Genomic DNA, 56331 nt, shown 5'->3' on the forward strand with positions numbered 1-56331 from the left:
TGTCGCTGGACGATCTGCAGCGCGATCTCGACCGCCGCAAGCCGGGCACTAGCCGGCATACCACTCAGCGCCAGGAAGCCGACGAGGTGGAAATCCTCTCCGGCGTCTTCGAAGGCAGGACAACCGGTTGCCCCATCGGCCTGTTGATCCGCAACACCGACCAGAAGTCCAAGGACTACTCGGCGATCAAGGACCAGTTCCGTCCGGCCCACGCCGACTACACCTATCACCACAAGTACGGCCTGCGCGACTACCGCGGCGGTGGCCGCAGCTCCGCGCGCGAGACTGCCATGCGTGTGGCGGCCGGCGCCATCGCCAAGAAGTACCTGGCGACGCTGGGCATTCAGGTGCGCGGCTACATCAGCCAGCTCGGCCCGATCGAGATCCCGTTCAAGACCTGGGACAGTGTCGAGCAGAATGCCTTCTTCAGTCCGGACCCGGACAAGGTGCCGGAGCTGGAGGCCTATATGGACCAGTTGCGTCGCGATCAGGATTCGGTGGGCGCGAAGATCACCGTGGTCGCCGATGGCGTACCGCCGGGCCTTGGCGAGCCGATCTTCGACCGTTTGGACGCCGAGCTGGCCCATGCGCTGATGAGCATCAATGCGGTCAAGGGCGTGGAAATCGGTGCCGGCTTCGCTTCGGTAGCCCAGCGTGGCACCGAGCACCGTGACGAGCTGACGCCCCAGGGATTCCTCTCCAACAATGCCGGCGGCATTCTCGGTGGCATCTCCTCGGGACAGCCGATCGTCGCCCACCTGGCGCTCAAGGCCACGTCCAGCATCACCACGCCAGGGCAGTCGATTGATGTGAATGGCGCGCCGGTCGAGGTCATCACCAAGGGTCGCCATGACCCCTGCGTCGGCATTCGTGCCACGCCGATCGCCGAGGCCATGATGGCCATCGTTCTGCTCGATCACCTGCTGCGCCACCGTGGGCAGAACGCCGATGTGCAAGTGCTCACCCCGGTGCTGCCGCAACTGTGAATCCGGGCCGTAGACGGCAGACCGACGGCGGCAGCATAAGGCGGCCGTTGTCCGCAGTCGGTAGCTTGTAGCCTATGGCCGCTGCTCTGCCGTACTGGCGTCTGTCCGGTTTCTACTTCTTCTACTTTGGCCTGCTCGGCTCCACGGCGCCGTTTCTCGGCCTGTACTTCGATCATCTGGGTTTCTCGCCGGAGCGGATCGGCGAGCTGATCGCCATTCCCATGCTGATGCGTTGCGTGGCGCCGAATCTCTGGGGCTGGCTGGGTGATGCAACCGGTCGCCGGCTGGAAATCGTCCGTCTCGGCGCGCTGTGCACCTTGCTGTCCTTCGGGCTGATCTTCTTCGACAAGAGCTTTGCCTGGCTGGCGCTGGTGATGGCGTTGCATGCGTTCTTCTGGCACGCGGTGCTGCCGCAGTTCGAAGTCATCACCCTGGCGCATCTGCACGAGCAGACTGAGCGCTACAGCCAGGTCAGGCTGTGGGGCAGCATCGGTTTCATCTTCGCGGTGGTAGGGCTCGGACTGCTGTTCCAGCGGCTGAGCCTCGATCTTTACCCGACCGCGGTGGCCTTCGTGGTGGTCGGTATCGTGCTGAGCAGTGCCTGGGTGCCCAACGCTCATCCGCGGCAACGTAGCGAGGCGGCCGGGCAGGGCGGGTTCCTCGCCCAGCTGCGGCGGCCTGGCGTACTGGCCTTCTACGGCTGCGTGGCGTTGATGCAGCTGGCCCATGGTCCGTACTACACCTTCTTCAGTATTCACCTGGAAGCACTGGGCTACAGCCGCAGCTTTATCGGGCTGATGTGGGCGCTGGGGGTGGTCGCGGAAATCCTGCTGTTCCTGGTAATGGCGCGGCTGCTCGAGCGTTTCTCGCTGCGTCAGGTGCTGCTGGCCAGCTTCCTGATCGCTGCGCTGCGCTGGGTGTTGCTCGGGCAGTTCGCCGAGCATCTGGCCGTGCTGCTGGTCGCGCAGCTGATGCACGCGGCGACCTTCGGCAGTTTCCACGCCGCCGCCATTCACTTCGTCCAGCGCAGTTTCGGCCATCGCCAGCAGGGCCAGGGCCAGGCGCTGTATGCCAGCCTGTCCGGCATCGGTGGAGCGCTGGGTGCGCTCTACGCGGGCTACGCCTGGTCCGGTCTGGGACCGGGCTGGTCGTTCGCCATCGCCAGTCTGGCGGCGCTGGCCGCAGCCGCTATCATTGCCTGCCGTTTGCAGGAGGACCGCGCATGACTGCCACCCGCCAGCACCTGAGCCAGGCGATCATCGACGCCGGACGCTTCTTGTATGGTCGTGGCTGGTCGCCGGCGACCAGCAGCAACTACTCGGCGCGCCTGACCAGCGCCGAGCTGCTGCTGACCGTTTCCGGGAGGCACAAGGGCGAGCTGACTGCCGATGACCTGTTGGCCGTCGACATGCACGGCAACAGCCTGGAAGAGGGCAAGAGGCCTTCGGCGGAGACACTGCTGCATACCCAGCTGTATCGCTGGAAACCGGAGATCGGCGCGGTGCTGCACACCCATTCGGTGAATGCCACGGTGCTGTCCCGCGTCGCCTTGGCCGATTCGCTGGTGTTCGCCGATTACGAGCTGCAAAAGGCCTTCAGCGGTATCTCCAGCCATGAATCGCAGGTGCTGGTGCCGATCTTCGACAACGATCAGGACATCGCCGCCCTGGCCGCCAGGGTGCAGCCGTGGCTCGACGAGCATCCCGATTGCGTCGGCTACCTGATTCGCGGTCACGGCCTGTACACCTGGGGCGAGGCGATGAGCGATGCGCTGCGGCAGATCGAGGCGTTCGAATTTCTGTTCGAATGCGAACTGAAGATGCGTGCCCTGCAGCCCAGATAAATTCCAGCCTGCCCGGTAGCGACCGGTCAGACGACCTTTTCGGAGAGCCGAACATGAGTGTCCTCAGCGTCTATCACGAGTCCCGCCCAGACCAACCGCTCAAGGTGCTGACCCACCTCGAAGACATCGCCCCGACGCTGGCCAAGGTCGGTGTGCAGCTGGAGCGCTGGGAGGCCAGCGCACCAATCGCCGCCGGAGCCAGCCAGGAAGAGGTGATCGCCGCCTATCGGCCGCAGATCGACAAGCTGATGACCGAGCGTGGCTATGTCACGGTGGATGTGATCAGCCTGACCCGCGATCACCCGCAGAAGGATGAGCTGCGCGCGAAGTTTCTTGATGAGCATCGCCACGCCGAGGACGAAGTGCGCTTCTTCGTTGCCGGGCGCGGGCTGTTTACCCTGCATATCGACGACATGGCCTACGCCGTGCTGTGCGAAAAGAACGACCTGATCTCCGTGCCCGCCGGCACGCGCCACTGGTTCGACATGGGCGAAGAGCCGCACTTCGTCGCCATCCGCCTGTTCAACAATCCGGACGGCTGGGTCGCGGAATTCACTGGCGAAAGCATCGCCGATCAGTTCCCGCGGCTGGACGACTGAGATGCCGATCAAGGCGATCCTCACCGACATCGAAGGCACCACCAGCGCCGTCGCCTTCGTCTTCGACGTGCTGTTCCCCTATGCCCGCGAGCATTTGCCGGTTTACATCCGCAGCCACGCCGACGAGCCTGCGGTCGCCGCGCAGCTCGAGGCGGTGCGTAGCGAAAGCGGTGAGGCCGATGCGGATATCGAGCGCGTCATCGAGATACTGCTCGGCTGGATCGCCAGTGATCGCAAGGCTACCTCGCTCAAGGCGCTGCAAGGCATGATCTGGGCCCAGGGCTATCGAGCCGGTCAGCTCAAGGGCCACGTCTACCCGGACGCAGTAGCCGCGCTACGGGAGTGGAAGGCGCAGGGTTATACGCTGTATGTGTATTCCTCCGGCTCGATCCAGGCGCAGCAGCTGATCTTCGGCTGTTCCGAGGCCGGCGACCTGACGCCGCTGTTCTCCGGTTATTTCGATACCACCAGCGGGCACAAGCGCGAGGTGGCCTCCTACCAGCGCATCGCCGAAGCTATCGGCGTGCCGGCCGCCGAGGTGCTGTTCCTCTCCGACGTGGTCGAAGAACTCGATGCCGCGCAGCAGGCCGGCATGCACGTCTGCGGGCTGGGCCGCGATGGCGGTGCGCTCGGTGAGCATGAAACCGTCGCCAGCTTTGCGCAGATCGACCCGCGGCGTTACTGAGCCGCCAGGCGATTACTGAACCCTGCCGCCGCGCTGGCATCCTAGTTTAGGTACTCACCCAAACAGGAGCGAACCCATGGGAGATGCCTTCGGCGGTATTTTCGGCCTGCTCATCCTGATACTGGATATCTGGGCGATCATCAGCATTGTTCGCAGCGACAGCACCGGCGGCAAGAAGGTGCTCTGGGTGCTTCTGATCGTTCTGCTGCCAGTGCTCGGCTTGATCATCTGGGGAATCATGGGGCCGCGCGGCAATCGTCCCGACGCGCGCGGGCCACATCGGTAGCCGTCGATGGAAAGCCTCAGCGGCCCGCTGGCCATCGCGGTGCTCGTGCTCGACATCCTCGCCATCGCTTATGTGTGGCGCAGTCGCATCGAGGTCGGGCGCAAGGTTGTCTGGTCATGTGTGATCCTGCTGCTGCCCGTGGTCGGTCTGATCATGTGGGCGGTAGCGGCCGGGCCGTTCGGCAAGGCGCGGTTGTGACACATGTGGCGCAGCGGTCTGCTGATCGGTCTGCTGGCCTTTGCTGCTGAGCCGCTCCTGGCTGACGACGCGGTGGCCTGGCAGGCATTGCGCGAGGGGCGGGCGGTACTTGTCATGCGTCACGCCAGCGCGCCTGGCTTCGGTGATCCCGAAGGCTTCGTTCTCGAAGACTGCAAAACCCAGCGAAATCTGAATCAGCGCGGCCAGGATGAGGCCCGGCGCTGGGGCGCGCGGCTGCGCGAAGCGGGGCTGAATGAAGTGCGCTTGTTCAGCAGTCGCTGGTGCCGCGCGCTGGAGACCGCCGAGCACATGGCGCTGGGCCCGGTGGAGCCACTGCCTGCGCTGGATTCGTTTTTCACATCGCCGGCAAACGAGCAGTGGCATACCGACGCCTTGCGCGAGGCCGTCGAGCAATTGCCGGTCGGTGAGATAGCGGTGCTGGTCACTCACCAGGTCAACATCACCGCACTGACGGGCATCTTCCCGCAGTCGGGCGAGGGATTGATTCTGGAGCGCCCGCTAACGAGTCCGCCCAGGGTGCTAACGCGCATCGCGCCGCCTTAGCCGCCCTTGGCCGCTTTGGAATAGTTGTCCCAGATATGGATGGCCGCATAGGCGCGCCACGGACGCCAGGCTTCGGAGCGTTCGGCCAGCGCCTTGGCGCTGATGCCGTCTGCACCCCACAGTGGCGCTTTCAGTAATCCCAGATCGGCAGCGGGAAAGGCGTCCGCGACACCGAAGCCCCGTAGCGCGATGTATTCGGCGGTCCAGGGACCGATCCCCGGCAATTCGCAGAGTCGTCGCACCAGCGCATCGGCACCATCTTCCACGTGCAGCTGCAGCGCGCCTTCGGCCACCGCGGCTGCGAGGCGGCGCAGCGCCTGGGCTCGCTTGGATGGCATGCCGATGTTCTCCAGCGGGTCATCGGCGATGGCCTGTGCGCTAGGGAAGAGCCGCTCCAGCCCCGGCGGGGCGTCCCGCAGCGTCTCGCCGAGGCGTTCCACCAGGCGCCGCGTAATGGTCACCGCCGCCTTGACCGTGACCTGCTGGCCGACCACCGCCCGCACCGCCTGTTCGAACGGGTCGTAGGCGGCCGGCAGGCGCAGGCCGGGGTGCGCGGCGATCAGCGGGCCGAGTGCGGGATCGCTAGCGAAATGCGTGGCGATGGCCTGCGGATTGGCATCCAGATCGAACATCTTGCGAACCTGTCCGACGAGTGGCTGGGTGGCATGTTGCAAAGAGTCGCTGAGCATCAGTTCGAGCGCCGGGCGGTCGGCCTGCGCGCGCACGCGGAGCCAGCCGCTGGCTTCGCCAACGCGCAGCGTGCGCGAGTAGCCGTCAACGTCCAGCCGTTCCACGCCGGGTAACAGACGCAGGGCGAAGTGGTGGTGAAACTGCTGCCAGTCCCAGGGTTCGAGGTAGGGCAATTGGATGATTTCGCTCATGACCCGACTCTAGGATCTCCCGATGGCCTTGTCGTCCCGAAGTGTGCTTTTGCTGCCTGCGGTTTCCGCTGTCATCTTGGCCAACGTAGAATGCGCCTCTTTTCGGTGGGCAGGCTGCATCGCCCGTCAAGCCAGATTGCCATCATGCGGCGGAGCGCTGCTTCGTCGCCGGTCAAGGGAGATACCCCATGAGCGACTTTCAGGAAACTCTCTACGAGGGATACGGGCAGCGGTTCCAGGTCGACAAGCTGCTGCACGAGGTGCGCACCGCGCATCAGCATCTGGTGATCTTCGAGAACCCGCGCATGGGCCGGGTCATGGCCCTGGACGGCGTGATCCAGACCAGCGAAGCCGACGAATTCATCTACCACGAAATGCTTGCCCACGTACCGATCCTGGCCCATGGCCTGGCGCGTCGCGTGCTGATCATCGGTGGCGGCGACGGCGGCATCCTTCGTGAAGTGGCGCGCCACCGCGATATCGAGAGCATCACCATGGTCGAGATCGATGCCACGGTGGTGGAAATGTGCAGGGAGTTCTTGCCGAACCATTCCGCCGGCACCTTCGAGGATCCGCGGCTGAATCTGGTGATCGACGACGGCATGCGCTTCGTGGCGACCACTGAAGAGAAGTTCGACGTCATCATCTCCGACTCCACCGATCCCATCGGCCCAGGTGAAGTGTTGTTCTCTGAGAACTTCTACCAGGCCTGTCGCCGCTGTCTGAACGAAGGCGGAATCCTCGTCGCGCAGAACGGTACGCCGTTCATGCAACTGGGCGAACTGCAGACCACTGCCAGACGCATGCAGGGGCTGTTCGCCGACTGGCATTTTTACCAGGCGGCTGTGCCGACCTATATCGGTGGTGCCATGTCCTTCGCCTGGGGCGCGTGCAGCGTGGAGAGCCGCAAGCTGCCGCTGGAAACCCTGATGCAGCGCTTCGCCGGCAGCGGCATCGTTACTCGGTATTACAACCCGCATGTGCACCTTGGCGCCTTCGCACTGCCGCAATACGTGTTGCATGCGATCGCCAAGCCCAGCAACGACTGATCCGCCTGTGATGGCTGTCTCATAACGGGGCATTCAGACGAACCAGGCCTCGCGGCCCGCCCGGAAACGGTGCGGGCCGCTTTCGTTTCATCTCCAACGCCTTGTTCTACAAGGGTTATCCGGCGTGGCGCGAGCTTTGCACTGTCGTTGGGCAGGTTTTTGTCCGAGGGCTCCGCATGGACCGCGTTTTCTACGATGAGATGCACGACGCGCACGGCGCATGCCGCCCGCACTACCGGGCCTTTTCGGCTTGGCTTTCCGATACGCCATCCGACGTGCTGGCGCAACGTCGGCGCGAGGCGGATCTGCTGTTCCACCGCGCCGGCATCACCTTCACCCTGTACGGCGACGAGCAGGGCACCGAACGGCTGATTCCCTTCGACACCATCCCGCGCGCCATCCCGATGAGCGAATGGCGGATGGTGGAACGCGGCTGCATCCAGCGGGTACAGGCGCTCAACCTGTTCCTCGCCGATCTCTACCACGAGCAGCGCATCCTCAAGGCCGGCGTCATCCCGCCGGAGCAGGTGCTGGCCAACGAGGGCTACCAGCCGGCGATGCAGGGGCTGGACCTGCACCGCGACACCTATGCGCACATCGCCGGAGTCGACCTGGTGCGCGACGGCGACGGCACCTACTACGTGCTCGAGGACAACCTGCGCACGCCCAGCGGCGTCAGCTACATGCTCGAGGACCGCAAGATGATGATGCGGCTGTTCCCCGAGCTGTTCGCCGCGCAGCGCATCGCGCCGATCAATCACTATCCCAACCTGTTGCTGGAAACGCTCAAGCATTCCAGCCCGCTGGACAATCCCTGCGTGGTGGTGATGACGCCGGGACGTTTCAACAGCGCCTTCTTCGAGCACGCCTTTCTCGCCCGCGAAATGGGCGTGGAACTGGTCGAGGGCGCGGACCTGTTCGTGCGCGACGAGCGCGTCTACATGCGCACCACCGCCGGCGCGCGCCAGGTCGACGTGATCTACCGCCGGCTCGACGACGCCTTCCTCGACCCGCTGGCGTTCAACCCGGACTCGGCGCTGGGCGTACCCGGCCTGCTGTCGGCCTACCGGGCGGGCAACCTGGTGCTGGCCAATGCCATCGGCACCGGCGTGGCCGACGACAAGTCGATCTATCCGTTTGTGCCGGACATGATCCGCTTCTACCTGGACGAGGAGCCGGTCCTCGCCAACGTGCCGACCTGGCAATGCCGCAAGCCGGAGGAACTGTCCCACGTGCTGGCGCACCTGCCGCAGTTGGTGGTCAAGGAAACCCAGGGCTCCGGCGGCTACGGCATGCTGGTCGGCCCGGCGGCCAGCGCGAAGGAGATCGAGGCCTTCCGCGCGCGGCTGAAGGCCAATCCCGGCGCCTATATCGCCCAGCCGACCCTGAGCCTGTCGACCTGCCCGACCTTCGTCGAGAATGGCATCGCCCCGCGCCATATCGACCTGCGGCCGTTCGTGCTCAGCGGCCGGGAAACCCGCCTGGTGCCCGGCGGGCTGACCCGCGTGGCGCTGCGCGAGGGCTCGCTGGTGGTCAACTCGTCGCAGGGCGGCGGCACCAAGGACACCTGGATCGTGGAGGATTGCTGAATGCTGAGTAGAACCGCGGCCGATCTGTACTGGATGTCCCGCTACCTGGAGCGCGCCGAGAACATGGCGCGCATGCTGGACGTCAGCTATTCGCTGTCGCTGATGCCGCAGGACGGCCGTGGCGACGGCCTCGACGAACTGGCCATGCCGCTGCTGATCACCGGCACGCTGGACGATTACCTGGTGTGCCATGGCCAGCTCAACGCCGAGCGCATGCTGCATTTCTTCGCCCTCGACGAAGGCAACCCGGCCAGCCTGTTCAACTGCCTGCGCCTGGCGCGCAGCAACGCCCACGCGGTGCGCGGGCGCATTACCTCGGACATGTGGGAGAACATCAACGCCGCCTGGCTGGAGATGCGCGGCATCGCCGAGCAGGGCCTGGGGCGCTATGGCATCAGCCGTTTCTGCGAATGGGTCAAGGAGCGTTCGCACCTGTTCCGCGGCGCCACCGTCGGCACCATCATGCGCAGCGACGCCTACCGCTTCATCCGCCTGGGCACCTTCATCGAACGCGCCGACAACACCCTGCGCCTGCTCGACGCCCGCCACGAACTGCTCGGCGAGGAAAGCGAGAACCTCGACGACCGCTCGGCGCGCGCCTACTACCAGTGGAGCGCGCTGCTACGGGCGCTGTCCTCGTTCGAGGCCTTCGCCGAGATCTACCGCGGCTCGCCGCGCACGGCCAAGGTCGCCGAGCTGCTGCTGTTGCGCGCCGACGTGCCGCGCTCGCTGCGCGCCTGCCTGGTGGAGCTGCAACTGATCCTCGCCAGCCTGCCGGGGGACAACGGCCGCCCGGCGCAGCGCCTGGCCTCCGAGCTGGAGGCGGGCCTGCGCTACACCAGCATCGACGAAGTGCTGGAAATCGGCCTGCACGACTGGATCACCGCCTACGTCGAGCAGGTCGGCCGGCTGGGCAACGCCATTCACTCTGCCTACCTGGAGGCCGCATGAAGCTATCCATCAGCCACGACACCAGCTACCGCTACCAAGACCAGGTGCGCGCGAGCATCCAGTACCTGCGCCTGACGCCCCAGCAGAGCCAGCGCCAGCGCGTGTTCAGCTGGGAGCTGGAGCTGCCGCGCCCGGCGCGGGCGCAGCGCGACCCCTACGGCAACGTGCTGCACGTGCTGACCCTGGACGAGCCGCACGACGAGATCGTCATCCGCGCCCGCGGCCAGGTGGAAATCGACGAAACCTGCGAATGCGAGGCCGAGGACGGCTCGCCGTTGCCGTTCCTGCGTTCCAGCCCGCTGACCCAGGCCGACGAGCCCTTGGCCGAGTTCGCCCGCCGCCAGTGCGGCAGCCGCCACGGGCGCGACGGCCTGGCTGAACTGATGCACGCACTGGCCGACCACATGCTCTACACCCCCGGCGCGACCCAGGTGGAAAGCACCGCGGCGCAGGCCTTCGCCGGCGGCGCCGGGGTATGCCAGGACCACAGCCATGCCTTCATCGCCTGCGCCCGCAGCCTGGGCATCCCGGCGCGCTACGTCTCCGGCTACCTGCTGACCGACGACAGCGACCACCTGGCCAGCCATGCCTGGGTCGAGGCCTGGATCGACGGGCAGTGGTACAGCTTCGACGTCTCCAACCGGCTGCTGCGGCCGGACCGCCACCTGAAGCTGGCGGTGGGCCTGGACTACCTCGATGCCTGCCCGGTGCGCGGCATGCGTCGCGGCGGTGGCGGCGAGTCGATGCATGCGCGGGTGCAGGTCATGCCGATGCAGATGGGCCAGCAATGATCGCGTGCCGCCCGGGCTTGCGGCGGGCGGCGGTTGGGTTACCATCCGCGCGCCGCCCGCGGCAGCTCCTCATCCATTAGAGCCACACGAACCATGACCTACTGTGTCGCCATGAACCTGGCCGATGGGCTGGTGTTCGTTTCCGATTCGCGAACCAACGCCGGCGTCGATCACATCGCCACCTTTCGCAAGCTCTACCGCTTCGGCATCCCCGGCGAGCGGCTGATCGTACTGCAGACGGCCGGCAACCTGGCCACCTCCCAGGCCGTGGTCAGCCTGCTGCGCCATCGCCTGCTGGGCGAGGGCGCGAACCTGTACAACGTGCCGTCGATGTTCGCCGCGGCGCGCCTGGTGGGCGATACGCTGCGCGAGGTGATCGAGCACGACGCCTCGCCGAGCATGGCCTCGGGGATCGACATGAGCAGCTCGTTCCTGGTCGGCGGGCAGATCGCGGGCGAGGAACCGCAGCTGTACAACCTCTATCCCCAGGGCAACTTTATCTGCGCGACGGTCGACACGCCCTATTTCCAGATCGGCGAGAGCAAGTACGGCAAGCCCATCCTCGACCGCGCGCTGCGCCACTCGACGGCGCTGGAGCAGGCCCTGCGCTGCGCGCTGATCTCCTTCGACTCGACCATCCGCAGCAACCTCTCGGTGGGCATGCCGCTGGACGTGCTGGTCTACCGCAGGGACAGCCTGCAGGTGCCCGACGGCTACCGGGTGGAGGAGGGCGACGCCTACTACGAGGACATCCGCGAGCGATGGTGCAGCAACCTGCGGCGCATGCTGGTTGAACTGCCGGCCGCACCGGGGTTCTATCTGGATTGAGAGGCCGCCTTGCGGCCTGTCCGTGCAACCGGGCTGGCGGCCTGCTAGCTTGTCATCGTGGGCATGGAGGATGCCCGCGCCGTTTCACTCACGCAGTCATGACCCGTCTGCCGATGCCTCGACGCCGGAGCCGGTCTCCCGTCGGGTACGCGGCAACCACCATCCACGCTCGAGAGGAGGTTGATTTCATGAGTACCACCTTCCACGAGGATGTCAGCAGCACCGTTCTGCGCAGGATGAAGGAGGGCGGCTTCGATTTCGCCCGAGTCCATCCAATCGACTTCTATGCGGTATTCCCTGAACAGGACCGCGCCCAGAGAGCCGCGCAGAACTTTCGCGGCGAAACCATCAATACCCAGGTGTTTCCGCGTGAGGACGGAAGCTGGAATCTGCAGGTAAGCAAGGTGATGTACGCGACGTTCGATGGCATCGGCGATTTCGAGCAGGATCTGGAATACCTGGTCGAACCCCTCGGTGGGGTGCTCGATGGCTGGGGCGTCACCCAGGAGATCGAAGGTCAGGACACCTGACCATCCTATCCTCACTCCCGCTTGAAGCCACTCTGAAGTGCCTGGTCCCAGGGAGGGACCGGGCCGAAGCGGTTTTTCAGAAACTCCAGCAATAGGCGGCTCCGCGAGTCGGCCTCGCGCCGCAATCGCAGCGCATAGATGCCGCTGGCTTCCGGCTGCGGCAATCCCCCTTCGCAGAACAGCGGCAGCAGTTCGCCACGCAGCAACTGGTCGCTGATCAGCCAGGTCGGCAGGTGGGCGATGCCAAGTCCCGCCAAAGCCCCGGCCAGCAGCGCTTCGGCATTGTTCGCCACCATGCGCAGGCGGCCCGGGCGCAGCAGTTGCGGTCGCCCGTCGCGCTCGAAACGCCACGCATGGGTCGGCGCCAGCGCATCCCAGTCCAATCCATCATGGTCGGGCAAATCCTCCGGTCGCAGCGGCACGCCGCGACGTTCCAGGTAGGCGGGGCTGGCGCAGACCACTCGTACCATCGGTGCCAGCGGTGTGGCGACCAGACGGGTGTCGGCCAGCGGGCCGATGCGCAGTACCAGATCGACCTCACCCAGATGCTCGCCGTGCAGGTCGACGAAGCTGTCGATCAGGCGCAGCTGGATATCGACTCCCGGATAGGCCTGGAGAAATTCGGCCAGGGCCGGCGCCAGGTGACGTCGACCGAAGGGGGCCGGCGCGTCGATCCGGATGCGGCCTTCCGGTGCGCTGTCCAGCGACGTCGCTTCGGCGCGCGCCAGATGCAGTTCCTGCACGATGCGCTGGGCGCGTTCGGCGAATGCCAACGCGGCGGGCATCGGGCGAACCGCGTGGGTACTGCGGCTGAACAGCTGGCAGCCCAGCGCCTGTTCCAGTGCATCGATGCGGCGCGCCACCGCCGAAGGTGTCAGGCCATGGCGGCGCGCGGCGGCAGAAAAGCTGCCAGCGTCGAGCACATCGATGAACAGGCTGAGCTGGGCGGAAAGGGCGTCGGGCAGCATTCGAATTCCTTGCTTGTGCGATCTATGCAAAGCCATTGTGCGTGGCTATGCGTACCGAAGCCAGCGGCGGTCGCGTACGATGAGCGCCCCTGTGAATTGGAGCGTCGGAATGCTGCTGGATATCGGATTGAACGTACTGCTCGGATTGGCGCTAGGCACGCTGGGTGGCTTGTTCGGTATCGGCGGCGGATTGATCGCGATTCCCGTGCTGGGCGTGCTGTTCGGCCTGGATCAGCAACTGGCGCAAGGCACCGCGCTGGTGATGGTCGTGCCCAACGTACTGCTCGCCATCTGGCGCTATCACCAGCGCAATCGCATCGACTGGCGGCATGCGCTCGCGCTGGGCAGCGCCAGTTTCGTGTTCGCCATCGCCGGTGCGGCCGTTGCCGTGTCGCTGGATGCCGGGCGCATGCGCATGGCGTTCGTCGGCTTCCTGCTGGCGCTGGCGGCTTACACCCTGCTACGGGTGTTTCTGCGCCCGGCCACCGGCGACGGACAGCTGCGTCATCCCTGGCCATGGCTGGGCCTGCTCGGCGCGGGTGCCGGAGCGTTGGGAGGGCTGTTCGGTGTCGGTGGCGCGGTCATCGCCACGCCGATTCTGACCAGTGTATTCGGCACTTCGCAGGTGGTCGCCCAAGGCCTGTCGCTGGCACTGGCGGCACCGAGCACCGGTGTCACCCTGGTCACCTATGCGCTGCATCATCAGGTCAACTGGTCGCTGGGCCTGCCGCTGGCGGTAGGCGGGTTGCTCAGCATCAGCCTGGGCGTGCGACTGGCGCACGCCTTGCCGGAGCGTCTGTTGCGACTGCTGTTCAGTGTTTTTCTGGTGGCAAGCGCCGTGCTGCTGGCGATGGAAAGCTGATCGGCGCGATCCCGCCAGTCGTTCAGCCCGTCAGGCCGATCAGGCCACCACCCACAGCGCCACCGATCACCACCAGCCAGGGCGGTAGTTTCCAGTACATCAGTGCGGCGAGGGCGAGCAGGGCAAGGACGAAATGCTCTGGGGCCTTGATGCCGCTGGTCCATACCGGATCGTACAGCGCAGCCAGCAGCAACCCGACCACCGCCGCGTTGACCGCCGCCAGGGCTGCCTGCGTGCGCCGGTTGCTGCGCAGGCGCTCCCAGAACGGCAGCACGCCGATGACCAGCAGAAACGACGGCACGAATACCGCAACCAGGCACACCGCCGCTCCCAGCAAGCCGCTGGGCGATTCATTCATCGAGGCGCCGAGAAACGCGGCAAAGGTGAACAGCGGGCCGGGTACCGCCTGGGCCGCGCCGTAGCCAGCGAGGAACGTATCGCGGTCTACCCAGCCTGGCTGCACCACTTCGGCCTGCAGCAGCGGCAGCATCACGTGGCCGCCACCGAACACCAGCGCGCCAGCGCGGTAGAACGCATCGAGCAACGCCAACAACGGGTTGTCCGTGCCGCTGGCGAGTAGCGGCAACAGCATGAGCAGCGCAAAGAACAGCGCCAGTGCTGTGAGCGCGGCCCGACGCTTCACCGCAACGGGCAATGCGACATGTGCTTCCGTGGAGGCTGGGCGAAAGACAATCAGCCCGATCAGACCCGCCGTGGCGATGACCGCAACCTGGCTCCAGATGAACGGGAGCAGCAGCACGGTGCTCGCCGCCGCCAGCGCAATGGCGATTCGCGGCGCGTCGGTACACAGCGTTCGTGCCATGCCCCAGACGGCCTGGGCAACCACGGCCACGGCGACGATCTTCAGACCCTGAAGGACGCCGTCAGGCAGCGCGTCGCCCCATGTGGCGATTCCCAGCGCGAACAGCGTCAGCGCGATCGCCGATGGCAGGGTGAAGCCTGCCCAGGCCGCCAGCGAGCCACGGTAACCGCCGCGCAGCAAACCGATCGCCAGGCCTACCTGGCTGCTGGCCGGGCCTGGAAGAAACTGGCAGAGCGCGACCAGATCGGCATAGCTGCGCTCGTCCAGCCAGCGGCGACGCTGGACGAACTCGTCGCGGAAATAGCCGAGATGCGCGATGGGACCGCCAAAGGAGGTGAGGCCCAGGCGCAGGAACACCAGAAAAATGGTCCAGGCGTCGAGTCGGGAGGGTGTCGAATGATGCTGCGAGTCGGTGGGCATGCGGGTCCGTCGGCTATCGATCTGTAGGGTCGAGTCGGGCAGGCAGTCTAGCTGTTCAAGGTGTCAGGTGGATGACAACGGACGCGCTGCAGCGCCGTTGCAGGGCCAATCATCGGCGACCAGAAACAGCCGTTCCTGCTCCAGCCAGACGCCCGACGCATCCGGTTCGAGCCGCGCCAGCAGCTGCGCCCGCGCCTGTGCCGGATTGGCGGCCTGCCAGTCGGCGAACCGGTTTGCAGTCCACAGTTCGGCTGGCGTAACACGTGCTGGCGCGAGCCAGGCCGAGCGAGCGATGGGTTGCCAGGCGGCGTCGGGATTCTCGGCCTGGAACCGCGGCCAGTCAGCCTGGCGCAGCCATCTGCCCTGCAGGTGGTGCGGGTTGGCGCCGAGCGGCGACGTGCAGCTCTGCGGCCAGGGGCGGAACAGGTACCCGCTGAGCCAGAAGCTGCTTTGCACCGGGCGGCCGGTAAGTTCGGCGAGCACCGCCAGCGTTGCTGGCTGGGTACACAGCGGCAGCTGGCGCTGGCACATATGGTCGAGTTTCAGATCGAGTCGATCGTGACTGCCGGGACCAAGCCAATGCGCGTGCCGGCTGCCATCGCCCTGCCCGAGCCCCAGGTAGAACTTCACGGCCAGCTCCAGGTGGTGCACGCCCTGGTCATCGCAGAACAGCAGGTCCAGCTCGCCGAGGGTGCTGCCGTTCTGCCGGATCGGCAGATTGGCGGCGAGCAGCTGGATATCGGGTGCGTGGGACAGCGCGTATTGCCACAGTCGCTCGTAGTACAGGCCCAGTCGTCGAATGCGGTGCAGCGACAGCCAGGCTTCGAGAATCGATGGCTCGGCATCCTGTTGCCACAACCAGTTGGCCAGTCGCTCCGGCTCGCTGTTCCAGCAGCTCGCGGACAGCGGGTGACGCTGACACTGCGGTGCCTCGTTCAGCAGCGGCGGCGAGAGGATCGTCCAGGCGAGATCGCGCACCTGCGGATGCTGGAGGCGGTTGGGGAGGGCGGAAAGACTGCACAGGCTCATGAATGCAGCATAGCTGTCGGTTTGCTGATGGTCCGGCGTTTCGCTGATAATCCGCTGCCGCTGAACACCGCGGCGAGCAGGGGCTCTAACCCCTGTGCTGGATTTCAGGCGAATAGCCGATTCGTATCGGCGTCGTCGCCTGCGTGCTGCGTGTTATTTTCTAGCGCTGCGACTGCCCGCAACCATCCGCCCAGCCACACCAGGGAACGTCAATGGAGCAATTCCGCAATATCGGCATCATCGGCCGCCTGGGTAGCTCCCAGGTGCTGGATACCATCCGCCGGCTGAAGCGATTCCTCGTCGAACGCCATCTGCATGTGATTCTTGAAGAGAACATCGCCGAGGTGCTGCCGGGACACGGCATGCAGACCTCGTCGCGGCAGCGGCTGGGCGAATCCTGCGACCTGGTGATCGTGGTCGGCGGCGACGGCAGCCTGCTGGGCGCCGCCCGGGCGATGGCCAAGCACCGGGTGCCGGTACTCGGCATCAACCGTGGCAGCCTCGGCTTTCTCACCGACATCCGTCCGGATGAGCTGGAAGAGAAAGTCGCCGAAGTGCTCAACGGCCAGTACACCCTGGAAAATCGCTTTCTGCTGGAGGCCCAGGCGCGACGCTTCGATGAGCCGATCGGCGAGGGCGACGCGCTCAATGATGTGGTGCTGCATCCGGGCAAATCCACGCGCATGATCGAATTCGAGCTGTACATCGACGGCCAGTTCGTCTGCAGCCAGAAGGCCGACGGTCTGATCGTGGCGACCCCCACCGGCTCCACTGCCTATTCGCTGTCGGCGGGCGGGCCGATCATGCATCCGCGATTGGACGCCATCGTCGTCGTGCCCATGTACCCGCACACGCTGTCGAGCCGTCCGATCGTGGTCGATGGCAACAGCGAGCTGAAGATCGTGGTGTCGCCGAACATGCAGATCTATCCGCAAGTGTCCTGCGACGGCCAGAACCACTTCACCTGTGCCCCGGGCGATACCGTGACGGTGCGCAAGAAGCCGCAGAAGCTGCACCTGATCCATCCGCTGGACCACAACTACTACGAAGTTTGCCGGACCAAGCTGGGCTGGGGCAGTCGCCTCGGCGGGGGCGATTGATGCAGCTTGATCCCGAACGCGGCTACGACCTTATCGGTGATGTGCATGGCTGCGGTCGTGCACTTGCGCGGCTGCTGGATCAGCTGGGCTACCGCCTGCAGGGCGGGGTCTGGCGCCATTCGCGGCGACAGGTGATCTTCCTCGGCGACATCATCGACCGCGGCCCGCATATCCGCGAGGCGCTGCATCTGGTCTACGACATGGTCGATCGTGGGCAAGCCTACTGCATCATGGGTAACCACGAGTTCAATGCGCTGGGCTGGTACATGCCGGCACCGCCGGGCAGCGGCCGGGAGTTCGTGCGTGACCGCACGCCGCGCTTCGCCCGCCTGCTGCAGGAGACGTTCGAGCAGTTCGAACGGTATCCGGACGAGTGGCGAGCGTTCCGCGAATGGTTCTACGAGTTGCCACTGTTCTTGGAATCCGAGCGCTTCCGCGTGGTGCATGCCTGCTGGGACAGCTGGGTGATCGCACGCCTGCGTCCGTTTCTCAACGACGCCTGCCTCAATCCGGCAATCCTGCGCGAAGCCGGCCTGCCGGGCACCTTCATCTGCCAGGCGCTGGATCGGCTGCTGCGCGGCACAGACATGCCGCTGCCCGAGGGCATGACCCTGACCAGTGAGGAAGGTTTCGTGCGCACCTTCTTCCGCACCAAATTCTGGGAAGAGAACCCACAGACCTACGGTGACGTGGTGTTCCAGCCCGACGGCCTGCCGGACCATGCGGCGCGCATGCCGCTATCTGCGCAACAGAAGAATCGCCTCTTCCTCTACGGTCCGGACGAGCCGCTGCTGTTCGTCGGCCACTACTGGCGGCGTGGCCAGCCGGGGCCGCTGCGCGACAATCTGGCCTGCCTGGACTACAGCGCGGTGAAGAACGGCAAACTGGTGGCCTATCGGCTGGATCAGGAAGTCTGTCTGGACCCGGCGAAGTTCGTCTGGGTCGATGTCTGCGCGGTGTTCCGAACATGAGTGTCGAGGTGAGTGAAGCGCTGCGCCTGCCGCTGTCGGAAGACCTCAGCGGCTTCATCGCCCTGCTGCGCCGTCTGCGGGTGCCGTGCCGGGTGTCGGAGGAGGGCGATCAACAGGTGCTGCGCGTGCCGGTTGAGGTCGTCGAGCAGGTTCGTGACCTGTACTCACGGCATCCCCATGGCGATGACAGCGTCGTCATCGAACAGCCGCGTCGCCGCGGCGGTTTCGTCGCCGCCCTGCGCGCCAGCCCGCTGACCGCGGCGGTATTGGTCATCACCCTGGTTGTCGCGGCTATCACCATGCTCGGTGAGAACTTCGCGACGATCCGCTGGCTGAACTTCGTCGACTTCCGGGTCGATGGTGAATACGCCTACTTCGCCTCGCTGGAGCAGACACTCGCCGCCGGGCAGTGGTGGCGACTGATCACGCCGATCTTCGTGCACTTCGGCATCCTCCACCTGGCCATGAACAGCATGTGGTTCTGGGAACTGGGGCGGCGCATCGAAGCCCTTCAGCGCGCCTGGATGCTGCTGGCGCTGACGCTGCTGTTCGGTCTGGTGTCCAACTTCGCCCAGTACCTGTTCGGCGGGCCGGGCATCTTCGGTGGGCTCTCCGGCGTGCTGTACGGGCTGCTCGGGCACTGCTGGCTCTATCAGAAGCTTGCGCCCAACGAGGCCTACCGGCTGCCACCCGGGGTGGTCGTGCTGATGCTGGTGTGGCTGGTGATCTGCCTCACCGGCGTCATCGAGGTGCTCAGTTTCGGCGCGCTGGCCATCGCCAATGCCGCCCATGTCGGCGGGTTGGTCGCCGGCTGCGTGACCGGCGTGATTGGCGGCACCCTGGCGCGCCGTCGGCGCCAGCGCTGAGGCTTTTCCCTAAAGCACGGCTGCCCGGTAGAATGGCCGCTCGTTTCCCTCGGAGCTGGCCATGTCGACCTTTATCCAAACCGCCGAAAACATCACCCCCGAAATCTACCTGAACCTCAAGCAGGCGCTTGAACTCGGCAAATGGGCTGACGGCCGCAAGCTGACCCCCGAGCAGAAGGAAACCTGCATGCAGGCGGTGATCGCCTGGGAGATGAAGAACCTCCCGGAAGAACAGCGCACCGGCTTCATGGGCGGTCAGGAATGTGCTTCCAAGAGCAAGAAGGCTGAGCCGGCCATCGATACCAGCCTGTTCGCTCCCGCTTCGGGAACCCGCCACTGATGCTCGAATTGGGACGCGGTGCGCTGAGCAAGATGTCGATCCAGCTCGGCGCACCGGCGCAGTATTCCTTCCGTCTGAACGACGAGCTGGTGCCGGTCAATCCGCTGATCGGCAAGACCCTGCGTCTGGAATACCTCGGCGCCATCAACTGCACCCATTGCGGGCGCAAGACCAACAAGAGCTTCAGCCAGGGTTATTGCTATCCCTGCTTCAAGAAGCTGCCGCAGTGCGATGTCTGCATCATGAGCCCGGAAAAGTGCCACCACGATTTCGGCACCTGCCGCGACCCGCAGTGGGGCATGGACTTCTGCATGACCGACCACGTGGTCTACCTGGCCAACTCGTCGGGCATCAAGGTCGGGATCACCCGTGCCACGCAGCTGCCGACGCGCTGGCTCGATCAGGGCGCCAGCCAGGCGCTGCCGATCATGCGCGTCGCCACACGCCAGCAGTCCGGAATGGTCGAAGACCTGCTGCGCAGCCAGGTAGCGGATCGCACCAATTGGCGCGCGCTGCTCAAGGGCGATGCCGAACCCATCGACCTGATCGAAATGCGCGAGCAGATCTTCGATGCCTGTGCCGATGGGTTGCGCGAGTTGCAACAGCGCTACGGGCTGCAGGCGATCCAGCCGGTGGCGGACGCCGAGGTGCTGGAGATTCGCTATCCGGTCGACGCCTATCCGACCAAGGTTGTCAGTCTCGATCTGGAGAAGACGCCCGTAGTCGAAGGTACGCTCAGGGGCATCAAGGGCCAGTACCTGATTCTCGATACCGGCGTGATCAACATTCGCAAGTTCACCGCTTATCAGGTCGCCGCCAGCGCTACCGCGTAGGGTGGATAACGCTTCGCTTATCCACCGCTTACGGCCGGCGGGCTCAAGGATGAGCGGCCTGGAACATCCCTGTGGAAAAGGCTTCTCCGTTTCCACCCTACAAGTCCGTCGCGACAGACGCTAAGCTCGAACTCATCCGCAGCCCGGTTTCCGGGCTGGCAGTCCATCGCCAAATTCCTGCTTGAAGCTAGCCGCTTGAAGCTCAGTCGACGAGGTTTCCATGCGTACCGAACAACCGAAAGTCATTCATCTGAAGGATTACCAGGCGCCTGAATACCTGATCGATGAAACCCACCTGACCTTCGAACTGTACGAGGACCGCACCCTGGTGCACGCCCAGCTGGTGATGCGCCGCAATCCCGAGCGCCCGGCTGGCAAGCTGCCGCCGCTGGAGCTGCACGGCCAGGAGCTTGAGCTGCAGGCCATCGCGCTGAACGACCGCGAGCTGAGCCTGGGCGACTACCAGATCAGCGAAGACTGTCTGACCCTGCAGCCGGACAGCGAACGCTTCGTCATCGACACTTCGGTGGTGATCCATCCGGAAACCAACACCGCGCTGGAAGGGCTGTACAAGTCCGGCAGCATGTTCTGCACCCAGTGCGAGGCCGAGGGCTTCCGCAAGATCACTTATTACCTCGACCGCCCGGACGTGATGAGCAAGTTCACCACCACCGTGAGCGCCGAACAAAAGGCCTATCCGGTGCTGCTCTCCAACGGCAACCCGATTGCCAGCGGCAGCGAGGACGACGGCCGCCACTGGGCGACCTGGGAAGACCCGTTCAAGAAGCCGGCCTACCTGTTCGCCCTGGTTGCAGGTGACCTCTGGGCGATCGAAGACAGCTTCACCACCATGAGCGGGCGCGACGTGGCGCTGCGCATCTATGTCGAGCCGGAGAACGTCGACAAGTGCCAGCACGCCATGGACAGCCTGAAGAAGTCGATGAAGTGGGATGAAGAGTCCTACGGTCGCGAGTACGACCTGGACATCTTCATGATCGTCGCGGTGAACGACTTCAACATGGGCGCCATGGAGAACAAGGGCCTCAACATCTTCAACTCCAGCGCAGTGCTGGCCCGCGCCGAAACCGCTACCGATGCCGCGCACCAGCGCGTCGAGGCCATCGTCGCCCACGAATATTTCCACAACTGGTCGGGCAATCGCGTGACCTGCCGCGACTGGTTCCAGCTGTCGCTCAAGGAAGGCTTCACCGTCTTCCGCGATTCGCAGTTCAGCGCCGACATGAACTCGCCGACCGTCAAGCGCATCGAGGACGTCGCCTACCTGCGCACCCACCAGTTCGCCGAGGACGCCGGCCCGATGGCGCATTCGGTGCGCCCGGAATCCTTCATCGAGATTTCCAACTTCTACACCCTGACCGTCTACGAGAAGGGCGCCGAAGTGGTGCGCATGATCCAGACGCTGCTGGGCGACGAGGGCTTCCGCAAGGGCAGCGACCTCTATTTCGAGCGGCATGACGGCCAGGCCGTGACGGTCGACGATTTCGTCAAGGCGATGGAGGACGCCAACGGTGCGGACCTGACCCAGTTCAAGCGCTGGTACAGCCAGTCCGGTACACCGCGCCTGGCCGTCAGCGAGCAATACGACGAGGCAGCGAAGACCTACCGCTTGACCTTCCGCCAGAGCTGTCCGCCGACACCGGGCCAGCCGACCAAGGAGCCGTTCGTGATCCCGGTGGCGCTGGGCCTGCTCGCCGCCGATGGTTCGGACATGCCGCTGCGTCTGGACGGTGAAGCCTCCGCCGTCGGAACCAGCCGCGTGCTGGCGGTGACTGAAGCCGAACAGACCTTTACCTTCGTCGACGTCGCCGAGCGTCCGCAGCCATCGCTGCTGCGCGGCTTCTCCGCGCCGGTAAAGCTGGATTACCCGTACGACCGCGACCAGCTGATGTTCCTGATGCAGCACGATTCCGACGGCTTTAATCGCTGGGAAGCGGGTCAGCAGCTGTCGGTGCAGGTGCTGCAGGAGCTGATCGGTCAGCATCAGCGTGGGGAAGCGTTGGTGATGGATGAGCGCCTGGTCGAGGCGCTACGCAGCCTGTTGCAAAACGAGACGCTCGATGCAGCGATGGTCGCCGAGATGCTCTCGCTGCCGGGCGAGGCCTATCTGACCGAAATCAGCGAAGTGGCGGACGTGGATGCCATCCATACGGCACGCGAGTTCGCCCGCCAGCGCATCGCCGATGCGTTGTTCGAGCCGCTGTGGCAGCGCTACCAGGCCAATCGCGAAACCTCGCGCAGCACGCCCTATGTCGCCTCGGCCGAACATTTCGCCCGTCGCGCCCTGCAAAACATCGCATTGTCGTATCTGATGCTGAGCGAAAAAGCCGAAGTCGTGGAAGCCTGCCTGGAACAGTTCGAGCAGGCCGACAACATGACCGAGCGCTTGACCGCACTGGCCGTGCTGGTCAACTCGCCGTTCGAGGCCGAGCGCGACAAGGCGCTGCAGGCCTTCGCCGAGCACTTCAAGGACAACCCGCTGGTGATGGATCAGTGGTTCAGCGTCCAGGCCGGAAACCCTTTGCCCGGCGGGCTGGAACGGGTGCAGACGCTGATGCAGCACCCGGCATTCACCCTGAAGAATCCGAACAAGGTGCGTGCGTTGATCGGCGCCTTCGCCAACCAGAACCTGGTCAACTTCCACCGCGCCGATGGCGCCGGCTACCGCTTCCTCGCCGACCAGGTGATCACCCTCAACGCGCTGAACCCGCAGATCGCCTCGCGCCTGCTGGCACCGCTGACCCGCTGGCGCAAGTACGACAGCGCCCGGCAGGCGCTGATGAGGGCCGAGCTGGAGCGCATCCTGGCGTCCGGAGAGCTGTCCAGCGATGTCTACGAAGTTGTGAGCAAGAGCCTCGCCTGACTCGACAAGGCCGATCGTGCAATGCGATCGGCCTTTCTTTTACGAGGGCCCGTTCCCAGGCACTATCCACGGCAAACAACCTTCCTGCGTATCGTGACCATCCTCTGGCGCCTCGCGTCGGATCGTCACTGCGGGATCGAAAGGGGCGGTCGGCACATACTGGCCACTGGCCCAATCACGCTGGGTGATCACGCGTCAATCATTGCGTGAGAGTTAACAATTCATAACGTCCAGCCAATTGTGCCTGTCTGCGGAAGCTGGCTAGGATGGCCGAGCCTGCATTACAGGCCTTACCTAATAAGAATAAAGGGGGTATGTATGAGTGAGCCCGTTCAGCGGCGCACACTATCCGGCCGCGCCGTGGTTCCATGCCAGGCGAGGGCGTCGCGTCTTCACTCATCGGTTGCCGGCATGCTTTCGCTGTGCGGCGCCTTCTCACTCCTGCTGCTCGCAGCATCGGCGCCCGCCCAGGCTGCTACCGATGGCCAGGCCCGCTACTCGATCGAGTCGGCCAAGGCGGTTTCCAATCTTCTGCTCGATATCACCCAAGCCGGCGAACGGCTAGTTGCGGCAGGCGATAGAGGCCACATTCTCTATTCCGACGATGGTGGCGCCAGCTGGATGCAGGCCAAGGTGCCGACGCGCCAGCTGCTGACGGCCATCGACTTCGTCGACGACAAGCACGGCTGGGCGGTTGGCCATGACGCGTTGATCCTGGCTACAGCCGACGGCGGTGAGAGCTGGACGGCGCAGTATGAGGATCGCGAACGCGAGGCCCCCTTGCTGGACGTCTGGTTCGAAGACACCCAGCACGGCATCGCGGTTGGCGCCTACGGTGCGCTGCTCGAAACCATCGATGGCGGTCAGAGCTGGGAGGACATCAGTGAGCGCCTCGACAACGAGGACGGTTATCACCTGAACGCCATCACCCATATTCAGGGCTCGGGCCTGTTTGTCGTAGGCGAACTGGGCGGAATGTTCCGTTCTGCCGATATGGGCGAAACCTGGGAGCGCGTCGAGTCGCCGTATCAGGGGTCGTTCTTCGGGGTAGTCGGCGGTTCGGAACCGGGGGTCGTGGTTGCCTTCGGGCTGCGCGGCCACCTGTTCCGCTCCATCGACTTCGGCGACAGCTGGGAAGGCATCGAGCTCGTCAACGGCAACGGCAATGTACTGGAGTCCGGGCTGGCCGACGGCAACCTGCTGCGTAATGGGCGCATCGTGGTGGTCGGTCACGGCGGCGCGGTACTCACCAGCGACGATCAGGGCCGTAGCTTCAAGCTGTTCAATCGCCCCGACCGCCGTTCGCTGTCGGGTGTCACCTCCGATTCCCAAGGCAACCTGATCCTGGTAGGGCAGGGTGGTGTTCGCATCGCCTCGCCATCGGGCGCGGATCTGGCCACACAACAATAAAGCCGGGAGAGTCTGCATGACCAAGCACCACCAGAAGCCGGCGTCGTTCCTCGAGCGCCTGATCTTCAACAACCGGCCGGCAGTCGTCGTACTCTGCCTGCTGATCAGCGCATTTCTCTTCTATCAGGCGGCCCAGGTTCGGCCGCAGACCAGCTTCGAGAAGATGATTCCGCTGGGGCATCCGTATATCCAGAAGATGCTCGAGCACCAGAATGATCTGGCCAACCTCGGCAACACGGTGCGGATCTCCGTGGCAGCAAAAGATGGTGACATCTTCGCCAAGGACTACATGGAAACGCTGCGGCAGATTCATGACGAAGTGTTCTATATCCAAGGTGTCGATCGCTCCAACATGAAGTCGCTTTGGAGTCCCAGCGTTCGCTGGACCGAGGTGACAGAGCAAGGCTTCGCCGGCGGTGAGGTCATTCCGCAGACCTATGACGGGTCGCCGGAAAGTCTCGATGACCTTCGCAGCAACATTCTCAAGTCCGGTCAGGTCGGGCGTCTGGTCGCCAATGACTTCAAGTCCAGCATCATCGACGTGCCGCTGATGGAGTCCTACTCGGATCCGGAAGATCGCAGCAAGCAGATCAAGCTGGACTACCAGAAGTTCTCCCACGAGCTGGAAGAGAAGATTCGCGACAAGTACGAGACGCAGAACCCGAATGTGGAGATTCACATCATCGGCTTCGCCAAGAAGGTCGGTGACCTGATCGACGGGCTGGTCGGTGTGGCGTTGTTCTTCATCGTCGCCATCGGCATCACCTTCGTCCTGCTGCTGTGGTTCACCCGTTGCCTGAAGAGCACCATTGCGGTGTTGATCACCACGCTGATCGCCGTGACCTGGCAGCTCGGCCTGTTGCACACCCTGGGCTTCGGGCTCGATCCGTACTCGATGCTGGTACCGTTCCTGGTCTTCGCCATCGGTATCTCCCACGGCGTACAGAAGATCAACGGCATCGCCATGGCCTCCGGCTATACCGAAGATCCGGTGACGGCGGCGCGCATGGCTTTCCGTCAGCTGTTCATCCCGGGCATGGTGGCGTTGCTGTCGGATGCGGTGGGTTTCGTAACCCTGCTGCTGATCGATATCGGCGTGATCCGCGAGCTGGCCATCGGCGCTTCGCTGGGCGTGGCGGTCATCATCCTGACCAACCTGATCCTGCTGCCGGTTGCGATTTCCTACATGGGCATCAGTCAGCGGGCGATCAAGCAGGCCCGCGAAGAAGCCTCGCGCGATCATCCGTTCTGGCGTGCGCTGTCGAATTTCGCCAGCCCGAAGGTGGCACCGATCTCCATCACTATCGCCGTGGTCGCGCTGGCGGGTGGCCTCTGGTACGGCCAGAACCTGAAGATCGGCGACCTTGATCAGGGCGCGCCGGAGCTGCATCCGGATTCGCGCTACAACCTGGACAACGACTTCGTCATCCGCAACTACTCGACCAGTTCCGACGTGCTGGTAGTGATGGTCAAGACCGCGCCGGAAGGCTGTTCGCACTACGACACGCTCGCCGCCATGGACGAGCTGATGTGGAAGATGCAGAACACCGAGGGCGTGCAGTCGGCGGTGTCGATGGTGTCGGTGGCGCGCCAGGGCATCAAGGGCATGAACGAGGGCAGCCTTAAATGGGAAACGCTTTCGCGTAACCAGCATGTGCTGAACAACTCCATCGCCCGTGCCGAAGGTATGTACAACAGCGACTGCTCGCTGGCACCGGTACTGGTGTTCCTCAACGACCATAAGGCCGAGACGCTGGAACACGTGGTCGCCGCGGCGAAGGAGTTTGCCGAGGAGAACAACCGCGAAGGTCTGGAGTTCGTGCTGGCGGCAGGTAACGCCGGTATCGAAGCGGCCACCAATGAGGTCATCGCGGCGTCGGAAACCACCATGCTGATCGCCGTCTACCTGGCTGTGAGCATCATGTGCCTGCTGACCTTCCGTTCGCTGGCGGCCACGCTCTGCGTGATCCTGCCGCTGGTGCTGACTTCGATCCTGGGTAACGCGCTGATGGCCTTCATGGGCATCGGGGTGAAGGTGGCGACGCTGCCCGTGATCGCACTGGGCGTGGGTATTGGTGTGGACTACGGCATCTACATCTACAGCCGTCTGGAGTCGTTCCTGCGCCAGGGCATGACCCTGCAGGAAGCCTACTACCAGACCCTGAAATCCACCGGCAAGGCGGTGATCTTCACCGGCGTCTGCCTGGCGATCGGTGTGGTCACCTGGGTGTTCTCGGCGATCAAGTTCCAGGCCGACATGGGTCTGATGCTGACCTTCATGTTCCTCTGGAACATGGTCGGCGCGATCTGGCTGCTGCCGGCCCTGGCTCGCTTCCTGATCAAACCGGAGAAGCTGCGTCAGAAAGCGTGACAAGGCCAAAGCGCTTGCAACAAAAAACCCCGCTCTGCGGGGTTTTTTGTTGCAAGCGCTTTGGTTAAGGCTGAACCCCGTCAATCAATTTCAGTTCGAGCGGATAGCCCTGGGCAGGCTGTACTACGGTTTCGGTTTCGACGATGTTTAGAAATTTACCGCTAGGGTCTTTGGTGACCGTCACGGTCTTGCTGTATGTGCTCTGTACCACACAGCCTGAAAGCAGCATTGATGCAACTAAGGCGGCGAGATAGGCGGAAGTTTTCATTCTGTCGGCTCCAAGCATATGTGTTGGGGCGCGGAATCTACCATCATATTGCTATCATCACTACCGGCTGCATGTTGGGCCGAAGCCAGTCCAGACATGCTGAGCATCAGTGTCGCCTTCGACTATCTGGGAACGTAGCCCGCCCTAGGTCATGCTGTCATGCCCTGCACCTGTATAACGGCCTGTGCGGCCACTTCGCCGATCACCAGGATCGCCGGGCTCCTCAGCTTGAAGGCCAAGGCATCACGGCACATGCCGGCGAGGCTCGAACGGCATTCGCGTTGCTGCGGCAGTGAAGCGTTCTCGATCATCGCCACTGGTGTACCGGCCGGGAGGCCACCCTCCAGCAAACCAGCCTGGACCTGTTCCAGCTTGCTCACACCCATGTACACCACCAGCGTGGTGCCGCTTTTGGCCAGCGCCTGCCATTCCGGACTGCTGTCGTCGAGCGTGTGCGCTGTTACCAGGGTGACGCCGCGGGCGACGCCGCGCTGGGTCAGCGAGATGCTGCATTGCGTGGCACCGGCCAGGCCGGCAGTGATGCCGTTGACCAGCTCGACCTCGATGCCGCGTGCCGACAGCCATTCGGCTTCTTCGCCACCGCGGCCGAAGATGCACGGATCGCCACCCTTGAGGCGCACCACGCACTTGCCCTGGCGGGCGTAACGCAGCATCAGACGGTGGATGAAGGCTTGCGGCGTGGAGCGGCAGCCGCCGCGCTTGCCCACCGGGATGATGCGAGCGTTCGGGCAGTGTTCGAGCACGGCGAGGTTGACCAGGTCATCGATCATCACCACCTGTGCTTCGCCCAGCGCGCGCACGGCCTTGAGGGTCAGCAGTTCCGGGTCGCCAGGGCCGGCGCCTACCAGCCAGACTTTTGCACTCATGGGGTAATCCTCGTCTTGGTTGGTATCAGAGAAGTGCGCGTTCCGGCTGGCTGGCCAGCAGACGCTTGATTTCGGGCACGCAGGAGCCACAGCTGGTGCCGCAACCGAGTTCCTGCTTGAGGCCGGTGAGATCGAGACCGCGCTCGATGCCTGCACGGACCTTGCTTTGGCTTACATTCATGCAATTGCACAGGGTGCGGTCGGTGTTGATCGTCGCGCCGCCAGGCGGCGCACTGAGAGGCGCCAGCAGCCAGCGACGCAGTTCGGCGTCGGCACTGCCGCTTTCCCAGAGCCCGCGCAGCCACTGCCGGGCGGCGGTTTCGCCGGCCAGGCGCAGGGCGACGATGCGACCGTCCTCGATGCGTACGCGCTTGCCGACTGCACGACGCGGGTCGTCATAGGCCAGCACCGGGCCTTCGTCGAGGCCGAGCAGGCCGTCGATGGCGTCCAGCTCGGCAGCGTTTGGCGCCGCGTTCCGGGCTGCGCGGATTAGCAATGCCGAGCGCTCGCGTCCGCCGAGGCTGAAACTGGCGTAGTCGAAGGTCTCGAACAATGGCCGCAGCGCCTCGAAACGTCGCTGCACATCACCCTCGACCAGTGCGAAGAACTGCCAGGGCAATTCGACCTGTTCGACTTCGATGCCGGCGTGCTTGAGTTCCGGTTGCTTCGACAGCGGATCGACGCTGGCCAGGGTCAGGACGTTGCTGCCCAGCCCCTTGAGAAAGCGATCGCCCCAGTGCATCGGCAGGAACGCCTGGCCGGCGCGCAGGCTGTCATCCCTCTGCACCGGGAGAATCAGGCTGCCGCGACGGCTCTTCACCCTCACCAGCTGGCCGTCCAGCAGACGCCGGCGACGCATGTCCTCGGCGTTCATGCCGAGCAGTGCTTCCTCGACATGGCCGAACAGTCGTGCGGCGGTGCCGGTGCGGCTCATGCCGTGCCACTGATCACGCAGTCGGCCGGTATTGAGCGTCAGCGGGTAGCGCGCCTCGCGCTTTTCCTTCGGCGCCTGGTAGTGCTCGGCGATAAAGCGAGCTCGGCCATTGGCCGTCGGAAACAGGCCATCGGTGTACAGCCGCGCGGTACCGTGTTCGCTGTCCGGTGGGAACGGCCATTGTTGCGGACCGAGGGTATCGATCAGTGCGTAGCTCAGGCCGCTGTAGTCCAGATCGCGGGCGGCGGTGAGCGGCTTGTACTCCTCGAACAGCGCTTCGGCACTCTCGAACGCGAACAGGCTCGGCGCGCCGGGGCGCAGGCGACGTTCCAGCCGTCGGGCGAAATCGCAGGTGATCGCCCAGTCCGCACGGGCTTCGCCTGGGGCCGGTACGGCGCGGCGCACGTGGCTGATGCGGCGCTCGGAGTTGGTCACGGTGCCTTCCTTCTCGCCCCAGCTCGCGGCCGGCAGCAGAAGGTCGGCGTGGCGGCAGGTTTCGGTGGTGAAGAAGGCTTCCTGCACCACGACGAAGGGGCAGGCGGCCAGGGCCTCATGGACTTTCTGCTGGTCCGGCAGCGACTGAGCCGGGTTGGTGCAGGCGATCCACAGCGCCTTGATCTTGCCGGCGCGCACGGCGTCGAACAGCTCGATGGCGGATAGTCCGGGCTGTTTCGGCAGCTGCTCGACACCCCAGTAGTCAGCTACTGCGGCACGGTGTTCGGCATTGGTCGCGTCGCGGTGGCCTGGCAGCAGGTTGGACAGGCTGCCGGTTTCGCGTCCGCCCATGGCGTTCGGTTGGCCGGTCAGCGAGAAGGGCCCGGCGCCCGGCTTGCCGATCTGTCCGGTGGCCAGGTGCAGATTGATCAGCGCGCTGTTCTTGGCGCTGCCGGCGGTGGATTGGTTAAGGCCCATGCACCACAGGCTTAGAAAACTAGGCGCGCTACCAATCAGTCGTGCGCAGCTCTGCAGGTCGTCGACGCTGATGCCGCAGAGGTCGGCGACCATCGCCGGGGTGTAATCGCGCACCAGGCTTTTCAGCGCATCGAAGCCTTCGGTATGGGCGTCGATGAAGCGGCGGTCGATCCAGCCTTCCCACATGAGGATATGCAGCAGCCCGTGGAACAGCGCGACATCGGTGCCCGGCAGGATCGGCAGGTGCAGGTCGGCCAGCTCGCTGGTGTCGGTACGGCGTGGGTCGATGACGATGATGGTCATCTCCGGCCGCTTCGCCTTGGCTTCCTCCAGTCGGCGGAACAGCACCGGATGCGCATAGGCCATGTTGCTGCCGACGATCAGCAGGCAATCGGCCTGCTCGATATCTTCGTAGGAGCAGGGCGGAGAATCGGCACCCAGGCTGCGCTTGTAGCCGACTACTGCCGAGGACATGCACAGCCGCGAATTGGAATCCAGGTTGTTGGTGCCGATCAGGGCGCGGGCCAGTTTGTTGAAGGCGTAGTAGTCCTCGGTCAGCAGCTGGCCGGAGACATAGAAGGCGATGCTGTCCGGGCCGTGCTCGCGGATGGTCTCGGCGAATACCCTGGCCGCGTGCTCCAGGGCACTGTCCCAGTCGGTACGGCTGCGCGCCAGGCCCTTGCCCAGACGCAGCTCGGGGTAGAGCGCGCGAGCGTCCAGATCGCCGGTCAGGTGCAGGGTCGAGCCCTTGCTGCACAGCTTGCCGAAGTTGGCCGGATGGCTGGGGTCGCCGGCCACATCGAGGATGCGCTCGCCGTCGTGCTCGATCAGCACGCCACAGCCGACACCGCAGTAGCAGCAGGTCGAGGCGGTTGTCATACGCATGGCGTCGTCTCCTGGGAAAAGGTGCTGGTCAACTGCGGTGTGTTCAGGCCGCGCATTCCTTGCGCTGGTTAAGCGAAAGCTGCACGCGACCATTCTCGACGCGCGCCTCGTGGCGGTGGGCGCAGCCGACGTCGGGCGCTAGTGCTTCGCCGCTTTGCAGGTCGATCTGCCAGTTATGCAGCGGGCAGGCGACCTGCTTGCCGTAGACGATCCCCTGCGAAAGCGGGCCGCCCTTGTGTGGGCAGCGGTCGTCGAGGGCGAAGACCTGATCGTCCGAGGTGCGGAAGATCGCGATGTCGCCCTTGGGGCCGGCGATGATGCGCGAGCCGAGCGGGTTGATCTCATCCAGTGCGCAGATATCGAGCCAGTTCATGCGGTGTCCCTCCAGATCAAGTTCTCAGGCGTTTTCCAGCTGCTTGACGGCGATGCGGTCGAATTCCTTCTTCAGCTGCGGCTTGGAAAGTTGCTCCTGCCACGGGTCCTGCTCGAAGGAGAGCGAGAACAACAGCCGCTGATGCAGCGCCTTGCGTCGCTCGGCGTCGTCCAGCACGGCCTTCTTGATGTGATCCATGCCGACGCGCTGCATGTAGTGCACGGTGCGCTCGAGGTAGAAGGCTTCCTCGCGGTAGAGCTGGAGGAACGCCAGGCTGTATTCCATGACCTCCTCGGCGCTCTTCACCTTGACAAAGAACTCGCCGGCCTCGGTCTTGATGCCGCCGTTGCCGCCGATGTACAGCTCCCAGCCGGAGTCCACACCGATGATGCCGACGTCCTTGATGCCGGATTCGGCGCAGTTGCGCGGGCAGCCGGAAACGGCCAGCTTGACCTTGTGCGGCGACCACATGTTGAACAGCGCGTGTTCCAGGTCGATGCCCATCTGCGTGCTGTTCTGCGTACCGAAGCGGCAGAACTCGCTGCCGACACAGGTCTTCACGGTACGGATGGATTTGCCGTAGGCGTGGCCGGAAGGCATATCCAGGTCTTTCCAGACACCCGGCAGGTCTTCCTTCCTGATGCCCAGCAGGTCGATGCGCTGGCCGCCGGTGACCTTGACCATCGGCACCTGATACTTGTCCGCCACATCGGCGATGCGCCGCAGTTCGGCGGCATTGGTAACGCCGCCCCACATCCGCGGGATGACCGAGTAGGTGCCGTCCTTCTGGATGTTGGCGTGGGCGCGCTCGTTGATGAAGCGCGATTGCGGGTCGTCCTTGGCTTCGCCCGGCCAGGTGGAGATCAGGTAGTAGTTCAACGCCGGCCGGCAGGTGGCGCAGCCGTTTGGCGTGCGCCAATCCATGAAGGCCATGGCCGCCGGGATGCTGGTCAGGTGGTGCTCGCGAATGGCCTTGCGCACCTGACCGTGGTTGAGGTCGCTGCAGCCGCAGATGGCCTTCTCGCTCTTCGGCTTGACGTCGGCGGCGCCGCCGACGGTGTTGATTAGGATCTGTTCGACCAGCCCGGCACAGGAGCCGCAAGAGCTGGCGGCCTTGGTGTGCTTTTTCACCTCGTCCACCGAGAACAGCCCGTGTTCCTGGATCGCCTTGACGATGGTGCCCTTGCACACGCCATTGCAGCCGCACACTTCCATATCGTCGGGCATGGACATGGCCTTGCTCTGGCCCTGGTGGCCAGCGTCGCCGATGGCGCCTTCGCCGAACATCAAATGGTCGCGTATCTGGCCCACGTTCTGGCCTTCGCGCACCTGGCGGAAGTACCAGCCGCCGTCGGCGGTGTCGCCATACAGGCAGGCGCCGACCAGTACGTCGTCCTTGATCACCAGCTTCTTGTAGACGCCGCCGATGGGGTCGGAGAGGGTGATGGTCTCGGTGCCATCGCCGCCGATGAAATCGCCGGCCGAGAACAGGTCGATGCCGGTGACCTTGAGCTTGGTCGAAGTCACCGAGCCCAGATAGCGGGAAAAGCCGAGCATGGCCAGGTGGTTGGCGCAGACCTTGGCCTGTTCGAACAGCGGTGCGACCAGGCCATAGGCGGTGCCGCGATGGTTAGCGCATTCGCCGACGGCGTAGATGCGCGGGTCGTAGGTCTGCAGGGTGTCGTTGACCAGAATGCCGCGATTGCACGGGATGCCGGCCTGTTCGGCCAGTTCGCTGTTGGGGCGGATGCCGGCGGCCATCACCACCAAGTCGGCGGGGATCACGTCGCCGTCCTTGAACTTGACCGCGCATACCCGGCCTTCGCCGTTGTCGAGCAGTTCGGCGGTGTGCTTGGGCAGGAGAAACTTCAGGCCACGGCTTTCCAGCGCGCTCTGCAGCAGGGTGCCGGCGGTCTTGTCGAGCTGGCGCTCCATCAGCCAGTCACCGATGTGCACCACGGTGACGTCCATGCCCCGCAGCTTTAGGCCGTTGGCCGCTTCCAGGCCGAGCAGGCCGCCGCCGATGACCACCGCGTGTTTGTGGGTCTTGGCGGTTTCCATCATCACTTGGGTGTCGGCAATGTCGCGGTAGCCGATTACGCCCTGAAGGTCCTTGCCGGGAATCGGCAGGATGAACGGGTTGGAGCCGGTGGCGATGAGCAAGCGGTCGTATTCCGCCTCGCTGCCGTCATCGGCGATCACCCGGCGTTTGACCCGGTCAATCTTCACCACCTTGCGGTTGAGCTTGAGGTGGATATCGTTCTCTGCGTACCAGTTCAGGTCGTTGAGCACGATCTCTTCGAACTGCTGTTCGCCGGCCAGCACCGGGGAGAGCAGGATGCGGTTGTAGTTGGGATGTGGCTCGGCGCCGAACACCGTGATGTCATAGAGCTCGTTGGTGAGCTTGAGCAGTTCCTCAAGGGTCCGCACGCCGGCCATGCCGTTGCCGATCATTACCAGTTTGAGTTTCTTCATGCCCGTTCTCCGTGCCAGCTGCCGTCCGGCCTGCTCGAAATTTTTCAACAACAAAAAAGGCGTCCCACCGGTTACCCAGTGAGGACGCCTTTGTCCGTGTCCCGCTCTCTCGGGAGACCTGCCGCTCCACGTTGAGGGTCAGGTCGTAATGATTCTTCGAGGTTCTGCTTTGCAGAGGTTATGCCAATTTGCAAATACACCAATTTTCAAGGGCTTGAGCGGTTGATGGGGCGTTGGCCGCGGAGCATCGTTGCACTGATATGCAGCGGCTTGCGCCCTGATGGTGCGAATCGCCATCGAAGCGACTCCAAAAACGCCGTTGACAGGCTGCGGCCAGCTTTCTAAAGTTTCGCCCATGCGCCGATTTAGTCAGCTACTTGCGGGGCGCCTGGAGCCGATGGCTTCGAAATACCGCTAAAGCGCTGGTTCCGGTGTCGCCTCCCACCGCTGCCCAGCGGAATCCTCGAGGCGGAAGTTGAAATCGATGAACGCAAAGCACGCCCAGTTGCGCCTGGCCCCGATCACCAGCGGCCTGCACCCCAGCAATCCGAAAGTCCTCCTCGGCGGTACTCACCAGCCATCTCTGTTGCGCTACCTCGAAGGTTGGCCGCGACGTCATCGCAAATCCCGCGCCCTGCTTATCCAGTTCGCCACGGCCGACGAGTCGCTGGCGCGTTTTGCCACCGACAGCTTCGATCTGGCGGTGATTCAGGCACCGACCGCTGAGCGCCTGGAGGAATGCGTGCGCGAGCTGACCCGGGTGGCGCGCCAAGGGCTGATTACCCGTCGCTGAGCGTCACGCGCCTTTTATCAGCAACACCACTAGCAGCAGGTTGAGCAGCAGCGAAAGCAGTGCCATGCCGCGCCATACCTTGAGCGGCTCACGTTCGAGCAGCGGGCGCGGCCGAAGGCTGGCGCTGCGCTGTTCGCCCTGTTCCAGTTCAAGCAGCCATTGCTCGGCGGTTTCGAAACGCTGTCGTGGATCGACCGCTAGCGCGCGGGCGAGACTTTCCTCCAGCCAGGTCGGCACGTCCGGGCGATAGCGGCTGGCCGGTGTCGGGTTGCCGAAGCGTGGATGCTGGAAGGCTTCGATCTCGCCGTATGGGTAGTGCCCGGTCAGCAGGTAATAGAGTGTCACGCCGGTCGCATAGAGATCCTGCGCTGCGCTGGGTTCGGCCCCTGTGAATGCCTCCGGGGCAATGAAACTCGGGGTTCCGGGCAGGTGATTGGGTAGATCGCGAGTCAGCCCGGGGCAGAACGCCAGGCCGAAATCCAGGATACGCAGCTCGCCGTCCTCACCCAGCAGCAGGTTTTCCGGCTTGATGTCACGATGCAGGATATTGCGCCGATGCAGCATGCCCACCGCGCGGATCAGCCGGGAGGCGACCTGCAGCAAATCGGCCAGTGGCAGCGGGCCGTCTCGTTCGAAGCGTTGCGCCAGGGTCGTCCCGCTGTACTCGCGCTGCACGTAATAGAGGTGTTGGCGTTCTGGCAGCGGATGCAGTTCGGCGAAGTTGCGCCCGGCAACCCGGCGCATGAACCATTCTTCCTGGAGCAACGCCGGTCCTGCGTCTGCCTCGTCCTGCCGGCTGGGTGGCAGCGTCTTCAGCAGCCAGGCCTGGCCCTGAGCATCCTGCACCCGGTAGATCAGCGACTGCCGCGACTCGTGCAGCAGTGCATTCACCTGCCAGCCCTCGAACAGCTGGCCGGGGCGCAGCTTCGGCGGCAACGGCCAATGATCGAGCTGGGCGAGGGCGTCGGCCAGCACCGCTTCGGGCAGGGCTTCGACGCGCAACAGCAAGGCACTGGCGTTGTCCTGACTGCCGCTCTGGTGCGCCAGATTGACCAGCGCCCGTGCCGCGGCGCCTAGGTCGGGTTGATCGTGCAGGATATGCGCGATGTCGCGTTCGGGGACGCAGGACCAGACGCCGTCGCTCAGCAGCAGGTAGCTTTCGCATTCTTGCAGCTCGCCGTCGAGGTAGTCCATCACCAGGTGCTGATCCAGTCCCAGCGCACGCTTGAGCACATGCTGCATGCCCGACTGCTCCCAGACATGGTCTTCGCTGAGTCGCTCGAGCTGGGAGCCGTTCCAGCGGTAGGCGCGGCAATCGCCAACATGCGCCAGGGTGAAGCGGCGACCGCGCAGCACCAGTGTGGTGAGGGTGGTCAACAGCGGCTGGTTGCCGCCGTTGGCCTGCAGCCAGCGGTTGTGCGCGACCAGCACGCGGTCGAGTGATTGCGCGACGGCCCAGGTCTCCGGCGTCGCGTAATAGTCGAAAGCCAGCGCCTGCAAGGTCGCTCGCGCAGCCAGGCCGCCATCGGCGCACTGGCTGACGCCATCGGCCAGCGCGAACAGATAGCCCTTGCCGGTTGCCAGCCCGGGCGCCGGGGTGACGATGCGTATCGCATCCTGGTTTTCCGGGCGCGGTCCGGCAGCGCTGGCCTCGCCATAGCTCAATCGCAGGGGCATGGTCGTTCTCGAATGACTGCGTACTGCAGCAGAGCAATATTCGCGCCCTGCAGGATCTGCGAGGGCATCACACCCGTGCCGCGGTTACCGCAGCAGAACCCCAGGTGGTGCGCCAGCGACGCTTGACGCCATAGAGACCGAACCAGGCGAGCACGCCGAGGCTGGCGAATAGCCATAGGCCGAACTGGTAGTCACCGGTCGATTGTTTGACTGCGCCAAGCCCGGCGGTGAGTAGAAAGCCGCCGATACCGCCGGCCATGCCGACCAGTCCGGTCATCACGCCGATCTCCTTGTTGAAGCGCTGCGGCACCAATTGGAACACCGCACCGTTGCCGGCACCCAAGCTGAGCATGGCGACCACGAACAGCGCCAACGCTGCAGTCGAACTGGCCAGATTGAACCCCACCACGGCGATACAGAAGGCGGCGACGGTGTACATCACCAGCAGTGCACGGATGCCGCCGATGCGGTCGGCAAGAGCGCCGCCAAGGGGCCGCAGCAGGCTGCCGGCGAAGACGCAGGCGGCGGTGTAGTAGCCGGCCTTGACCGGGTCGAAGGCGTACTGGTCGTGGAAATAGCCGGGCAGGGTGCTGGCCAGGCCGAGAAAGCCGCCAAAGGTCACGCTGTAGAAGAACATGAACCACCAGCTGTCGCGGTCGCCCAGCGCCTTCATGTAATCGGCCAGCGACTTCGGTGCTGGGCGGTTGGGGGCATTCTTCGCCACGCTGGCGAAGATGATCAGGGTGAGGACCAGCGGGATCAGCGCCAGGCCGAATACATTGTTCCAGCCGAAGATCGCCGCCAGCACCGGCGCGAACAGGGCCGCCAGCACAGTGCCGGAGTTACCGGCACCGGCGATGCCCATCGCCTTGCCCTGGTGCTCTGCCGGATACCACTGTGAGGCCAGCGGCAGCGCGACGGCAAAGGATGCGCCGGCCATGCCGAGGAACAGGCCGAGCAGCAGTGCCTGCTCGTAGCTGTGGATGCCATGCAGCCAGGCGACGAGCAGCGCGACGATGACGACGCTCTGGCCAAACAGCCCCGCGGTTTTCGGCGATGTGCGATCCGCCAGGATGCCCAGCGCGAGACGTAGTACGGCACCGGCGAGGATCGGCGTGGCGACCATGAAGGCGCGTTGCTGGGTGGTCAGGCCGAGATCGGCGGCGATCTGCACGCCCAGCGGGCCGAGGACGTACCAGACCATGAAGCTCAGGTCGAAGTAGAGGAAGGAGGCAAACAGGGTCGGCGCGTGGCCGGCTTTCCAGAAACTCGTGCTCATTGGATCGGCTCCAGGGCGTTCGTGACGCGGCGTTGGCCGCTAGGGCTGCTCAGACCGCCCCCTCGTCGAGGCGGAAAACAAAAAGGCGCCGCAGCACGCCTGCCGGAGCAGGTGTGGTGCGACGCCTTTGTCGTGATATTGCAGACCGCCGTTGGCCTGCCTGAAGCGGAACTAGCATCTAGCGTGCCAGCCTGCGGAGGCCGCCAATTCTGTGCGTTCGGCGTGGCTAAGCAGATGCCCCACGACGACAAAGCGCACAGATAGCGCGCAACCGCGCGCCAAATCAGGGCACGGCATCTCGTAAAACCCAAGGCGCGCTTGCTGTTAGTCTTGAGCGGCTTTTGCCAAGGAGCGAGCGATGCCCCTGATTGCGACCCTGACTCTTAATCCGGCGATGGACCTTTCCGTCAGCACTCCGCGAGTGATCAGTACCGAAAAGCTGCGGTGTTCGCTGCCGCGCCACGACCCGGGTGGCGGCGGGATCAACGTGGCGCGGGTGGTGAAGACGCTCGGGGGCAGGGCGATCGCCATCTATCCGGCTGGAGGGCCCTTTGGCGATCTCCTGCAACGTTCGCTGGACGAACTGGGTCTGGTGCATCGTCCGGTGTCCATTACTGGCGATACCCGCGAGAGCTTCACTGTCGATGAGCTGGGCTCAGGCCTGCAGTACCGTTTCGTGTTGCCCGGTCCGACGCTATCCGCGCAGGAACTTCAGCGTTGCCTCGACAGCCTCGCAGCGCTGCAGCCAACGCCGGCCTATGTGGTGCTGAGCGGCAGCTTTCCACCTGGCGTCGACCTGGGTTTCTACGACGAGCTGCTGGCATTGACGCGCGGTATCGGTGCGCGGCTGGTCGTCGATCTGTCCGGCGAGCCATTACGCCACGCCGCCCGGCAGGGCGGTGCATACCTGATGAAGCCGAGCCTCGACGAGCTGTCCAGCCTTGTGGGCTACCCCATCTCCAGCGAGGCCGAACAGGCGGCAGCGCTGCGCCGCCTGATCGCTCAGGGCTGCGCCGAAGTGGTCGTGTTGTCGCTGGGAGCCCAGGGTGCGCTGTACGCCTGTGGCGATGAGCTGCAGCGCCTGCCCTCGGCGGATGTCCCGGTGGTCAGCGCGGTGGGTGCGGGTGACAGCATGCTCGGCGCCATGGTGCTGGCGCTGGCCGAGGCGCGCTCGCTACAGGATGCGGTGTGCCGGGGCATTGCCGCGGGTGCCGCGACGGTGATGCGTCCGGGCACCGAGCTGTGTCATCGCGAGGATGTCCAGCGGTTGCTGCAATCTGTGGCTGACGCCCCTAGTCGATCCGGTTGACCCGCGGAAACTTGCCGGCGAACGCCTCGGGCATGGCGACGACGCGGCTTTGGGCATAGTCGTAGAAGACGAAACCGGATTTGGCCATGGCGATCAGTGTGCCGTCGGCAGGGCGGGTGATGCGGAAGATGATATCGCCGCCGTACTTGTTGAAATCCATCACGCCGACCTCGAACAGCAGCGCATCACGGGCATGGGCCTCGGCTTTGTAGGTCGTGGCAAGGTCGGTCACGATGATCCCGGCACCGTCCTGACGGGTCTCGGCAACCCCGTAGGCGAACAGGAAGCGCGCCCGCGCCTCGGAAATCATCGAGATCATCGAGTCGTTGGCCAGATGGTTGCCGGCGTTGATGTCGGTGATTCGCACGGTGAGCTGGGTGGAAAAGCAGTACTGGTCTTCCGGGAAATGCAGGGTAAGACGCGCCATGGGTCGCTCGGTAATCGGTCGAAGGTGCGCATTCTAGCGTTGTGTCATTCGCCCAGGTTAGATGCGGGCTCGTGGGAGCGGTCTTGACCGCGAATGAGCCGGCACCGGGCGGGCCCATTCGCGGCTGAGGTCGCTCCTACTGGAGGCCCTAGGTGGAGCGGCGCCTGCACGTAGCCATGCGTTGGCGGCTACGAATGGAGCGGAGGCAGACCCCGCAACCTCGATCCGTCAGCCCGCCCGATGCAAGCCACGCTGCGCTTGTACGCCACTGTGCTGCAGACGTTGCTGGATCAACTGCAGGCGCGCGTCGATGAAGGGAGTGACCAGGGCAAAACACTCGGGCGGGCTCAGCCTCGGTTGGGCTGCATGGATCACGCTGCGCTCCAGCTTGCCGACCAGCCGCTTCAGCTCCATATCGGTGTCTGTAACCATGCGCCGACAGAGTGCTTTCAGGCGCTTTTGCAACGCCGGCGTGCAGCCGCCCTGATTCGAGGCGACGACGCAGAGGCCGCGCAGGCGTGCCACGTCTTCCAGTTCGCGGCAGGCGCGAGCGGCTTCGGTGGGTTCGTTGCTCGATATCGGCGCCCGCTTCTCAAGCGCATCGATAAGGGTTTCGATCAGAGCGCAATGCCCGTCGAAATCGGCAGGGTTGTTGCGCAGAACCAGCCAGCCTTCGGTTATCGAATACGCATCGGGCAGGGCACTGCGCTGTTGCAGACGTTGCGTCAGGCTTGTCGCCAGCGCGCAGCGCAGCGCTACCGCAGTGGGTTCGCTCTGTACGCCCAGACCGCGATGCTGTTGCAGCAGGCGGAGAATCTCCAGATCTTCCTGAACTGCCAGCAGGCGCAACTGCGCTACGCGTCGGGAATGTTGTGCGCTGGCCATGCCGTTCAGATAGTGGCCCAGCATCAACAGTGCACAGGCGATCGCCAAGGTCGCGGTGATGGTCATTCTACAAATCCCTGAAGTGAGCGCGCGGCACTGCCGCGCGGGCAACAAAAAAGGCGTCCGGACCGGCATGTCGAAACATGCGGTGCAGGGACGCCTTCGTCTTTGCCGGACGCCCTCGTTGGCTCGGCCAACCCATCTAGCAAGCTGCTTGCCAGCCTGCCGCTTGCTGCAGGCTTTCGGCTGAACGCCGCGTCGTGGCGGATGGCGGCGTTGCAGCTGTCTTACGGTCCATGCCGAGGGACCGAGAGCACGCTCGCCGATGGTGCGTTTGGTCGAGCGGTTGCACTGCGGTCGGGCAGCTCACTGCCCAAGCAGCTCGTTCATGGCGATGATCTGCTCGGCGACCTGGATCAGCTTCTGCTGGCGACTCATCGCCTGGCGGCGCATCAGGGTGTAGGCCTCTTCCTCCTTGCAGTCGCGCATCTTCATCAGCATGCCCTTGGCCAGCTCGATGCGTTTGCGTTCCGCGAGTTGCTGCTCGCGGGCCTGCAATTGCGCACGGATCGCCTGGTCAGCCTCGAAACGCGCCATCGCCACATCGAGGATCGGCTTGAGTCGCTGGGCCTGAATGCCCTCGACGATATAGGCGCTGACCCCGGCGCGGATGGCCTGACGCATGGCATCCGGGTCACTGTCGTCGGTGAACATGACGATGGGCCGTGGTTGATCGCGGCTGACCAGCACCACTTGCTCCAGCACATCGCGGCCCGGTGAGTCGGTGTCGATCAGCACCACGTCCGGACGGATCGCCTCGACCCGCTCGGGCAGATCAATGGTCAGGCCGGATTCATCGATGACTTCGAAGCCGGCCTCGATCAGCGCGCTTCGCAGGCGCCCGATCTTGCGTGGGGTGTCGTCGATCAGCAGGATGCGCAACATGCCTGATCTCCTGCTCAAAGTGCAGCCACCATGGCCTGATCGGCCATGGCGTGCAGCGGGAAACTGCGGGCGTAGGCTGCCGGATCGCTGCCGTCCCAGGTCTTGCCATCCATCAGCGTGGCGCTGCGCAGGGGCGACTCCGGCACGGTGATGCCCAGCGCTCCGGCGGCCTGTCGGTACAGCTCGATCTGTTGCACCTGGCTTGCCACCAGCTGGTAGTCCGGGTCCTGGCGCAATAAACCCCAGCGCCGCAGCTGGGTCATGAACCAGAGGCCGTCGGACAGGTAGGGTATGTTCGCCGCGCCATCGGCAAAGGAGCGCAGCGGGTGTTGGTCATTCCAGGCGTTGCCCAGCCCATCCTGATACAAGCCGAGAAAGCGTGATTCGATGGCTGCCAGCGGCGCGTTGACATACTCGCTCCCGGCAATCAGCTGTGCGGTGCTGCGGCGGTTTTCCTGGCTCTGGTCGATGAAGCGACTCGCTTCGAGCACCGCCATCACCAGTGCGCGCGCGGTGTTGGGGTACTGCTCGACGAATGCGCGGGTGCAGCCGAGCACCTTTTCCGGATGATCCGGCCATATCGACTGGCTGGTTGCGAGGGTGAAGCCGACCCCCTCGGCGATCGCCTGCGCACCCCAGGGTTCGCCGGCGCAGAAACCGTCGATGCGCCCGGCCTGCAGGTACGCCACCATCTGCGATGGCGGCAGCACCAGCGTCCGCACATCCTGCAGCGGGTGGATACCATTGGCGGCCAGCCAATAATAGAGCCACAGCGCGTGGGTGCCGGTGGGGAAGGTATGCGCGAGAGTCAGGCGTGCACCGCTTTGGCGCACGCTGTTGCGCAATGCCTCGGGATCGGTCACGCCGGCAGCCTTGAGCGGGGTCGACAGGTTGATGCTCTGGCCGTTCTGCGCAAGCCCCATGAGCACCGCCATATCCACGGCGCGGCTGCCGCCGATTCCCAGGTGCACGGCATATATCAGTCCGTACAGGCCGTGCGCTGCGTCCAGTTCACCGCCGATCAGCTTGTCGCGCAGGCCCGACCACGAGTTCTGGCGGTGCAGGTTGAGCGTCAGGCCGAAGGGCTGGGCGAAGCCCTGGGTGGCGGCGACGATCAGCGAGGCGGCATCGGTAAGTGGCAGAAAGCCCAGGTTGAGCGAGCTCTTTTCCGGTGCATCGCTGCCGGCGACCCATGCCAGTGCATCGTGGCGGGGCGACGTGGAGGGTTCGGTCATGCTGTGGGCCTTTCGATTGCGAAGCGTGCGGCACAGGTAACCGTGCACGACGGATCAGGAGTGGTCTATGCCAAGCCTGAAGCAAGCGATATGCCAGCGAGAAAGTGGTGCGCCATGCGGTGCCCGTGCACCGCGTTGGTCAGGCGCGTCTGGTGTGAAGCGGTGTGGCGTTGCCGGTCAGCGTGGATACAGTGGTGGCAGGGCGCTGTGGTCCTGCTCGACACTCGGACTGGTCGCTGGAGGGAGCGTCTGGATTGCCTGCCACAGCGCCTCTCCCTGCCAACGCTGGCCGGCTTCGCTGTACAGCGCACCATTGAGTCCGTCCAGCGCATCGGACAGCGGCACGAAGCGCGCAGCCATGTCGGCCAGCGTCTCCGGCTGTTGCCGCGCCCAGGCATCCAGCGCCTGGCGAGTGGCCTGCGAGTCGTTGGCCTGGCAGGCGCGACGCAGGTCGTCGAGCAGGCTGCGTGGGGTCGGGCCAGGCTGCAGTGCGCGCTGCACTGCGGGTTGCCGCCGCGCGTGTAGCCACAGTCCGAAGCCGGCGAGGGTGGACAGGGCGAAGAGCAGGGTACTCAGCTGCCAGGGCCACAATAGCTGCTGCTCGGCAGGTAGTGGCGTTGCGGCCGGTTGCTCGGCGGGCGTCGGCGCGAGATTCGGATTATCGGCGACATTCAGGGTCCGTTCGTCCAGCGTGGTGCGTTCCAGCCGGTCTTCCACGGTGTTCCACCAGACCACTTCCACCGCGGGTAGCTGCAACGCGCCGCTGCGCGTGGGAATCAGCGCCTCGCGCTGCTCGCGGCTACCGACCAGACCCGCGCCACTGACTTCGTTGGCCAGGATCGGTTGATCCGGGTAGCGGCGCAGGTCGGGGCTCTGGGCAGAACCGATGGCGGGCAACTGGGTGCTGGTCAGGCCTTCGGCCTTGAGCAACAGGCTGCGGGTGAGCGATTCGCCGGTCTGTGCCTGATCGGGCTCCGGGCTCCAGGCCTCGACCAGGGTCAGGCTGCGTGCCGGCAGCCAGGGCGCCGCGGCGGGGTAGTCCGCCGGTTTGCGCTTGACCGTCAGCGGAATGCTTGGTGACCTGACCTGCGTCGAGCGGCCCGAACGCGAGCCGAACAGCGGGTTGCTGCCATTGGTCACGGTGGTGGCGCTGAACAGTTGGGCAGGGATGGTCAGCTCGCCGGACTTCTGCGGGAACAGCGCATAGCGCACTTCGATGACGCCGTGGCGAATGCCGTTGATGGTTTTCTCGTAGGTGCGTGGCTCACCGAGCCGTTCGACCAGGGCTTCCGGCATCTGCAGCGGCGAGAGGGTGCTGTCGTCGTACAGCGAAACCGAATGATAGATGCGCAGGGTAAGAATCACCTGGGCCTGAACGTAAACGTTTTCCTGATCGACGCTGGCATCGATGAAGATCGGCGCCAGCTGGTCGCTTTCGGTATTTTTCAGCGATTCCTGGACCATCAATGTGATCGGCTCGCTGCGCCAGTCGCCCAGTTGCAGCGGCGGGATGATCACGTAGCCGGTCTGCTTCGGCCGCAGGGTAATCAACCAGCGTGTGATCGCATAGGCTTCGCCGTTGCTGCTGGAAAGCTGGTTGACCTGACGGGTGTCGAACACCTCGAACAATGGCTCCAGCGGCTGCAGGTCGGGCTTGCCGAATACCGTGCTGCCCTGGCTTTCCAGGCTCAGCTCCAGGGTTTCGTCAATGCTCAGCTGGGTGCGGTCAACCCGGGCGAACAGGCCGGCGGCTGCGGCCTGACCAGCAAGGAGGCCGAGCAGAAGAAAAGCCATCAGGCGCATCATCGATTGGTTTCCTGGTGCTTGCGTTGTTCGTAGAGAAATTTCCTTCGCAGCAGCTCGCCGGGATCGTCCGGAATCTGCCGCAACCATTGCTCCATCGCCTGTTGCCGTTCCTGCTCGGGGAGCGCCTCGTGTTGCGCCTGGGCCGCGCTGCCATCCATTTCTTCGGTCTCGGGCGTGGCTTCGGTTGTCGATGTCTGCGAGGCGCCGCTGGCTTCGCTGGACGGCTCGCCCTGGGCATCCTCCGGCGAAGGGGAATGGGCAGAGCCCGCTTCCTGTGATTGCGGCTGCTCGGGTTGCGGCAGTGGTTCTTCGGTTTGCTCGTCCTGCTGATTCTGTTCCTGCTCGGGCTCGGGCTGTTCCTGCTGGCGGCGCAGCAGCTCTTCGATCAGCGCCTTGTTGCGCTGCGCCGCCTGTAGATCAGGCTGCAGGTCCAGCGCCTGGTCATAGGCTTCGATGGCGGCCTCGAAGGCTTCGCTACGAGCCAGGGCATTGCCACGGTTGTAGTGATCGGCGGCCGTGTTGCCTTCGGCGAACAGTTCTGCCGCGCCGGCATAGTCGCCGGCCTGATAGCGGGCGGTGGCCTGCCAGCGGCGATCGGTGAAGCGCTCGGCGGCCTCGGCCGGCCGCTCCGCGTCCAGCAGGCGTTGGCCCTGCTGATCGCGACGTAGCCAGAGGTCCTCTAGCTCGAAGGCATTGGCAGGCTGCGGCTGCAGCAGCAATAGCGGTAGGCAGAACAACCAGCCGCGGCGACCGGCGAGGGCGGCCAGCAAGAGCAGTGACAACAGCAGCCAGTGCCCCTGATCCAGCCAGGCTTCCAGCCGCGTGATTTCATCGTCCTGGCGCAACGTGCCAGTTTGATCGAGCAGACCGAGGGCCGTCAGGTCGTCGTCACCCAGCCGCGCGCGCTGATAGCGCCCTCCCAGCTCGTTGGCCAGGCGTCGCAGTCTGGCGTTGTCCAGGCGCGGGATGAGGATTGCGCCTTGGGCATCCTTGATGAAACTGCCGTCCTTGCCGGCGATTGGCGCGCCTTGTTCGGTGCCGACGCCGAGTATCAGCAGTTGCTCGTTTCTGCCCTCCATCAGCGTGACGATGGCGCTGCGCTCGTGCTCGTCCAGGCTGCTGCCGATCAGCAGCAAGCGCCCGCGCCCCAGGCCAGCCTGTTCGAGCAGGGCGAGGCCTTTGGCCACGGCAAGGTCCGCGCGCTGGCCCTGCTCGGGCATCAGCGTCGGGTGCAGGGCATCGAGCAGGTTGCGGGTGGTCGCCAGGTCATCGGATAGCGGCACCACGGTGTGGGCGCTGCCGGCGAATACCAAGACGGCGGTCTGTACGTCCTGTCGGCGCTCGAGCAGATCCAGCAGCTTGCGCTTGGCCTGTTCCAGGCGAGTGGGTGGTGCGTCGCTGGCGAGCATCGATGGCGTGAGTTCCAGAAGCACCACCAGGGGATCGCTGCGCTTGATGCTCGGCTGTTCGAAGCGTTGCCAGCTGGGCCCGAGCAATGCGATGACCGCCAGCAGCCAGGCCAGGCCCAGCACCAGCCAGGGCAGGCGACTGTGGCGCAGTCGGCCACGGGTCAGCAAGGCGGCATGAAAGGCTTCCGGCAGAAGACGCTGCCAGCGCCCGACCTGCAACTGCCGATGCCAGAGCCGCCACAGCAGCCAGATCAGTAGCGGCAGGATGAGCAGCCAGTATGGCCGCAACAGATGGGGTAGCAGTTCGTTCATCGGCGCTGCTCCCGTCGCCAGGCCAGGCGTTGCAACTGTGCACTCCACAGGCTGGCCGCGACCATCAGCAGGCTGATCAGCAAAGCCGCCGACAGCGGCCAGATGTACAGGGCCTCGGCCACACGGGCCTGGGCTGGTTGCTGCGCTGCCGGCTCGAGACGATCCAGCGTATCGCCGATCGCCTTCAGCTCTGCGCTCGACGAGGCGCGGAAATACTCACCGCCGGTTTGCTCGGAAATGGCGCGCAGAGTCGGCTCGTCGAGGTCCAGGCCAGGGTTGAAACCGAAGCGGCTGAGCACGCCACCTTCTCCCGGCACGGCGCCGATGCCGATGGTGTGGACCCGTACGCCTTCTTCGGCGGCCAGCGAGGCCGCCAGCAGTGGCTCGATTTCGCCACCGTTGTTGGCACCGTCGGTGATCAGTACCAGCACGCGACTGTTCGTCGGTCGCTCCCTGAGGCGTTTAACCGCTAGGCCGATGGCGTCCCCTATCGCAGTGTTGCTGCCGGCGATGCCAACCCGGGCTTCGTCCAGCCAGACTCGCACGGTGTGGCGATCGAAGGTCAGTGGCGCCTGCAGATAGGCCTTGCTGCCGAAGAGAATCAGGCCGACGCGATCGCCACGACGCTCCTCGATGAAGTCGCCGAGCAGTACCTTGACCAATTCCAGCCGCGTCAGCTCCTCGTCCTGCCACTGCATGTCGGGGTAATCCATCGAGCCGGAGACGTCCACTGCCAGCAGCAGATCGCGGCCGCTGGTGGGCAGCGGCAGTGGTTCACCCAGCCACTGGGGGCGTGCTGCGGCGAACAGCAGCAACAGCCAGATGGTCAGGTAGGGCAGTTGCTGGCGCCAGGCGGGCAGGGCGACACGCGCGCGCCGGCCGGACAGCTGCTGCAGTTCGTCGAGGAAGCTGACCTTCAGCGCGGCTTCGCCGCTATCGGCCGGCGGCAGCAGTGCGCGCAGCAGCCAGGGCAGCGGTAGCAGCAGGAAGACCCAGGGCCAGGCCAGTTCAAACATGCTTGCGGATCCAGATGTCAACGGCCTGTTCGAGCCCGTCGATGGCCTTGTCGTCGAGGCGGCACTCGGCCCGGTAGGCACCTTCGACGAGAATCATCCAGCGGGTCAGCCCGGCGGCAGGGCAGCGGTTGTCGAGAAAGGCCAGCCACGCGCGCCCACTGAGCGTGTGCGGGTGGTCGTTGGGGTAACGAATGCGGCAGAGCCGCTTGAGCAGCCCATTGAGTTGTTGCAGCCACTGGCTGGCCGGTTGCCCGCCGTAGGGTTTGCTCAAGCGCGAAAGCTCGATGAGCGCCTCCTGACGCTGCGGTTCCAGCGGTGGCTCCGGCTGCACACGGGGCTTGCGCCTGAGCAGCCGGTGACGAAGTCGCCAGAGCAAGCCAAGCGCCATCAGCAGCACCAGGCCGAGCAGCCACCAGCCCGGCGCTGGAGGCCACCAGCTGATCGGCTCGGGGCTGATCAGCGGAGCCAGTTGATCGAGCGGATTCATCGCCGTGCGCTCGGATGGCGGACGCTCAGGTGCTCACGCAACTGCTCGACCAGATCGTGCTGGGTATCCAGCGGCATCAGCGGCACCCGCAGGCGATCGGCCAGACGCTGCCAGCGGGCGCTGCGCGCCTCGCCCTGCTCGCGGTAGCGCTGACGCAGATCCGCATCCTGCGTATCCAGTTCAAGCCGCGCATTGCCTTCGCTGAAGCGCAGCAGGCCGGCCGCGGGCAGGGCGTGATCCAGTGGATCGAACAGCGGCAGCAACAGCAGGTCGACATGGCGCGCGAGCAGGCTGAGCTGCTGCTCGGCGGCATCGGTGAGGGTGCGCTCGTCGCAGAGAATCACCGACAGACTGCCCGGACGCAGCACTTCCCGTGCCCGGCGCAGGGCCATGCTGAAAGCGTCGGGGTCGATCGGGTTGTCTGGCTGCAGGCGATTGTTGGCGCGGGTGACGCGATCCAGCAGCTGCAGCAGGCTCTGCTTGCTGCGCCGCGGCTTGATTTCCTGACGCTCATCGCCGAACACCAGCCCGCCAACCCGATCATTGTGGCTGAGCGCCGCCCAGCCGATCAGGCTCGCCGCCTGCGCCGCCAGCACCGACTTGAACAGTCGGCCGCTGCCGAAGAACAATCGCGGGCTTTGCTCGACCACGATATAGATCGGCCGCTCGCGTTCTTCATGGAACAGCTTGGTGTGCGGCTCCTGGGTGCGTGCGGTGACGCGCCAGTCGATGGTGCGCACGTCGTCGCCGGGCTGATAGATGCGGACCTGGTCGAAGTCCACGCCACGCCCGCGCAGCTTGGAATGATGCAGCCCGACCAGCGGGCTGCGGCGATGCGGTGTGGAAAACAGCGGCACTTCACGGACGCGATGACGCATATCGATGAGTTCGGCCAGGCTCACACGGATACCGGAGCCCTGCTCGGTTGGCTGCCCGGCGGCGGAAGCCTGCGGTTGCATCAGGCCACCGCGACCACGTCGAGAACGCGCTGGATGACCCGGTCCTGATCAATGCCGGCGGCTTCTGCCTCGAAGGAGAGAATCAGGCGGTGACGCAGTACATCGAACAGCATCGCCTGTATGTCCTCGGGGCTGACGAAATCGCGTCCGGCCAGCCAGGCATGGGCGCGGGCGCAGCGGTCCAGCGAGATCGAACCCCGCGGACTCGCGCCATAGGCGATCCATTCGGCCAGTTCGGCATCGAACTTGGCCGGCGTGCGCGTGGCCATGACCAGTTGCACCAGGTATTCCTCCACCGCATCGGCCATGTACAGGCCGAGGATGTCCTTGCGCGCGGCGAAGATCGCCTGCTGGCTGACCCGATGTTCCGGCGCCGCCTCGCCATTGATCGCCTCGCCCCGGGCTTGCTGCAGGATGCGTCGTTCCACCGAGGCGTCGGGGAAGCCGATCTTCACGTGCAGCAGGAAGCGGTCGAGCTGTGCTTCGGGCAGGGGGTAGGTGCCTTCCTGCTCGATCGGGTTCTGTGTCGCCATCACCAGGAACAGCGGCGGCAGATCGTAAGTGCTGCGGCCGACGCTGACCTGGCGCTCGGCCATGGCTTCGAGCAGCGCCGATTGCACCTTGGCCGGTGCCCGGTTGATTTCGTCCGCGAGCACCAGGTTGTGGAAGATCGGCCCCTGCTGGAAGACGAAGCTGCCGGTCTCCGGGCGATAGATTTCGGTACCGGTGATGTCGGCGGGCAGTAGGTCGGGGGTGAACTGGATTCGATGGAACTCCGCCTCCAGGCCTTCGGCGAGTTCCTTGATGGCGCGGGTCTTGGCCAGGCCCGGCGCCCCTTCGACGAGCATGTGCCCGTCGGCGAGCAAGGCGATCAGCAGGCGTTCGATCAGCCGTTCCTGCCCCAGGATCTGGGTGGACAGGAACTGTCGCAGCGCGATTATCGATTCACGGTGATCCATCGTTTCGAGTCTTCCAGGTGGGCGGCAAATCGGCTGGCGCGGCGGGCAGAGACGCCGGCTGCTATTGGCTGCTACAGACAGTCGCAGGCGACTGCAGGAGAAGCGCCACTTTACTGCATTAACCCTCGACTAGACTAACCTTGAACCTTCGTCCTGTGCCGTCAGTCACTACCGACGTCTCTTTCCCCAGCAAGCCAAGCGGAGCCATACATGGCGTTCTTTTCAGCGGCCAGCAAGGCCGACTTTCAGCAGCAATTGCAGACAGCGTTAGCGCAACACGTAGACCCGAAAATCCTGCCGCAACTGAGCCTGTTCGCCGAACAGTTCTTCGGCATCGTCGCGCTGCCCGAACTCACCGAACGGCGCATGAGCGATCTGGTCGGCTCGACACTGGCCAGCTGGCGCCTGCTGGAGCGCTTCGATCCCGCCAAACCCGAGGTGCAGGTATTCAACCCCGACTTCGAGAAGCACGGCTGGCAATCGACCCACAGCGTGGTCGAGGTGCTGCATCCGGACATGCCGTTTCTGGTCGATTCGGTGCGCATGGAGCTGACGCGCCGCGGCTACAGCATCCATACCCTGCAAACCAGCGTGCTGCAGGTGCGTCGCGGGGCCGACGGCAGCTTGTTGGAGCTGCTGCCCAAGGACGAGCGTGCCGCTGACAGCCACGCCGAATCGTTGATCTTCGTCGAGATCGATCGCTGCGCCAGCCCGACGGCCCTGCGCGAGCTCGAGCAGTCACTGCTGGGTGTGCTGGCTGATGTGCGTCAGGTGGTGGGTGACTTTGCGGCGATGAAGGGCAAGGCGGTCGAGCTGCAAGGGCGTCTGGAGCAGGTCAACCTGAGCATCGACGGCGACGAGCTGGAAGAGATCCGCGACTTCATGCGGTGGCTGGCGGACGACCATTTCACCTTCCTCGGCTACGAAGAGTTCTCCGTGCAGGAACAGGCCGATGGCGGGCGCATCGTCTATGACGAAAGCTCGCTGCTGGGTCTGTCGCGCAGCATGCGCACCGGGCTTTCCGAGGAGGAGCAATCGCTCACCGGCCAATCGGTCAGCTACCTGCGTGAGCGGCTGCTGCTGTCGTTCGCCAAGGCGGCCATGCCCAGCCGCGTGCACCGTCCGGCTTACCCTGACTTCGTCTCGGTGCGTGAATTCGATGACGAGGGGCGGGTGGTTCGCGAATGCCGCTTCCTCGGCCTGTTCACCTCGTCGGTCTACACCCAGAGCGTGCGACGCATCCCGTTCATCCGCAGCAAGGTCGAGACGGTCGTGCAGCGCGCCAATTTCGGTAGCTCCGCGCATCTGGCCAAGGAGCTGGTGCAGGTTCTCGAGGTGCTGCCGCGTGACGAGCTGTTCCAGGCGCCAATCGACGAGCTGTTCGAAAACGCCATCGCCATCGTGCAGATCCAGGAACGCAATCGGCTGCGGCTGTTCCTGCGTTTCGACCCCTATCGGCGTTTCTGCTACTGCCTGGTGTACGTGCCGCGTGACAGTTACTCCACCGAGACACGGCTGAAAATCCAGCAGGTGCTGCAGGAGCGGCTCGAAGCCAGCGACTGCGAGTTCTCCACCTATTTCTCCGAATCGGTGCTGACGCGCGTGCAGTTCATCCTGCGTCTGGACCCCAGCCGCGCGCTACAGGTGGATACGGTGCGTCTGGAGCAGGAAGTGCTGCAGGCATGCCGTACCTGGCAGGACGATTACCAGAGCCTAGTGGTCGAGCGCTTCGGCGAGGCCAGGGGCACCCATCTGCTCAGCGAGTTTCCGAAAGGTTTCCCGGCCGGCTACCGCGAGCGCTTCTCGCCGCAATCGGCCACCGTCGACATGCAGCATGTGCTCGACCTCAGCGAGGAACGCCCGCTGGTGATGAGCTTCTATCAGCCGATCACGGCTGAAGAGAACCGCCTGCACTGCAAGCTCTACCACCTGAATACACCGCTGCCGCTGTCGGACATCCTGCCGATCATGGAGAACCTGGGGCTGCGGGTGCTCGGCGAGTTTCCGTTCCGGTTGCGCGACCGCAGCGGCCGCGAGTATTGGATACACGACTTCGCCTTCACTTATGCCGAAGGTTTGGAAATCGACCTGCTGGAGATCAACGAGGCGCTGCAGGATGCGTTCATCCATATCTACGGCGGCTTTGCCGAGAACGATGGATTCAACCGTCTGGTGCTGACCGCCGGGTTGGCCTGGCGGGAAGTGGCGCTGCTGCGCGCCTATGCGCGCTATCTCAAGCAGATTCGCATGGGCTTCGACCTTGGCTATATCGCCAGCGCGCTGCTCAACCACACGGATATCGCCCGCGAGCTGGTGCGGCTGTTCAAGATGCGCTTCTACCTGGCGCGCAAGCTCGGTGACGAGGATCTGGCAGACAAGCAGCAACGGCTGGAACAGGCGATTCTCACAGCGCTTGATGAGGTGGCGGTACTCAACGAGGACCGGATTCTGCGGCGCTATCTGGCGCTGATTCAGGCCACCCTGCGAACCAACTTCTATCAGCCGGATGCCAACGGAAAACCCAAGTCGTATTTCAGCTTCAAGCTCGATCCGCGCTCGATTCCGGAGATGCCGCGCCCGGCACCGATGTACGAGATCTTCGTCTATTCGCCACGGGTCGAGGGCGTGCACCTGCGCGGCGGCAAGGTGGCGCGTGGCGGGTTGCGCTGGTCCGACCGTGAAGAGGACTACCGCACCGAAGTGCTCGGCCTGGTCAAGGCGCAGCAGGTGAAGAATGCGGTGATCGTTCCCGGCGGCGCGAAAGGCGGGTTCGTGCCGCGTCGTCTGCCTACCAGTGGCACGCGGGATGATATTCAGGCCGAAGCGATCGCCTGCTATCGCATTTTCATTAGTGGCCTGCTCGACATCACCGATAACCTGCATGAAGGTCAGGTCGTTTCGCCCGCCAATGTACTGCGCTATGACGGTGACGATCCCTATCTGGTGGTCGCTGCGGACAAGGGCACCGCGAGCTTTTCGGACATCGCCAACGGCATCGCCGCCGAATACGACTTCTGGCTCGGCGACGCCTTTGCCTCGGGCGGCTCGGCAGGCTACGACCACAAGAAGATGGGCATCACCGCGCGCGGCGCCTGGGTTTCGGTCCAGCGGCACTTCCGTGAGCGCGGCATCAACGTGCAGACCGACGTGATCAGCGTCATCGGAATCGGCGATATGGCTGGCGATGTGTTCGGCAACGGTCTGCTGATGTCCGAAACCCTGCAGCTGGTGGCCGCGTTCAACCATCTGCATATTTTCATCGACCCCAATCCCGATCCTGCGCGCAGTTTCATCGAGCGCAAGCGCCTGTTCGACCTGCCGCGCTCGTCATGGACCGATTACGACGTGTCGCTGATCTCGGAAGGCGGTGGCATCTTCCCGCGTTCGGCCAAGCGAGTCGCGATCACGCCACAGATGAAAGAGCGCTTCGCCATCGAGGCGGATCAGCTGACCCCAGCCGAGCTGATCCACGCGCTGCTCAAGGCACCGGTGGACCTGCTATGGAATGGCGGTATCGGTACCTATGTGAAGAGCGGCGGCGAAAGCCACGCCGAAGTCGGCGACAAGGCCAACGATGCGGTGCGGGTCAATGGTGCCGATCTGCGCGCCAAAGTGGTGGGCGAGGGCGGCAACCTCGGCATGACCCAGCTGGGACGCGTCGAGTACGCGCTGCATGGCGGATCGAGCAATACCGACTTCATCGACAATGCCGGCGGCGTCGATTGCTCGGATCATGAAGTGAACATCAAGATCCTGCTCAATGAGGTGGTCAGCGCCGGTGACATGACCGCCAAGCAGCGCGATCAACTGCTGTTCGAAATGACCGACGCGGTGGCCGAGCTGGTGCTGCAGAACAACTACAAGCAGACCCAGGCGCTGTCCCAGGCGCAGCATCGCTCGCGGGAGCGGGCCGCCGAGTATGTTCGGTTGATCAATGCGCTGGAGGCGGCGGGGCAGCTCGACCGCGCGCTCGAGTTCCTGCCCAGCGATGACGCCCTGACCGAGCGCGCCAGCATCGGCAAGGGGCTGACCCGGCCGGAGCTGTCGGTTCTGATTTCCTACAGCAAGATCGAACTGAAGAAAGCGCTGCTGGATTCGCGCGTGCCGGACGACGACTACCTCGCCCGCGAAATGGAAAGTGCCTTCCCGCAGCAACTGAGCGAGCGTTTCCACGATGCCATGCTGCAACATCGCCTCAAGCGCGAAATCGTTGCTACCCAGATTGCCAACGATCTGGTCAACAACATGGGCATCACTTTCGTTCAGCGCCTGAATGAGGCGACGGGCATGAGTGCGGCGAATGTCGCCGGAGCCTACGTGATCGTGCGCGACATCTTCCATCTGCCTCACTGGTTCCGGCAGATCGAGGCGCTGGATCACAAGGTACCGGCGGAGCTGCAGTTGGCCTTGATGGATGAGCTGATGCGCCTGGGCCGACGCGCGACGCGCTGGTTCCTGCGCAATCGTCGTAGCGAGCTGGATGCCGCACGCGACGTCGCGCACTTTGGCCCGCGGGTCGCTGCCCTTGGTCTGAAGCTCGATGAACTGCTGCAAGGCTCGACGCGTGACCGCTGGCAGGAGCGCTATAAGCGTTACACCGAAGCCGGGGTGCCGGAGCTGCTGGCGCGCATGGTGGCCGGTACCAGCCATCTGTACACGCTGTTGCCGATTCTGGAGGCCGCTGACGAAACTGGCCAGGTGCCTGCGCAGGTGGCGGCAACCTACTTCGCCGTCGGTGGTGCGCTGGAGCTTCCCTGGTATCTGCATCTGCTCACCAACCTGCCGGTTGCCAACAACTGGCAGGCCCTGGCGCGTGAAAGCTTCCGCGACGACCTCGACTCACAGCAGCGCAGCATCACGGTATCGGTGCTGCAGATGGAGAACGGTCCGGAGGCGATCAGCGAGCGGGTCGACGCCTGGTTGTCTCAACGACCAGTGTTAATGGAGCGCTGGCGCTCGATGCTGTCCGAGCTGCGCGGCGCCAGCGGCACCGACTACGCCATCTATGCAGTCGCCAGCCGCGAGCTGCAGGGGCTGGCGCAGTCGGTAGGGCATGGCTGACGAGGCCTTGCGGCTTCCTCTGTGGACGATCCGTCCGCGGCAGAGGCCGCGCCATTAATGCGGCGCAACTGAAAAACGCACTGCCCTCGGGCGGTGCGTTTTTTTTTTAGCGGATGGGTGTTTGCTGCGCAGGGAGTCCGTGGCGGTAAACGCTCAGTCCTGCGCAGGCAGTCCGACCTTGAAGCGAGTGATCTGCGGCAGATCGCGCAGGTAGCGAATCAGGTCGGGTGCGCCTGCCAGCTTCAGCCCCTCGCCAATGGCATTGGCTGTGGGGTCACGCTTCTCCAGCAACAGCAACTCGGAATTGCTGGCATCGCGCAGTAGTGTCAAGCGGGCATAGGGAACCTGGCTGTCGAGCAGCATGGCCATGAATTCACGATCGCTCCAGGCCTGAGCAGGCATCGTCACGGCGTGGTAGTCAGCGTCCAGCGCGTGAACACCGGAGCGGTCGAGGCGGTAATCGGTGACCTCCGCCGGCAGCATGACTTCCAGGCCGCGCAAGCGCGCGTAGGCCACGGCGCAGGCAAAGGCTTCCAGATGGTGTTCGCCGGCCCAATAAAGCCGCTCCCCGAGCCAGCTGGCCTGGCGAACATCGATCGCTGCCCCCTTGTCGAAGCCGGGCAAGGCGGTACCGAGTGCTCGAAGAAAATCCTTGTAGCTGATGATTCGTACCTGTCGACAACCCGCCGTGCTGGAAAAGGCTTCGAAGGTCGGGTAACTCGGTTCATTTTTGCGCTGCCCGCCGAAGCCGTCGATCTGCCGCAGGTCGAGCCGTGACCGGGTGCAATCCTTGCTGATCAAGCGGGTCAGCGCAGCATGGGCACGGGCCTTGTCTTCCTGCACCGGACCGGAGAGCGCACCACGTGGCAGCTCCAGCAAGCGTTGCAGGCAGGGGCCATCGTTCCAGAAAATGCTGGGCTCAGGCTCGGGTAGGCGGGAAAAGGGCAGCTGCAGGCTGCTGGCGCGATCCTGAATGGGAAGCGAAGCCTTGGAGCGCAGCCCGAGGCGTTGCGCAAGTCGTGCGATTTGAGAAGTCAGTGAAGGCATTGGCTCGGGCAGGCTCATCATGATGCTTGAGCTCTCAGGGCTACGGCCGAAGTGTGGCAGACCTGTGTCATTTGCGCACGGGCTTTGCGCCACCCGTAGCGCTGGCCTGCGTCACAGCCTTGGGCAAAGATCGCGTGTCGATGTGGCAATATCGCTGAATAGATCACTGAGGAGCCTCCATGCCAAATCTGGTACTGGATATCGCGCTGTCCGCCGAACGAATGAAGGCGGTCTACCAGGGCCATGCGAATCGAGTCCTGATTCGAAGTCGCGACGGCACGCGAGTCAGCTTGCCGGCGCATCATCTGCGCCCGTTTCTGACCCACGAAGGGATATATGGTTCCTTCGAGCTCGAATTCGCTGAGCAGGGACAATTGCTGCGTTTGCGGCGTCTGCAATGAACCCGTCGGTCGGTGCGCTCGACCGGCCTATTTCCTCACTGGCGGCAGCGGCTGAAGCCCTCTCGGGCTGCTATACTCCGCGTCCACATTTACCGAGACCTTAGGCTGCGTATGTATAACCTGGCCCGCCAGCTATTGTTCAAGTTATCTCCGGAAACTTCCCATGAACTTTCCCTCGAGCTGATTGGCGCCGGTGGCCGTCTCGGGCTCAATGCAATGCTCGGCAAAGCGCCAGCAAGTCTTCCTGTTCAGGTGATGGGGCTCGATTTCCCCAATCCGGTCGGCCTGGCAGCAGGGTTGGACAAGAACGGCGAAGCCATTCGCGGAATGTCGCAGCTGGGCTTCGGTTTCATCGAAGTGGGAACCGTGACGCCGCGCCCGCAGCCAGGCAACCCCAAGCCACGGATATTTCGCCTGCCCGAGGCCGAGGCGATCATCAATCGCATGGGTTTCAATAACCATGGTGTAGATGCGCTGCTGGCTCGGGTAGAGGCCGCCAGGTTCAAGGGCATCCTCGGTATCAACATCGGCAAGAATTTCGATACGCCTGTCGAGCGCGCCGAGGAGGACTACCTGCTCTGCCTGGACAAGGTCTATCACCACGCAAGCTACGTCACCGTCAATGTCAGTTCGCCTAACACGCCTGGCTTGCGCAGCCTGCAGTTCGGCGACTTGCTCAAGCATTTGCTCGATGCGTTGCGACTGCGCCGTGAGGATCTGGAGATCATGCATGGCAAGCGCGTGCCGCTTGCGATCAAGATCGCTCCGGACATGACCGACGAAGAAACCGCTCTGGTGGGCGAGGCGGTATTTCAGGCCGGGATGGACGCGATCATCGCCACCAACACTACCCTTGGCCGAGAAGGCGTTGCCGGCTTGGCTCATGCTGACGAAGCTGGTGGCCTGTCTGGTGCGCCCGTTCGGGAGAAGAGCACG

50 protein-coding genes (2 of these 50 only partly in view) are annotated in these 56331 nt (G+C 64.4%); 28 read left to right on the forward strand and 22 right to left on the reverse strand.

Features of this window, described 5'->3' with window-relative positions:
- The 8 genes from aroC to CW305_RS05965 all read left to right on the forward strand — a co-directional run.
- On the forward strand, nt 1-986 hold the 3' portion of the coding sequence (aroC, locus tag CW305_RS05930) for a chorismate synthase (RefSeq protein WP_104097335.1). Its footprint begins 106 nt before the window's first position; 986 of the gene's 1092 nt are visible here — the last part of the coding sequence; the start codon falls outside the window, past its left edge; its stop codon occupies nt 984-986.
- Between the two features lie 74 nt (nt 987-1060).
- Complete coding sequence (locus CW305_RS05935) at nt 1061-2212, forward strand: MFS transporter (protein ID WP_104097336.1); 1152 nt, start codon at nt 1061-1063, stop codon at nt 2210-2212.
- Nucleotides 2209-2829 (forward strand): methylthioribulose 1-phosphate dehydratase, encoded by a 621-nt coding sequence (locus CW305_RS05940; RefSeq protein ID WP_104097337.1) that lies wholly within the window; start codon nt 2209-2211, stop codon nt 2827-2829. The genes CW305_RS05935 and CW305_RS05940 overlap by 4 nt, the downstream gene beginning before the upstream one ends.
- 53 nt (nt 2830-2882) lie before the next feature.
- Nucleotides 2883-3428 (forward strand): 1,2-dihydroxy-3-keto-5-methylthiopentene dioxygenase, encoded by a 546-nt coding sequence (locus CW305_RS05945; protein ID WP_014820731.1) that lies wholly within the window; start codon nt 2883-2885, stop codon nt 3426-3428.
- A gap of 1 nt (nt 3429) precedes the next feature.
- Nucleotides 3430-4113, forward strand: a complete 684-nt coding sequence (gene mtnC / locus CW305_RS05950) for an acireductone synthase (protein ID WP_014820730.1) — start codon at nt 3430-3432, stop codon at nt 4111-4113.
- Nucleotides 4114-4189: 76 nt separating this feature from the next.
- Entirely contained in the window at nt 4190-4399 is a 210-nt protein-coding gene (locus CW305_RS05955; protein ID WP_003300608.1) for a PLDc N-terminal domain-containing protein, read from the forward strand.
- A 6-nt stretch (nt 4400-4405) separates the two neighbouring features.
- Nucleotides 4406-4597, forward strand: coding sequence for a PLDc N-terminal domain-containing protein (locus CW305_RS05960; protein ID WP_003300607.1), 192 nt, complete (start codon nt 4406-4408; stop codon nt 4595-4597).
- A gap of 3 nt (nt 4598-4600) precedes the next feature.
- A complete protein-coding gene (locus tag CW305_RS05965) occupies nt 4601-5161 on the forward strand; it encodes a histidine phosphatase family protein (RefSeq protein ID WP_014820729.1) in 561 nt (186 codons plus the stop codon).
- On the opposite strand, the gene CW305_RS05970 is transcribed toward CW305_RS05965, so the two are convergent.
- Nucleotides 5158-6042: a DNA-3-methyladenine glycosylase family protein gene (locus tag CW305_RS05970; protein ID WP_104097338.1), complete on the reverse strand. Its 885-nt coding sequence runs from the start codon at nt 6040-6042 to the stop codon at nt 5158-5160. The genes CW305_RS05965 and CW305_RS05970 overlap by 4 nt on opposite strands.
- A gap of 188 nt (nt 6043-6230) precedes the next feature.
- On the opposite strand from CW305_RS05970, the gene speE reads away from it, so the two are divergent.
- The 6 genes from speE (at nt 6231) to CW305_RS06000 (ending at nt 11780) form a co-directional block, all read left to right on the forward strand.
- Complete coding sequence (gene speE, locus CW305_RS05975; RefSeq protein WP_104097339.1) at nt 6231-7091, forward strand: polyamine aminopropyltransferase; 861 nt, start codon at nt 6231-6233, stop codon at nt 7089-7091.
- Between the two features lie 176 nt (nt 7092-7267).
- Nucleotides 7268-8680 carry a circularly permuted type 2 ATP-grasp protein gene (locus CW305_RS05980; RefSeq protein WP_014820726.1) on the forward strand — a complete coding sequence of 471 codons (1413 nt, stop codon included), beginning with the start codon at nt 7268-7270 and terminating at the stop codon, nt 8678-8680.
- The gene (locus tag CW305_RS05985; RefSeq protein WP_003300601.1) at nt 8681-9631 is read left to right on the forward strand and encodes an alpha-E domain-containing protein; all 951 of its coding nucleotides are present in this window, start codon (nt 8681-8683) and stop codon (nt 9629-9631) included.
- Complete coding sequence (locus CW305_RS05990) at nt 9628-10422, forward strand: transglutaminase family protein (RefSeq protein WP_014820725.1); 795 nt, start codon at nt 9628-9630, stop codon at nt 10420-10422. Before CW305_RS05985 ends, CW305_RS05990 begins: the two co-directional genes overlap by 4 nt.
- A 93-nt stretch (nt 10423-10515) precedes the next feature.
- Nucleotides 10516-11250: a proteasome-type protease gene (locus CW305_RS05995; RefSeq protein WP_104097340.1), complete on the forward strand. Its 735-nt coding sequence runs from the start codon at nt 10516-10518 to the stop codon at nt 11248-11250.
- Nucleotides 11251-11438: 188 nt separating this feature from the next.
- Nucleotides 11439-11780 (forward strand): ribonuclease E inhibitor RraB, encoded by a 342-nt coding sequence (locus CW305_RS06000; RefSeq protein WP_003300597.1) that lies wholly within the window; start codon nt 11439-11441, stop codon nt 11778-11780.
- An 11-nt stretch (nt 11781-11791) separates the two neighbouring features.
- On the opposite strand, the gene CW305_RS06005 is transcribed toward CW305_RS06000, so the two are convergent.
- Complete coding sequence (locus CW305_RS06005; RefSeq protein WP_104097341.1) at nt 11792-12748, reverse strand: LysR family transcriptional regulator; 957 nt, start codon at nt 12746-12748, stop codon at nt 11792-11794.
- Nucleotides 12749-12857: 109 nt separating this feature from the next.
- Here CW305_RS06005 and CW305_RS06010 point away from each other — a divergent pair, with 109 nt between their 5' ends.
- Nucleotides 12858-13610 carry a sulfite exporter TauE/SafE family protein gene (locus CW305_RS06010; protein ID WP_003300594.1) on the forward strand — a complete coding sequence of 251 codons (753 nt, stop codon included), beginning with the start codon at nt 12858-12860 and terminating at the stop codon, nt 13608-13610.
- Between the two features lie 22 nt (nt 13611-13632).
- Here CW305_RS06010 and chrA read toward each other — a convergent pair whose 3' ends face one another.
- Nucleotides 13633-14853 carry a chromate efflux transporter gene (chrA, locus tag CW305_RS06015; protein WP_104097342.1) on the reverse strand — a complete coding sequence of 407 codons (1221 nt, stop codon included), beginning with the start codon at nt 14851-14853 and terminating at the stop codon, nt 13633-13635.
- 63 nt (nt 14854-14916) lie between these two features.
- Nucleotides 14917-15882, reverse strand: coding sequence for a DUF1853 family protein (locus tag CW305_RS06020; RefSeq protein ID WP_104097343.1), 966 nt, complete (start codon nt 15880-15882; stop codon nt 14917-14919).
- A gap of 212 nt (nt 15883-16094) precedes the next feature.
- Between CW305_RS06020 and CW305_RS06025 the strand changes: the two genes are divergently transcribed.
- From CW305_RS06025 to CW305_RS06060, 8 genes are all read left to right on the forward strand, one after another.
- Nucleotides 16095-16982: an NAD(+) kinase gene (locus CW305_RS06025; protein WP_003280695.1), complete on the forward strand. Its 888-nt coding sequence runs from the start codon at nt 16095-16097 to the stop codon at nt 16980-16982.
- Nucleotides 16982-17953 carry a metallophosphoesterase gene (locus CW305_RS06030; RefSeq protein ID WP_046619652.1) on the forward strand — a complete coding sequence of 324 codons (972 nt, stop codon included), beginning with the start codon at nt 16982-16984 and terminating at the stop codon, nt 17951-17953. The genes CW305_RS06025 and CW305_RS06030 overlap by 1 nt, the downstream gene beginning before the upstream one ends.
- Nucleotides 17950-18819 carry a rhomboid family intramembrane serine protease gene (locus CW305_RS06035; RefSeq protein ID WP_014820717.1) on the forward strand — a complete coding sequence of 290 codons (870 nt, stop codon included), beginning with the start codon at nt 17950-17952 and terminating at the stop codon, nt 18817-18819. Before CW305_RS06030 ends, CW305_RS06035 begins: the two co-directional genes overlap by 4 nt.
- A gap of 61 nt (nt 18820-18880) precedes the next feature.
- Nucleotides 18881-19159 carry a YeaC family protein gene (locus CW305_RS06040; RefSeq protein WP_003298300.1) on the forward strand — a complete coding sequence of 93 codons (279 nt, stop codon included), beginning with the start codon at nt 18881-18883 and terminating at the stop codon, nt 19157-19159.
- Nucleotides 19159-19992, forward strand: coding sequence for a DUF2797 domain-containing protein (locus CW305_RS06045; RefSeq protein ID WP_014820716.1), 834 nt, complete (start codon nt 19159-19161; stop codon nt 19990-19992). The genes CW305_RS06040 and CW305_RS06045 overlap by 1 nt, the downstream gene beginning before the upstream one ends.
- A gap of 220 nt (nt 19993-20212) precedes the next feature.
- A complete protein-coding gene (gene pepN, locus CW305_RS06050) occupies nt 20213-22873 on the forward strand; it encodes an aminopeptidase N (RefSeq protein WP_104097344.1) in 2661 nt (886 codons plus the stop codon).
- Nucleotides 22874-23284: 411 nt separating this feature from the next.
- Nucleotides 23285-24283, forward strand: coding sequence for a WD40/YVTN/BNR-like repeat-containing protein (locus CW305_RS06055; protein ID WP_044315292.1), 999 nt, complete (start codon nt 23285-23287; stop codon nt 24281-24283).
- 16 nt (nt 24284-24299) lie between these two features.
- On the forward strand, nt 24300-26654 hold the full coding sequence (locus CW305_RS06060; protein WP_014820713.1) for an efflux RND transporter permease subunit: 2355 nt from the start codon (nt 24300-24302) through the stop codon (nt 26652-26654).
- A gap of 64 nt (nt 26655-26718) precedes the next feature.
- Here CW305_RS06060 and CW305_RS06065 read toward each other — a convergent pair whose 3' ends face one another.
- From CW305_RS06065 to nirB, 5 genes are all read right to left on the reverse strand, one after another.
- Nucleotides 26719-26922 carry a hypothetical protein gene (locus tag CW305_RS06065; RefSeq protein WP_104097345.1) on the reverse strand — a complete coding sequence of 68 codons (204 nt, stop codon included), beginning with the start codon at nt 26920-26922 and terminating at the stop codon, nt 26719-26721.
- A 149-nt stretch (nt 26923-27071) separates the two neighbouring features.
- Nucleotides 27072-27809 (reverse strand): uroporphyrinogen-III C-methyltransferase, encoded by a 738-nt coding sequence (gene cobA / locus CW305_RS06070; protein ID WP_104097346.1) that lies wholly within the window; start codon nt 27807-27809, stop codon nt 27072-27074.
- A 25-nt stretch (nt 27810-27834) separates the two neighbouring features.
- A complete protein-coding gene (locus CW305_RS06075) occupies nt 27835-30540 on the reverse strand; it encodes a nitrate reductase (protein ID WP_104097347.1) in 2706 nt (901 codons plus the stop codon).
- A 43-nt stretch (nt 30541-30583) separates the two neighbouring features.
- Entirely contained in the window at nt 30584-30913 is a 330-nt protein-coding gene (gene nirD, locus CW305_RS06080; RefSeq protein ID WP_014820710.1) for a nitrite reductase small subunit NirD, read from the reverse strand.
- Between the two features lie 24 nt (nt 30914-30937).
- Nucleotides 30938-33388, reverse strand: a complete 2451-nt coding sequence (gene nirB, locus CW305_RS06085) for a nitrite reductase large subunit NirB (protein ID WP_104097348.1) — start codon at nt 33386-33388, stop codon at nt 30938-30940.
- 484 nt (nt 33389-33872) lie between these two features.
- Here nirB and CW305_RS06090 point away from each other — a divergent pair, with 484 nt between their 5' ends.
- Nucleotides 33873-34181 (forward strand): hypothetical protein, encoded by a 309-nt coding sequence (locus tag CW305_RS06090; RefSeq protein ID WP_023445169.1) that lies wholly within the window; start codon nt 33873-33875, stop codon nt 34179-34181.
- Nucleotides 34182-34184: 3 nt separating this feature from the next.
- On the opposite strand, the gene CW305_RS06095 is transcribed toward CW305_RS06090, so the two are convergent.
- Together CW305_RS06095 and CW305_RS06100 are read right to left on the reverse strand one after the other, a co-directional pair.
- Entirely contained in the window at nt 34185-35858 is a 1674-nt protein-coding gene (locus tag CW305_RS06095) for a bifunctional protein-serine/threonine kinase/phosphatase (RefSeq protein ID WP_104097349.1), read from the reverse strand.
- A 67-nt stretch (nt 35859-35925) separates the two neighbouring features.
- Nucleotides 35926-37137 carry a NarK family nitrate/nitrite MFS transporter gene (locus tag CW305_RS06100; RefSeq protein WP_104097350.1) on the reverse strand — a complete coding sequence of 404 codons (1212 nt, stop codon included), beginning with the start codon at nt 37135-37137 and terminating at the stop codon, nt 35926-35928.
- A 358-nt stretch (nt 37138-37495) separates the two neighbouring features.
- Between CW305_RS06100 and CW305_RS06105 the strand changes: the two genes are divergently transcribed.
- A complete protein-coding gene (locus tag CW305_RS06105; RefSeq protein WP_104097351.1) occupies nt 37496-38446 on the forward strand; it encodes a 1-phosphofructokinase family hexose kinase in 951 nt (316 codons plus the stop codon).
- Here CW305_RS06105 and CW305_RS06110 read toward each other — a convergent pair.
- From CW305_RS06110 to CW305_RS06155, 10 genes are all read right to left on the reverse strand, one after another.
- Nucleotides 38430-38873: a thioesterase family protein gene (locus tag CW305_RS06110; protein WP_003280718.1), complete on the reverse strand. Its 444-nt coding sequence runs from the start codon at nt 38871-38873 to the stop codon at nt 38430-38432. The two genes, CW305_RS06105 and CW305_RS06110, sit on opposite strands and share 17 nt — an antisense overlap.
- Before the next feature lie 228 nt (nt 38874-39101).
- Nucleotides 39102-39824, reverse strand: a complete 723-nt coding sequence (locus CW305_RS06115; protein ID WP_104097352.1) for a hypothetical protein — start codon at nt 39822-39824, stop codon at nt 39102-39104.
- Nucleotides 39825-40124: 300 nt separating this feature from the next.
- Nucleotides 40125-40703, reverse strand: a complete 579-nt coding sequence (locus tag CW305_RS06120) for an ANTAR domain-containing response regulator (protein WP_104097353.1) — start codon at nt 40701-40703, stop codon at nt 40125-40127.
- A gap of 14 nt (nt 40704-40717) precedes the next feature.
- A complete protein-coding gene (locus CW305_RS06125; RefSeq protein WP_104097354.1) occupies nt 40718-41938 on the reverse strand; it encodes a CmpA/NrtA family ABC transporter substrate-binding protein in 1221 nt (406 codons plus the stop codon).
- A 177-nt stretch (nt 41939-42115) separates the two neighbouring features.
- Nucleotides 42116-43744 (reverse strand): BatD family protein, encoded by a 1629-nt coding sequence (locus tag CW305_RS06130; RefSeq protein ID WP_104097355.1) that lies wholly within the window; start codon nt 43742-43744, stop codon nt 42116-42118.
- Nucleotides 43741-45465, reverse strand: a complete 1725-nt coding sequence (locus CW305_RS06135) for a VWA domain-containing protein (protein ID WP_104097356.1) — start codon at nt 45463-45465, stop codon at nt 43741-43743. Before CW305_RS06135 ends, CW305_RS06130 begins: the two co-directional genes overlap by 4 nt.
- Entirely contained in the window at nt 45462-46481 is a 1020-nt protein-coding gene (locus CW305_RS06140; protein ID WP_104097357.1) for a vWA domain-containing protein, read from the reverse strand. The genes CW305_RS06135 and CW305_RS06140 overlap by 4 nt, the downstream gene beginning before the upstream one ends.
- A complete protein-coding gene (locus tag CW305_RS06145) occupies nt 46474-46968 on the reverse strand; it encodes a DUF4381 domain-containing protein (protein WP_104097358.1) in 495 nt (164 codons plus the stop codon). The genes CW305_RS06140 and CW305_RS06145 overlap by 8 nt, the downstream gene beginning before the upstream one ends.
- The gene (locus tag CW305_RS06150; protein WP_042925063.1) at nt 46965-47927 is read right to left on the reverse strand and encodes a DUF58 domain-containing protein; all 963 of its coding nucleotides are present in this window, start codon (nt 47925-47927) and stop codon (nt 46965-46967) included. The genes CW305_RS06145 and CW305_RS06150 overlap by 4 nt, the downstream gene beginning before the upstream one ends.
- Nucleotides 47927-48886, reverse strand: a complete 960-nt coding sequence (locus CW305_RS06155) for an AAA family ATPase (RefSeq protein ID WP_104097359.1) — start codon at nt 48884-48886, stop codon at nt 47927-47929. The genes CW305_RS06150 and CW305_RS06155 overlap by 1 nt, the downstream gene beginning before the upstream one ends.
- A gap of 210 nt (nt 48887-49096) precedes the next feature.
- Between CW305_RS06155 and CW305_RS06160 the strand changes: the two genes are divergently transcribed.
- On the forward strand, nt 49097-53947 hold the full coding sequence (locus CW305_RS06160; protein ID WP_104097360.1) for an NAD-glutamate dehydrogenase: 4851 nt from the start codon (nt 49097-49099) through the stop codon (nt 53945-53947).
- Between the two features lie 153 nt (nt 53948-54100).
- Here the strand turns inward: CW305_RS06160 and CW305_RS06165 are convergent, their stop codons facing one another.
- On the reverse strand, nt 54101-55015 hold the full coding sequence (locus CW305_RS06165; RefSeq protein ID WP_041754446.1) for a DUF6685 family protein: 915 nt from the start codon (nt 55013-55015) through the stop codon (nt 54101-54103).
- Between the two features lie 158 nt (nt 55016-55173).
- Here CW305_RS06165 and CW305_RS06170 point away from each other — a divergent pair, with 158 nt between their 5' ends.
- Both CW305_RS06170 and CW305_RS06175 read left to right on the forward strand, forming a co-directional pair.
- Nucleotides 55174-55395 (forward strand): DUF2835 domain-containing protein, encoded by a 222-nt coding sequence (locus CW305_RS06170; RefSeq protein WP_003298332.1) that lies wholly within the window; start codon nt 55174-55176, stop codon nt 55393-55395.
- Nucleotides 55396-55506: 111 nt separating this feature from the next.
- Nucleotides 55507-56331: the 5' portion of a quinone-dependent dihydroorotate dehydrogenase gene (locus tag CW305_RS06175; protein WP_104097361.1), read on the forward strand. Its footprint extends 207 nt past the window's final position; only the first 825 of its 1032 coding nucleotides appear in the window; it begins with the start codon at nt 55507-55509; the stop codon falls past the right edge of the window.

Source organism: Stutzerimonas kunmingensis (assembly GCF_002929225.1).
Classification (GTDB): domain Bacteria; phylum Pseudomonadota; class Gammaproteobacteria; order Pseudomonadales; family Pseudomonadaceae; genus Stutzerimonas.

Bases quoted from the DNA above. Each gene is read 5' to 3' on its own strand.
- CW305_RS05935 (WP_104097336.1), top strand. From the start codon at position 1,061: ATGGCCGCTGCTCTGCCGTACTGGCGTCTGTCCGGTTTCTACTTCTTC.
- CW305_RS05940 (WP_104097337.1), top strand. From the start codon at position 2,209: ATGACTGCCACCCGCCAGCACCTGAGCCAGGCGATCATCGACGCCGGA.
- CW305_RS05945 (WP_014820731.1), top strand. From the start codon at position 2,883: ATGAGTGTCCTCAGCGTCTATCACGAGTCCCGCCCAGACCAACCGCTC.
- mtnC (WP_014820730.1), top strand. From the start codon at position 3,430: ATGCCGATCAAGGCGATCCTCACCGACATCGAAGGCACCACCAGCGCC.
- CW305_RS05955 (WP_003300608.1), top strand. From the start codon at position 4,190: ATGGGAGATGCCTTCGGCGGTATTTTCGGCCTGCTCATCCTGATACTG.
- CW305_RS05960 (WP_003300607.1), top strand. From the start codon at position 4,406: ATGGAAAGCCTCAGCGGCCCGCTGGCCATCGCGGTGCTCGTGCTCGAC.
- CW305_RS05965 (WP_014820729.1), top strand. From the start codon at position 4,601: ATGTGGCGCAGCGGTCTGCTGATCGGTCTGCTGGCCTTTGCTGCTGAG.
- CW305_RS05970 (WP_104097338.1), bottom strand. From the start codon at position 6,042: ATGAGCGAAATCATCCAATTGCCCTACCTCGAACCCTGGGACTGGCAG.
- speE (WP_104097339.1), top strand. From the start codon at position 6,231: ATGAGCGACTTTCAGGAAACTCTCTACGAGGGATACGGGCAGCGGTTC.
- CW305_RS05980 (WP_014820726.1), top strand. From the start codon at position 7,268: ATGGACCGCGTTTTCTACGATGAGATGCACGACGCGCACGGCGCATGC.
- CW305_RS05985 (WP_003300601.1), top strand. From the start codon at position 8,681: ATGCTGAGTAGAACCGCGGCCGATCTGTACTGGATGTCCCGCTACCTG.
- CW305_RS05990 (WP_014820725.1), top strand. From the start codon at position 9,628: ATGAAGCTATCCATCAGCCACGACACCAGCTACCGCTACCAAGACCAG.
- CW305_RS05995 (WP_104097340.1), top strand. From the start codon at position 10,516: ATGACCTACTGTGTCGCCATGAACCTGGCCGATGGGCTGGTGTTCGTT.
- CW305_RS06000 (WP_003300597.1), top strand. From the start codon at position 11,439: ATGAGTACCACCTTCCACGAGGATGTCAGCAGCACCGTTCTGCGCAGG.
- CW305_RS06005 (WP_104097341.1), bottom strand. From the start codon at position 12,748: ATGCTGCCCGACGCCCTTTCCGCCCAGCTCAGCCTGTTCATCGATGTG.
- CW305_RS06010 (WP_003300594.1), top strand. From the start codon at position 12,858: ATGCTGCTGGATATCGGATTGAACGTACTGCTCGGATTGGCGCTAGGC.
- chrA (WP_104097342.1), bottom strand. From the start codon at position 14,853: ATGCCCACCGACTCGCAGCATCATTCGACACCCTCCCGACTCGACGCC.
- CW305_RS06020 (WP_104097343.1), bottom strand. From the start codon at position 15,882: ATGAGCCTGTGCAGTCTTTCCGCCCTCCCCAACCGCCTCCAGCATCCG.
- CW305_RS06025 (WP_003280695.1), top strand. From the start codon at position 16,095: ATGGAGCAATTCCGCAATATCGGCATCATCGGCCGCCTGGGTAGCTCC.
- CW305_RS06030 (WP_046619652.1), top strand. From the start codon at position 16,982: ATGCAGCTTGATCCCGAACGCGGCTACGACCTTATCGGTGATGTGCAT.
- CW305_RS06035 (WP_014820717.1), top strand. From the start codon at position 17,950: ATGAGTGTCGAGGTGAGTGAAGCGCTGCGCCTGCCGCTGTCGGAAGAC.
- CW305_RS06040 (WP_003298300.1), top strand. From the start codon at position 18,881: ATGTCGACCTTTATCCAAACCGCCGAAAACATCACCCCCGAAATCTAC.
- CW305_RS06045 (WP_014820716.1), top strand. From the start codon at position 19,159: ATGCTCGAATTGGGACGCGGTGCGCTGAGCAAGATGTCGATCCAGCTC.
- pepN (WP_104097344.1), top strand. From the start codon at position 20,213: ATGCGTACCGAACAACCGAAAGTCATTCATCTGAAGGATTACCAGGCG.
- CW305_RS06055 (WP_044315292.1), top strand. From the start codon at position 23,285: ATGCTTTCGCTGTGCGGCGCCTTCTCACTCCTGCTGCTCGCAGCATCG.
- CW305_RS06060 (WP_014820713.1), top strand. From the start codon at position 24,300: ATGACCAAGCACCACCAGAAGCCGGCGTCGTTCCTCGAGCGCCTGATC.
- CW305_RS06065 (WP_104097345.1), bottom strand. From the start codon at position 26,922: ATGAAAACTTCCGCCTATCTCGCCGCCTTAGTTGCATCAATGCTGCTT.
- cobA (WP_104097346.1), bottom strand. From the start codon at position 27,809: ATGAGTGCAAAAGTCTGGCTGGTAGGCGCCGGCCCTGGCGACCCGGAA.
- CW305_RS06075 (WP_104097347.1), bottom strand. From the start codon at position 30,540: ATGCGTATGACAACCGCCTCGACCTGCTGCTACTGCGGTGTCGGCTGT.
- nirD (WP_014820710.1), bottom strand. From the start codon at position 30,913: ATGAACTGGCTCGATATCTGCGCACTGGATGAGATCAACCCGCTCGGC.
- nirB (WP_104097348.1), bottom strand. From the start codon at position 33,388: ATGAAGAAACTCAAACTGGTAATGATCGGCAACGGCATGGCCGGCGTG.
- CW305_RS06090 (WP_023445169.1), top strand. From the start codon at position 33,873: ATGAACGCAAAGCACGCCCAGTTGCGCCTGGCCCCGATCACCAGCGGC.
- CW305_RS06095 (WP_104097349.1), bottom strand. From the start codon at position 35,858: ATGCCCCTGCGATTGAGCTATGGCGAGGCCAGCGCTGCCGGACCGCGC.
- CW305_RS06100 (WP_104097350.1), bottom strand. From the start codon at position 37,137: ATGAGCACGAGTTTCTGGAAAGCCGGCCACGCGCCGACCCTGTTTGCC.
- CW305_RS06105 (WP_104097351.1), top strand. From the start codon at position 37,496: ATGCCCCTGATTGCGACCCTGACTCTTAATCCGGCGATGGACCTTTCC.
- CW305_RS06110 (WP_003280718.1), bottom strand. From the start codon at position 38,873: ATGGCGCGTCTTACCCTGCATTTCCCGGAAGACCAGTACTGCTTTTCC.
- CW305_RS06115 (WP_104097352.1), bottom strand. From the start codon at position 39,824: ATGACCATCACCGCGACCTTGGCGATCGCCTGTGCACTGTTGATGCTG.
- CW305_RS06120 (WP_104097353.1), bottom strand. From the start codon at position 40,703: ATGTTGCGCATCCTGCTGATCGACGACACCCCACGCAAGATCGGGCGC.
- CW305_RS06125 (WP_104097354.1), bottom strand. From the start codon at position 41,938: ATGACCGAACCCTCCACGTCGCCCCGCCACGATGCACTGGCATGGGTC.
- CW305_RS06130 (WP_104097355.1), bottom strand. From the start codon at position 43,744: ATGATGCGCCTGATGGCTTTTCTTCTGCTCGGCCTCCTTGCTGGTCAG.
- CW305_RS06135 (WP_104097356.1), bottom strand. From the start codon at position 45,465: ATGAACGAACTGCTACCCCATCTGTTGCGGCCATACTGGCTGCTCATC.
- CW305_RS06140 (WP_104097357.1), bottom strand. From the start codon at position 46,481: ATGTTTGAACTGGCCTGGCCCTGGGTCTTCCTGCTGCTACCGCTGCCC.
- CW305_RS06145 (WP_104097358.1), bottom strand. From the start codon at position 46,968: ATGAATCCGCTCGATCAACTGGCTCCGCTGATCAGCCCCGAGCCGATC.
- CW305_RS06150 (WP_042925063.1), bottom strand. From the start codon at position 47,927: ATGCAACCGCAGGCTTCCGCCGCCGGGCAGCCAACCGAGCAGGGCTCC.
- CW305_RS06155 (WP_104097359.1), bottom strand. From the start codon at position 48,886: ATGGATCACCGTGAATCGATAATCGCGCTGCGACAGTTCCTGTCCACC.
- CW305_RS06160 (WP_104097360.1), top strand. From the start codon at position 49,097: ATGGCGTTCTTTTCAGCGGCCAGCAAGGCCGACTTTCAGCAGCAATTG.
- CW305_RS06165 (WP_041754446.1), bottom strand. From the start codon at position 55,015: ATGATGAGCCTGCCCGAGCCAATGCCTTCACTGACTTCTCAAATCGCA.
- CW305_RS06170 (WP_003298332.1), top strand. From the start codon at position 55,174: ATGCCAAATCTGGTACTGGATATCGCGCTGTCCGCCGAACGAATGAAG.